The organism is Sphingomonas hylomeconis (assembly GCF_025370105.1).
Taxonomy (GTDB): domain Bacteria; phylum Pseudomonadota; class Alphaproteobacteria; order Sphingomonadales; family Sphingomonadaceae; genus Sphingomonas; species Sphingomonas hylomeconis.
Map to the genome: position 1 here is coordinate 1 of NZ_JANQBK010000011.1, position 55,837 is coordinate 55,837.

The following is a 55,837-nucleotide window of genomic DNA, read 5'->3' on the forward strand; positions in this document are numbered from 1 at the left end:
GTCGCGCGACGGAGGGGGTGGGCCGGCAACGCAACCGCAGCGTTGCCGGCCCACCCCTCCACCAGCTACGCTGGTCCCCCTCCCCGTTCCGGGGAGGAGTCAATCGTTACCCGACAGCCTTGTCGTAGAGCGCGCCGGCCGCGTCCCAGTTCACCACGTTCCACCACGCCTTGAGATAACCCGGGCGATCATTCTTGTAGGTCAGGTAATAAGCGTGTTCCCACACGTCGTTGCCCAGGATCGGCGCGCCCTTGTCCTTGGCGTCGTCCATCAGGGGATTATCCTGGTTCGGCGTCGACACCACCTTGAGCGCGCCGCTCTCGTCGGCGATCACCCACGCCCAGCCCGAGCCGAACTGGCCTGCGCCCTTGGTGTTGAAATCTTCCTTGAGCTTGTCGAGCCCGCCATAGGCGTCGATCGCCTCGGCCAGCTTGCCCGACGGCTGGGTCGTGCCTTCGGGGCCCATGATCTTCCAGAAGAAATCGTGGTTCCAGAAACCGCCGCCATTGTTGCGCACCAGCGGCGGCAGCGTCGAGATCATGCCGAAGATCTCCTCGATCGTCTTGCCTTCCAGCTTGGGATCGGCGGCCACGCCCTCGTTGAGCTTGGCGGTATAGGCGGCATGATGCTTGTCGTGATGATAGGTCATCGTCTCTTTCGAGATCGTCGGCTCCAGCGCGTCATACGCATAGGGCAGCGGGGGAAGTTCGAAAGCCATCATATCTCTCCTGATAGGTCGGGTGTGGAACGCCTGCCCCCCCGAAATGGGTCCGGCCAAACCGTTACGCAACCGATTCGGAACTGCCCGCGGAAATTAGCCCGTGACGCTTCAGCGCATGGCGCAGCTGATCGTAACTCAGCCCCAGCGCATCGGCCGTCGAGCGCTGATTGAAGCGGTTTTCGGCCAAGGCCCGTTCGAGCAGCTCGCACTCGAACCGCGCGATGCGGGTCTTGAAATCGCCGGTGTGCGGCGCGACGATCGGTTCTGCAACCGGGCTCGCTGCCACCGATACCGGCGCGGTTGCCGCCACGGTCGGGAGGCTGGCCGGCTGATAGGGCGACTGGAACGGATCGAACTCGATATGCTCGATCGGCCCGACATGCTCCCAGCGATAGACGGCGCGTTCGACGACGTTGCGCAGTTCGCGGACGTTGCCCGGCCATTGATAGTCGGTCAGCGCGGCGATCGCGTGCGGGCCGAACCCGTCCCAGGCGTCGCGGCCGAGCTCGGCCGCCATGCGCCGGCCGAAATGGTCCGCCAGCACCATCACGTCGCCCGGCCGCGCGCGTAAGGGAGGCAGCGTCACCACCTCGAAACTCAGGCGATCGAGCAGATCGGCGCGGAACTGGTGGCGCTCGACCTTGGCCGGCAGATGTTCGTTGGTCGCCGCGACGATGCGCACGTCGACGCGGAGCGGGCGGGACGAGCCGATCCGCGTGATCTCGCCATATTCCACCGCACGCAGCAATCGCTCCTGCGCGCCCATCGACAGCGTGCCGAGTTCGTCGAGGAACAAGGTGCCGCCATGCGCCTCCTCGAACCGCCCGACGCGCGCCTTGGTCGCCCCGGTGAACGCGCCCGCCTCATGGCCGAACAATTCCGCTTCGATCAGCGTCTCGGGCAGCGCGGCGCAGTTCATCACCACCAGCGGCTGATCCCAGCGCGGGCTCAGGCGATGCAGGCGCTCGGCGACCAGTTCCTTGCCCGTGCCGCGCTCGCCGATCACCAGCACCGGACGATCCAGCGCCGCGGCGCGACTGGCGCGCTCGAGTACGTCGAGAAAGGCGTTCGACTGGCCGATGACCTGAGTGGTGCGCTCCATTCCCAAAGCTTGGCGTAAAATCCCAAGCGTTCGCAAGCCGAAAATGATTTTCGTTGCGTGCCACGCCGGACACACGCGCAAATCAGCCATTTTTGAAATTGGCACGCTCCCTGCAGAGCTGTTGGCAATCGTCACAATGACGAGCAGCAACACGCTAAACAGGGAGTTTCCGCCATGTTCGCCCAGACCACCAATGTCCGCCGCAACGTCGCCGCCATGTTCTTCGCCATCCTGTTCAGCGGCCTGACGGTCGTCGCAGCGGTCGGCCCGGCCAACGTCTCGGCTTCCAGCATCGCCGCCGTCGCCTGATCACACGGCGTGCGCCCGGGGCGGGCGACCCCCTAGAGCCCGCCCCGGCACTTATCCCGCGTCCCTGAAGGAGTATTTCAATGGGTATCTTTTCCCGCACCCGCGACATCATCGCCGCCAATTTCACCGATCTGCTCGACAAGGCGGAGGACCCGTCGAAGATGATCCGCATGATCATCCTCGAAATGGAGGAGACGCTGGTCGAAGTGCGCGCCTCTGCTGCCCGCACGATCGCCGATCAGAAGGAAATGCGCCGGCATATCGGCAAGCTCGACAAGCTGCAGGAAAGCTGGACCGAAAAGGCCGAGCTGGCGCTGTCGAAGGACCGCGAGGATCTCGCCAAGGCCGCGCTGGTCGAGAAGCAGAAGGCCGCCGACATGGCCGGTCAGCTGGTCTCCGAGATCACCGTGCTCGATGACGCGCTGCGCGCCGCCGAGGAGGATATCGCCAAGCTGCAGAAGAAGCTGAGCGAGGCGCGCACCCGGCAGAACCAGATCGTCACCCGGCTGGAAACGGCGCACAACCGCTTCAAGCTGCGCGAAATGTATGCCGGCCAGAAGGTCGAGGACGCCTTCTCGCGCTTCGACATCCTGGATCGCCGCGTCGACCTGGCCGAGGGCCGCGCCGATGCCGCCGGCCTGGGCGGCGCGCCCAAGACGCTCGACGAGGAAATCGCCGAACTCAAGTCGGCCGAGAAGGTCGATGCCGAGCTCGCCGCGATGAAGGCGCGCATCGCCCCGAACGCGCACGGGGACAATTGAGATGGAAGACGTCTTCGTCCCGCTGATCGCGATCACCTCGCTGTTCATCGGCATGCCCTGGATCATCCTCCACTACATCACCAAGTGGAAGCAGGCGCCGAAGATCACGCAGGAGGACGAAGGCCTGCTCGACGAGCTCTACTCGCTCGCCCGCCGGCTGGAGGATCGCCTGAACACGGTGGAGCGCATCGTCGCCGCCGACAACCCCGACTGGCAGCCGCGGATCAAATCCGAACAGCCAGACGACTATCTCACACGGAGGAACTGAAATGTCCGCCAGCCGCACCAAATTCTATCTCGACAAGCAGAACCGCAAATGGCTCGGCGTCTGCTCCGGGATCGCCGATTATACCGGCGTCGATGTCACCTGGGTCCGCGTCGGCACCGTCGTCCTGACGCTGGCCGGGGGCTTCCCCTGGACGCTGATCGCCTATTGGCTGGTCGCCTGGATGGCGGACAACAAGCCCGCCGGCCTGTACGAAAGCCGCGAAGAGCAGAAATTCTGGCAGGGCGTGCGCTCCAACCCGAAGCGCTCGACCGCGGAGATCCGCTCCAGCTTCCGCGACATCGATCGCCGGCTCGCCGACATCGAAATGCATTACACCAGCCGCAACAGCCGCCTGGCCAATGAAATCGACAGCCTGCGCTGAGGCGCGGGCAGTCAACAGGGGAGACGTACAATGAGTTGGGGTGGACCAGGCTTCGTGATCGCGATCATCGCGATCTCCTATGCCGGCTGGATCATCAACAGCTGGATCCGGGCCAAGCACGGCTATCCGCTGGAAGACGAATGGTCGGGCAAGAAGAGCCATCGCGGCGATGCCGGTACCGATAGCGAGCGCAAGATCGGCCTGCTGTCGAGCGAGAACGAGCGCCTGACCGGGCAGATTTCCCGGCTCGAGGCGCGGATCGCAGTGCTCGAACGGATCGCCACCGACCCCGCCGAGCGCACCGCCCGCGAAATCGACGCGCTGCGCGAGCGCTGAGGAGAGAGATCATGGAAAAGGTTCAGTTCTTCGCCGATTTTGCCCCCGTCATCGCGATCGTCGGCGTGGCCTGCATGGCCGCGTGGGTGATCACCACCTGGCTGAGAATCCGCCACGGCTACCCGCCCGATGGCGCCTGGGGGCAGGCCGTCTACCCCAAGGCCAGCGACGAGAGCATCGAGCGGATCAAGCTGCTGACGCAGGAGAACGCCCAGCTGCGCGCCGAACTGGGCGCGATCAAGGACCGGTTGGCCGTGGTCGAACGGATCGTCACCGACGGGTCGCACCAGCTCGATCGCGAGATCGAACAACTCCGCCGCCCGGCACACTGACATCGACCGGCGGCGCGGCACACCGCGCGCCGGAACTAGGGAAGGAAGTATCATGGACAATCCATTCGCCATGGTCGTCGCGATCATCCTGATCGTCACGATCGGCAAGGTCTTCACCGCACGCTACCGCCACGAAAAGCGCGGCGACACCGGCGAGACGTTCAGCCCCGCCACCGCCGCCTCGGATGCCGAAAATCAGCGGCTGCGCGAGGAGCTGAAATCGATGAAGGAGCGGCTCGCGGTGCTCGAACGTCTCGCCACCGACAGCAACGACAGCGGCGCTCGCCTCGATCGCGAGATCGAACGACTGCGCGACCGCAGCTAACAGGGAGCAGGGATCATGACCGACCCCAATCTGTACCTGACCATGGCCAGCGCCGCGCTGGTCGGCCTGGCCATGCTGACCTTCGCCGCGCTGACCGGCTGGCGCGGCTGGCTCCAGCTCAAAGCACAGGAGCTGCACGCCGCCGGCGACATCGCCGCCGACCGCACCGTCTCGCACAGCGTGCCGAGTGCCAGCGCGCGGATCGAGATCGCCGATCTCAAGGAGCGCATCCGCAAGCTGGAAGCGATCGCCGCCGGGGTGGATCTCTGAGCGGCACGCCCCCCGCCCCGTGCCGTCATCCTGACGACGGTGGGGATCCATCCCTCCCCTCAGACGATCGGATTTGAGGCGCGATGGATCCCGGATCAAGTCCGGGATGACAGCAGGAGTGGATCGAGCTGCACGCCCCCCGCACCGTCATCCTGACGAAGGTCAGGATCCATCCCTCCCCTCGGAAGATCGGACCTGAGGCGCGATGGATCCCGGATCAAGTCCGGGATTGCGGCAGGAGCGGCAGGTGCGGCAGGTGCGTTGGCTGGGGCTGGGGCTGCGGCAGCGGCGGCGGCGGGCGCGCCAGGTACGTTGGCGAACAAGCAACGATTGGCAATCGTGCGTGCAACGCTCTAACGATGCCGCCATGCCCAACCTCTCCGACCTGCAAGACGAATACGGCTTCCTCGACGCCGACGATCGCTACCGCCTGCTGATCGATCTCGGCCGAGATCTCGAGCCGATGCCCGACGCGCTCAAGACCGATGCCACCCTGGTGCGCGGCTGCTCCGCCTCGGTATGGGTCTATCCCACCACGCGCGACGACGGCACATTGCACTTCCTGGCGGACAGCAATGCGGCGATCACCAAGGGCATCATCGCGCTGGTCCTGCTGACGGTCCAGGATCAGCCGCCCGCGGCGATCCTCGCCAGCGATATCGAAGGCGCGCTCGGGCCGTTCGATCTCAAGAACCAGCTCAGCTCGAACCGCACCCAGGGCATCCCCAACATGATCGCGCTGATCCGCGACACCGCGCGGCGCTACGCCTGACGGTCAGCGCGGCTTGGTGTAGGGCACGAACTCGCTGAGCGAGACGAACCCGCGCTGGAACCGTGCGCCGCGATCGACCAGGTCGACCGTATCGATCGAGCACAGATTGCTGCTGTAGGTCCTGGTCACCAGGATATCGTTGTCGTTAAGCGAATCGGCATAGGCAGGCCGGTTGACGTACAGGGTGCGCCCGTCGCGATAGACGATCGCGGTCTTGTCGACGATTTGGGTGGATTGCATGTTGCGCAGGTTGATGCAGTTGACCGGCTTGCCCGCAACGCGCCCGTCGAGAATCTTGGCGAGCTGCTGCTCGGGGGTCAGCCGCGTGCGAGCCTCGGCCATACCGGCCCCGCAGAGCAACGCCGCGCCGACGATAAGATGGATTGGCCGCATGGCAATTCTCCTTTGATCGTCATGTCATAGCATGCGGATCGTGAACCGGCGCTGACTGCGGGTCCGCCCCCAGCGCGGCCGCCACGTCGGCGATCGCCGTATCGCGATCGACCAGCTTCCATTCGTGCGGCCGGGCACCGTCGACCACCGTTACGGCATTCCTGGGGCAGATGCCGAGACATTTCACCTCGACCACGCCGAGCCGGCTCTTGCGCCCCTTGCCCAGCGCCAGAAAGTGTCGCAGCGCCTTGGCCAGCGGGGTCTTGCCTTTGGGGCCGAACCCGCCATCCAGTTTCTTCGAACATTTGCGGCAGACCAGCAGCGTACCGGCCCATTCGGCGCGCACCGTCTTCAAGCGGTCGGCTTCCACTCGCGCTGTTCCTCGGCCATCCGCAGCACTTCGTACGCCGTCTGCACCGCCTGGAAACGCTTCGCCGCCTCGGCATCGCCCGGCCGCAGATCGGGATGGCTGTCCTTGGCCAGCTTGCGCCAGGCGAGCTTCACCGCGGCGAATTCCACGTCCGGATCGAGCCCGAGCACCTCCAGCGCGCGCATCTCGTCGCGCGTCCGGCTGCCGTCGCCGGGCCCGGCCCAGCTGTTATGCTTCGATTCGGTATAGCCCTCCGCGGTCTGCGTCTCGGCGCGTTCGCGCTCGGCCGCCTCCTCGGCGGTCAGCCCTTCGAAATAATTCCAGCCGCGATTATATTCGCCGGCATGCAGCTGGCAGAAATACCAGCGCTCCGGGCTGTTGGGCGATTTCGGCGCCGGGCAATCGCCCTTTTCCTGGCAGCCGTGGCGATCGCACAGCCGCACGGTCGCCGCGGCGCTGCCCGCCTCGCCATAACCGCGCCACCGCGGGAAGCCCCAATCTGCCGAACGTGATGTTGTGCGCGCCATGCGGCTGGACATAGGCCGCAACGCGAGGAGCGCAAGCGCGGCGTCGGCGCCGCGACGCTTAGAGGGAGAACCGCACGCGCCGCATCTCGCCGCCGCAGCCGAGCCCGCCTTCGGGGCGATAGCTTTTCTCGTAGCGCGCCGTCTTCATGATCCCCGTGCCCGCTTCGGTGAAGACGAATGGGGGATAGGCCACGACCACACGCTGGTTGACCACCCGGCCATCCGCCGACACGTCGAACTGCGTGCTGGTGAAGCCCTCGAAGCCCCATTGCTGCGCTTCCATTGGGAACGCGCTCGGCCCCGCAGTGACGCCGAGAAAGCGCGGCGCCGAATCGACGAGCGCACATTGCCGCGCCGACAGGCCCGATTGCGTGAAGGCGGCGGCGGCGGCGGCGGCGTTGCCGGCATCCTTTTCCAGCGAGGCGAGCCGTATCAGCGCGCCGACGCGCAACGGATGATTCGCCGGTAGCGCCGGATCCTTGCCGATCTCGGTCAGCAATTGCCGTGACCGCGTTTCATTCTTGCGCCCGGCATCGGCAAGCAGCAGGCGCAACGCCGATCGCGCCACGGCATCGCCGGCATAGGCCGTCGCGCCCAGCGCAGGCGTCACCGTCCGCACATAGGGTTCCGGCTTCCACCCCTCCGCCAAATCGGACTGCCACACGATCGTCTCGATCGCCAGGCGCGCCGGCGGGGGCGCGCCATGCGCCACGGCAATGGCCAGTTCGCGCCGGGCCAGCACATTGATCTCCTCGCGCGCGACCACGCTGCTATGCGTCAATTGGTGCAGGATCGGCACCAGCGCCAGCGCGTCCGCACCGCCGGCCGCTTCCGCCGCCGCCAGCTGCACGCGCAATTGCGGCAGCATACCGGCATCCGACCCGCTCAGCATCGGCGGCATGGCAACCTTCCTGTCGGTCAGCCACGCGCCCAGTTCGCCGTCCAGATACGTGCCGATAGAGGGCCGTTCGAAAGCCGTCGAACAGCGCAGTTCCACGCGCACGCGGTTACGGAAGAATAGCGGCATCTGCTTGACCTGCTCGGGCGACCACGACCAGCCGCGCGTTGCCCGCGCAAATTCGAGCGCGGTGCCGCCGCCGCCGGCCGCATAGACCGGCGCGCTGATGCGCACGACACCGTCATCGTCGATCGTAAATTCCACCACCGCCATATCGGCGGGCTTCAGCCCCGACTCACCACCGCATTCCGGCACCTTCATCTGTAGGGCCGGATCGAAGCTGCCCTTGCTCAGGCGGCCTGCCCCGGTCATCGCTAGGTAGCGCCGCGCATCTTCCTTGTCGCCCGCCAGCAGCGCGGCAATGGCATAATTCGAGCGGACCGGGACATCGTCGATCCTGGTGCGTTCGGTCAGGCCGCCGAGCAGTTGCACGGCCTCGCCACTCGCCTTGCGCGACAGTTCGAACGCGCCCTGGTTGAGCAGTAGCTGCCCCTTCAAGCGCTTGATCACCGCCTTCACGGCTTTGTCCGTATCGGTTGCCACGAGCAACTCGGCACGGCCGATCGCCGGGCCGGCACGGTTGGGATCGACAAAGGTGGTCGCCTGGATCAGGCCGCGCAGCGCGATCAGCTTGTCACCGGGGCCCGTCGCGAGCTTCTCGGCATCGTCATACGCTTCGGCGGCGCTGGCATAATCGAGCGATGCCTCGGCCACCCGGCCGAGTGTCAGGAAGGCGACGAAGCGATCGTTGCGGAGGGTCGCATCGCTTGACGGCAGCGCGGCGAGACCCAGCCGCGTCGCGGCCACCGCCTCGTCCTTGCGATCGAGCGCCAGCAATGTCTGCCCCTTGCGCAGCTGCACCAGCGAGCGGCTGCGCACGTTCTTCGCGGCCCGCGTCTCGAGCGCCTGCCACCGCGCCAGCGCGCCGGCGAAATCGTCCTTGTCGTGCAGCGCCGCCGCGGCCTCGAAGTCCTGCTGGACGCTACTGGCCGGCTGCTGTGCTGCCGCAGCGGACGCCATGCCGGCGATCGTCGCCAGCATCAAAATCGAACGCCTGCCCATCGCGAATCCCCCGTTTCCGGGAGCTTAACAGCGCAAGGATGAAACGCCAGAGGGTCTGTAAGCCGGGTTCTGTCCCCCCGTTGCCGGGATGGGCGACCATTCCTCTAGGCCCGCATTTGCATGCGGGCTCAAGCAACCAACCCGGGCGACGAGCAGCAACGATGCTCATATGCCGCCCCTATTCGGTTTTGCTCCCGGTGGGGTTTGCCGTGCCGCCCTTGTTACCAAGCGCGCGGTGCGCTCTTGCCGCACCCTTTCACCGTGGCGTCGTCGAAACGGTCGCCGTCTACTCTCTGTGGCACTTTCCCTGGGGTCACCCCCGCCGGGCGTTACCCGGCACCGTCGTTACATGGAGCCCGGACTTTCCTCGCGCGCTCCGAAGAGCACCCGCGGTCGCCCGACCCTCTGGCGAAGCAGCGCCTTAGCGGTGCGACGTACAGCCCGTCTACCCCGTTCAATCGTCGCCCTGCGGCTTGGGCAGCAGCAACGCGAGCAGGATGCAGCGGCATTCGGCATCGATCTCGCCATCGATCAGTTCGGGGCGGAAGCGCCGCTGGAACGCGACCACGGCGGCAAGCTTGTCGGATACGTCGTAGCCGAACCGCTCCAGCGCGAGCAGGAAGCCGCCCTCGGTCCAGCCCGGATCCATCAAATTCCTGGTCGGGCGCGGCAGCGCGAGCCGCAACCGGGCAAGCCGGCTCCACGGGAAAAGCTCGCCCGGATCCTGCTTGCGCTGAGGCGCGATATCGGAATGGCCGACCACGTCGCCACGGCCGATCGCATACCGTTCCTTGATACCGGCGACCAGCGGCAGCAGCGCCTCGATCTGCTGATCGGGAAACGGGCGGTAGCCGAACTCATGGCCCGGATTGACGATCTCGATGCCGATGCTGGCGCTGTTGACATCGGTGATGCCGCGCCAGTGCGATCGCCCGGCGTGCCAGGCACGATGGGCTTCGTCGACCATCTTCAGCACCGTGCCGTCCTCGGCGATGAGATAATGCGCCGACACTTGCGCCGCGGGATCGGTCAGCCGCCTTATCGCGGCATCCGCATCCTGCATGCCGGTATAATGCAGCACGATCAGCGACACCGGCAACAGCCGCTCGTCGAAATTCGGCGATGGCGTGTCGATCATGGTCATTGCGGCTCCCCCGAAACAGTCCCGCACAATTCGTGCGGATCGTGGCGCGCGCCTTGCCGCGCGCCGCCACCAGCACACCGATTAGCATAAGGAGGGGAAGCGGCACGCCGAAATATTGCAGGGAGAAACGCGGCGCCGGCCGCGCACACGGTTCAGTCGCCGGTCGCCTCATACAGGCCGCGATGTTCCTGCGACGGCCGGAATGCATCGGTCTGGCCGATCACCGTCTCGCCCGCGCCGAGCACGAGCAATCCGCCGGGCCGCGTCGCGCGCGCCAGCCGATCGAAGACCTGCCTGCGCAACGTCGGCGACAGATACATCAGCACGTTGCGGCACAGGACGATATCGAACAGCCCGAGCGGCAAGGGATCGGCGACGAGATCCATCCGCCTGAACGAGATACGGCGGATCAATTCGGGCTTGGCGACCCAGTCCGCGCCGACATTATCGAACCAGCGGATCATGCGCCGCACCGGCAGCCCGCGCTGGATCTCGAACTGCGTGAAGGTACCGCTTTTGGCGCGGGCGATCGCCGCGCCGGAAACGTCGGTGGCGACGATATCGGGCATCCTGCCGCCGGATGCTTCCACCTGTTCGGCAAACAGCATGGCCAGCGACAAGGGCTCCTGCCCCATTGAACAGCCGGCCGACCAGATCCGCAGGTTGCGCGTCGGCATCGCCAGACGCAGATTCTGCGCGATATCCCCGACCATGGTGAGCACGGCGGTATCGCGGAAGAACGAGCTTTCCTGATTGAGCAGCGCATCGACGACCTGATCGCCGACACGCGGATCGACCCCGGCCAGTATCTCGCCCGCCAATTGGTCCATCGTTTCCAGTCCCCGCTCGCGCAACACCGGTTTCAACGCCGTTTCGATCCGCCAGGCGCGGTTCGCGGCAATCAGCTGCCCCGTGCGCTGTTCGAGCAGCGCGGCGAAGACCTGCAACGCGCCGGTCGAGCGCGGGATCACCGCGTCGACGGGGCGGCGAAGTTGTGGACTGATCATGCCGGCCGCCGGCGCGTGGCGATCAGGCGGCCGATCTCCTCGGGCGGCAGGATGGCGCGCGCGGCGCCCGCGGCGGCGACCGCGCCCGGCATGCCCCAGACGACGGAACTGTCGCGGTCCTGCACCACGACGCTGCCGCCGGCCGCGACGATGCGCTGCGCGCCCTCGCTGCCGTCGCGGCCCATGCCGCTCAACACGACGCACAGCGCCCGCGCGCCATAGACGCCGGCGAGACTGTCGAACATGGGATCGACCGAGGGCAGGCACCCGCTACGCGATGCCTCGTGCGTCAGGCGTATTCCAGCGGCGCCTTCCCCCAGGCTCACCACGCGGAGATGCGCATCGCCGGGCGCAATGATCACCCGTCCGGGGCGGATCCGCATGCGATCCAGCGCGACATCGCACGGCCGGCGGGCCAATACGGCGACCTGCGCGGCGAAATACGGCATGAAGGAATTCGGCAGGTGCTGCGTGATGAGGATCGGCAGTTCGAAGCTCGGCGGGATCTCGCGCAACATCAGGCTCAGCGCGTGGATACCGCCGGTCGACGCGCCGACCGCGACGATATCGAACCCGCCCGCCATGGAGGCGACCGGCAGCGACGGCGTCATCGCCGCGGGAATGGTCTGCTCCGCCTCGAGCATGCGCGTCAGTTTCTCGACCAGCACCTCGGCGAAGCGCCCGGCAAACGCCCCGCTGCCGGGCTTGACGAGCGTGTCGGCCGCGCCCTGCGCGAGCGCCTGGATCGCCGCCGTGCCGCCATCGTCGCAGGACGAGGACACGACCAGGATCTTCGCCCCGCGCCCCGCCGCGATCAGATCGGGCAAGGCGGTCAAGCCATCGACGCCGGGCATCTCGATATCGAGCACGATCGCGTCCACGCGTGCCGTCTTGAGAAAGGCCAGCGCCTGTCGGGCGTCGGGCACCGCGCCGGCGATCACCAGCGTCGATTTGGCGGCGATCATCCGCCCCATCACGGCACGGGCAACCGCGGAATCGTCGACGATCAATATTCTGGCGTCGCGCCCCGCAGGCGCGACGGCCGCTGCGGGCTTGAGTGTCATGACCGGATCGTCAGGCCATGCCGACGATCTGCAGCTTGCTTTCCAGCGTCTCACGATCGAACGGCTTCATGACATATTCGTCGGCCCCCGCTTCGATCGCGGCGCGGATATGTGCCATGCCGTTTTCCGTCGTGCAAAATACCACTTTGGGCCGGCTCGTCACGGCGCTCACACGCAGCGCGCGCAGGAAATCCATCCCGCTCATCACCGGCATGTTCCAGTCGAGCAGCACCACGTCCGGCGCCGAGACCAGGCAGGCATCAAGCGCTTCCTTGCCGTCGCCCGCCTCGGAGACGCGAAAATTGAGCGTTTCCAGAATATGCCGCGCAACTTTGCGGATAACCTTGGAATCATCGACCACCAGGCACGTCTTCATCGAATCTTCCCGTGTTGCGCTATCGGGCCTTGTGCCCGAAAGGGGTAAGCGTCTCGTTAATCGACAATGTTATGCGGCGACCGCGGCCAGCCCCGGCAAGAGCGCGCGTAAATTGATCGCGAGGATCGGCTCGCCATCGCGCTCGACGATCCCGCAGCCCGTGGAGCGCCAGCCGCCATCCAGGATCAGGCCGGAGGATAGCGGGACCATCTCGAACGGGGCCACGTCTTCGAGCGAATCGACCAGGATGGCGTAATGTTGCCCCTCGACCAGCGTGATCACCGCCCGCCCCGCCGCGCCGCCCGCCGACGGCAGGCCGAGCGCCACGCGCGTATCGATCACCGTCACCACGCGGCTGCGCAACGCGGCCAGCCCCAGCACCTGATCGGCCGAGCGCGGCACCGGCACGACACTGCCGATATCGACCACCGATTCGACCTGCGCAGAATCGATCGCGACGGCGCGTCCGGCGATATGAGCGATGAGAAACAGGCTCAACATCAGCGCCGCCCCGCCCGCTCGGCCAAGGCCGCGAGCAATCCCGGCCGGTCGTAGCGATAGATGCTGTGATCGTCGCGCCCGCCCAGCGGGCGATCATGCCGCAGCCGGACAACCGCGGAGTCCGGCACCGTGACTGCCGGCTCGGGATCCATTGTCAGCACGACGGCGGGGCGTTCGCCTGCCGGAAGCGACGTGGCTACCCGGTAGCCGGCGCCTTCCAGCGCGGGCTTGAGGAACGTCGTCATCCACGCCGAGCCCGAGCCCTCGATCAGGCAGACCGGTGGCGCTTCGTGCCGGACGTCGTCGCCATGCGTGGCGAACAGCCAGTGCACGTCGAGCATCTCGATCTGATCGCCATCGATACCGACCACGCCGGCCACCGGCCCCGGCTCGCGCGCGGCGACGATCGTTGATGGCACCGAGACGATATCGAGCGCTTCACCGATCGCATAGGCGATCTCGATCGGCCCGTCGCGCAGCCGCAATACCGAGACGATCGCGCGGTCGCCGACTTCCGCCATCGCGGCGAGCGGGACGATACGGCCGTCGATCGACAGGCGCAGCCGCCCGGCGGCGAAGCGGATGCTGTGCGCGGGCACCGGTTCGATACGATCGATCACCTCGAGCGGTACCAGGCGGCGCACGCCATCGAGATCGTCGAACAGCAGCGCCGACATGGCATCGGTTGTGGCCTCGACGGCATCGTCCTCGACCGGCTCCTCGCGGGAGAATTCCAGCCCGGCGACCGCGGCGATGCCGGCACAGTCGAGCAGCAGCATCGGCAGGCCGCTATCGGGCAAGGTCTGCCCGGCATAGATTCCGGTCGCCATCACCGCCGGCGCGGCCGGCTTGATCACCAGTTCCTCGTGATCGAGCACCGAATCGACCGCGAGGGCATAGCTGCCGCCGACGACACCGACGATCACCAGCATGGCCGGCGCCGCGCCGCTGCCCGGCAGGCCCATCACCGACCCGAGATCGATCAGCGGCATGCGGCGCTCGCGCACGGTCGCCGCCGCAGTATCGCCGAGCATGTCGATCCGGATCTGCTGCCCGCGCACCGTGACGATCTCCTCGATCGCCTGGCGCGAGACGGCGAAGCGCTGCTCCCCGACGCCGACGACAATCGTCGAGATGATCGAGAGGGTCAGCGGCACATGGATGGCAAAGCGCACCCCGCGGCCCAGGCTGTTGTCGATCTCGATCCGGCCACCGATCTGCTCGATATTGGCGCGCACCACGTCCATGCCGACGCCGCGGCCGGAAATGCCGGTCACTTCGTCCTTGGTCGACAGGCCGGCCTGGAAGACCAGATCCAGCTTGGCCTTGGCGCTCAGCGCGCGCAGTTCGCGCTCGGACCGGCCCGCGGCGACGAGCTTCGCGATCAGCCGCTCGACATCGATGCCGCGACCGTCATCGGTAATCGAGATGATGATCTGGTTGCCCGATTGACGGGCCGATACGGTGAGCCGGCAATTTTCGCGTTTGCCAGCGATGGTGCGCTCAGCCGGCGTTTCCAGCCCATGATCGATCGAGTTGCGCACCATATGCACCAGTGGATCGCGCATCATCTCGATCATCTCGCGATCGAGCTCGACGTCCGATCCCTCGATCGTCAGCACCACGGCCTTGCCCAGATCCGCCGCGGTATCGCGCACGATCCGCGGCAGCGCCGAGAACAAGGTCTCGACCTTCTGCATGCGGGTGCGCGTGACGGTATCGCGCATTTCGGCGACGGTGAGCGACAGGCGCTCGAGCGCCGCCTCGACCGTGGGGTCGGCGCCATCGTCGCGCAGGCGCCGTGCCAGTTCGTTGCGCGCCAGCACCATGTCCGACATGCCCGACATCATGCGATCGAGCAGATCGACGCTGAGCCGCACGCTGCGCGCCGGTTGCCGCTGCGCGACCAGCGCGCTGGCCGGGCCGACCAGGTCCGAGCCTTCGGCAAGCGCCGCGATCAGCACATCCTCACCGCTATCGTCGAGCGACATGCCGGCATCGATCGCCTCGACCAGTTCGCCGATCCGGTCGACGATGGCGAGCACGGCATTGACCAGCCGCGTGTCCGGCACGCGCGCGCCATCGCGCACCCCCGCCAGCACGTCCTCTGCGGCATGGCTCAGCCGGGCGAGCCGCGGCAGATCGAGGAAGCCGCAGCTGCCCTTGACGGTATGAACGAAGCGGAAGATCGCATCGAGCCGCTGGCGATCCGACGGATCGCTTTCCCACGCGACGATTTCCCCGGAGAGCGCGGCCAGCGTCTCCCGGGTTTCGGCGATGAATTCCTGTAGCAGATCGTCCATGGGCCCCCGCGATATCGCGCAGTCATGGCCGATCACTGGTTAAGACCAGGTTTACCCGACCTTGAACGCCGCGCCGAACAGCAGCACCGGGGCGTCCGGCGGGGAAACCTGCACCATGCCGCCGCCCTCGGCGACCAGCGCCTGGACGAGATAGGCGGCGGCGGCGCGCGGCGTGATCACCGCGTCGCCCTGCGTGCCGGCCAGCGCGCTGCGCAATTCTTGATCGAGCACGATGCGCGGGCCATCGGCGCGCACGACGATCTCCACCGTGCCGCCAACGCTTTCCGCCCCGACATCCAGCTGCCCGCCGCGGATCAGCGCGTCGCCGGCGATCAGCGCGAGATTGAGCAGCACCTTGATCGCCGGCTTGGGCAAGGTCGCATCCTCGACCAGCCAGCCGAACTTGACGCGATGATTGTCGCCGAACAGCCCCTCGATCGCCGCCCGCGCCTCGCGCGCATCGACCATCTCGCCGAACCCGCCCGCCGCGCCGAACGCGAGGCGGAAGAATTTCAGCTTGTTGGCCGAGGCGCGCGCGCTTTCGTTGAGCAGTTCGAGGCACCGCGCACGCATCTCCGGATCATGCTCGTCGGCGAGCAGCTCGAGCCCGTTGTTCAGCGCGCCGACGGGGGAGAGCAGATCGTGGCACAGACGCGAGCAGAGCAGGCTGGCGAAATCGACCGGGGAGATGGTCATAGCGGATTTCCGATGGGTAATAAGCGTTAAGGCTCTTCTGGCGACGTGCGGGCGTGGACGCAACCCATCCGCCATCGATGGATCGGCGCCTCACCCCCTCGACACCGTCATCCCGACGAAAATCAGAATGACGGCGCGGGCATCAGGGCAAGCGCTTCGAACGCCCCGACCTTTACCGTCCGCCACGCTCGCGCTTCCCTGCCCGCCAGGATCAGCCATACTGCGCCATCCCCCATCGCACTTGCCGCATCGGTCGCCGAGGGTTCGGCGCGGCCCGTAGGATGCGAATGATAATGGCCGATCACCACCGGTCCGCCCGACCGCGCGTGCTTATGCGCCGCGAACAACGCCGCCGGATCGATCTCGAAGGTGCGCGCCGGATCGCCCGCGACGTTGGCGCACGGCACAGCCGCGTCGATCCGATCGACCGTGCCGAACAGCAATCCGCACACTTCGATTTCGGGCCTGGCCTGCGCCTCGGCCAGCAATCGCGCGAGCAGCGTGCTTGAAATCTCCAACCCCATGCCCACATCGCTAGAACATGTGCCGGGGGGTTTCCATCATCGAAGCAAGGATCGCGGACGCAGCGGATGGCTGGCGCCTCGATCGTGCGCTGGCCGACGCCGTGCCGACCCTGTCGCGCGAGCGGCTCAAGGTACTGATCAACAGCGGTGCGGTGAGCGATCCCAGCGGCGCGCTGGCCCGCGACCCATCGCGCAAGGCAGCGGGCGGCGCGATCTTCAACGTCGCCGTTCCCGCGCCGACGCCGGCGCATAACGAGGCGCAGGACATCGCGCTCAATGTGGTGTTCGAGGACGAGCATCTGATCGTGATCGACAAGCAGGCCGGGCTGGTCGTCCATCCGGCCGCAGGCAATCTCGACGGCACCTTGGTCAACGCGCTGCTGCACCATTGCGGCGGCAGCCTGTCGGGCATCGGCGGCGTGGCGCGGCCCGGCATCGTGCACCGCATCGACAAGGATACGTCGGGGCTGATGCTCGCGGCCAAGACCGATCGCGCGCACGAGGGCCTGGCGCGACAGTTCCACGACCATAGCATCGAGCGGCGCTACAAGGCGATCGTCTCGGGCAAGCCAGCGCCGCCCGTCGGCAAGATCGATGCGCCGCTCGCGCGATCGCCGACCAATCGCAAGAAGGTGGCGATCGTCGAGAGCGGCAAGCGCGCGGTGACGCATTTCAAGACGCTGAAGACGCTCAGGAATGCGGCGCTGGTCGAATGCCGGCTGGAAACCGGCCGGACTCACCAGGTGCGCGTGCACATGGCGTCGATCGGCCACGCCTTGCTTGGTGACCCGGTTTATGGCAGAACAAAACAAGCTCACCGGGAAATTTTGGAAACCTTGAATTTCCGCCGCCAGGCGTTGCACGCCGCCCGTTTGGGGTTCATTCACCCGGTGAAAAATACCGTTCTGGCGTTCGACAGCGAAATGCCTGCCGACATGCAGGAACTGTTCAACAACCTTGACGTATAGCTATCGGATGATTGCCGCGGTGCGGCGAACGTCCAGTTTGAAAGGGAGATCAAGTCATGGCTAAAAGCAATCTGCCAGCCACGGTCCCCGCTCTTGGCGGGGAGGCAAGCCTCAACCGCTATCTGTCGGAAATCAAGAAATTCCCGATCCTCGCGCCCGAGCAGGAATATATGCTCGCCAAGCGCTTCGAGGAACATGGCGATACCGACGCCGCGGCGCAGCTGGTGACCTCGCATCTGCGCCTCGTGGCGAAGATCGCGATGGGCTATCGCGGCTATGGCCTGCCGACGTCGGAGCTCATCTCCGAAGGCAATATCGGCCTGATGCAGGGCGTGAAGAAGTTCGAGGCCGATCGCGGCTTCCGCCTTGCCACCTATGCGATGTGGTGGATCCGCGCGTCGATCCAGGAATATATCCTGCGCTCGTGGAGCCTGGTGAAGATGGGCACCACCGCGGCTCAGAAGAAACTGTTCTTCAACCTGCGCCGGATGAAATCCAAGCTCGATGCGTTCGAAGACGGCGATTTGACGCCCGAGCATCTCACCAAGATCGCCACCGATCTCGGCGTTACCGAGGCCGAGGTGACGAGCATGAACCGTCGCATGGCGATGGGCGGCGATACGTCGCTCAACGTGCCGATGCGCGAGGATGGCGACGGCCAGTGGCAGGATTGGCTGCAGGACGATGCGCCGCTGCAGGACACCGTCGTCGCCGAAGCGCAGGAAGCCGATGTGCGCCACGAGATGCTGACCTCCGCGATGGACGATCTTAACGAGCGCGAGCAGCATATCCTGACCGAGCGGCGGCTGACCGACGATCCCAAGACGCTGGAAGAACTCAGCCAGGTCTATGGTGTGTCACGCGAGCGTGTCCGCCAGATCGAAGTTCGCGCGTTCGAAAAGCTGCAAAAGGCGATGATGCGCCTTGCCGGCGATCGCCGCCTGCTGACCGCCTGATCGTGCCCGCCGCCCGCTCATGATCGTCGTGATCGGCGGCGGCGCGGCGGGCATCGCCGCGGCGCGCGTGCTGCGGGACGCCCAGGCGGACGTGTTGCTGGTCGAAGCAGCCGCCCACCTTGGCGGAAGGGCGCGGAGTGTGGCGCTGCCCCTCGCGCTTTCGCCGACGTCGCCAGAGACAGGTTGGGTGAATGTCGATGCCGGCTGTGGCTGGCTCCATTCCGCGCAACGCAACCCGTGGACCAAACTCGCCGAACACTACGGCTTCAGCGTCGATCGTTCCCCCACTAACTGGACCACGCAGTGGCGTGATCTCGGCTTTCCGCCCGCGGATCATGCCGCGTTCGGCGCGGCTTGGCAGCGCTGGGAAGAAGCGGCGCATGCCGCGCTTGGCGGGCCCGATCGCCCGCTGTCCGACTTCATCGCCGCCGACGATCGCTGGCGCCCGATGATCGATGCGATCTCGGGCTATGTGAACGGCGCGCCGCTGGCGCAGGTCTCGCTGCACGATTGGGCCGCGTACGAGGATGCGGCGAGCGAGGACAATTGGACGGTCGAACAGGGCTATGGCTCGGTCGTGCGCCATCATGCCGCCGGGGTGCCGGTGCAGCTCGATACGATCGTCTCGCGGATCGATCATCGCGGGCGCACGATCCGGATCGACACCAACCGCGGCACGATCGCGGCCGACCGCGTCATCCTGTGCGTGCCGACCAGCGTGCTGGCGCGCGAGGCGATCAGCTTCGATCCGCCGCTGCCCGCCAAGCATGCGGCGGCGGCGGACCTGCCGCTGGGCCTTGCCGACAAGGTGTTCCTGCAGGTCACCGGCGGCGGGCTGCCGCGCAACGGCCACCTCACCGGCAATCCCCATAGCGCCTGCACCGCCAGCCACCGCCTGTCGCCGTTCGGCTGGCCGCTGATCGAGAGCTTCTTCGGCGGCGACTGCGCCGAGGCGCTGGAGCAGGCGGGCGAAGGCGCCGCGGCGGATTTCGCGATCGGCGAACTGGTCGCGCTGCTCGGTTCGGAGTGGCGCCGACGCCTGACGCCGCTCGCCAGCACGCGCTGGCGCGCCGAACCGCATATCCATGGCAGCTATTCGCATGCGCGGGTCGGCGCGGCGGGCAAGCGTGCGGTATTGGCGGAACCGGTCGACGAACGGCTGTTCTTCGCCGGCGAGGCCTGTTCGGCGCATGATTTCTCTACCGCCCACGGCGCATACGAAACGGGTGTCGCGGCGGCAAGGGCAGTGCTCGCGCAGCGCACACTTGCCGCCCGCTAGGCGGCGTCTTCGTCGCGACGGTGTCGCGACGGCCAGCCCGAAGGATGCAACGCCCCTTCCCGTTCGCCCATGCCTTTCGCGGGAGAACGGGAGAGTCCCTGGCGCAACCGCATAAGCCCCCTTCCCCAGCCCCGGCTAATCCGGCACTCCGGCGGCATGAGCGACGATCGATCCGCCCCCTATGCCCCCGCCAGCTTCCGGGCATCCGATCCGCCGCCGGCCAGGCCCCGCCGCCCGATCGCGCGCCGCTTGCTCGGCTGGATCGGCAAGGCGCTGCTTGGCTTCGTCATCGTGACCGTATTGTGGGTATTGCTCTACCGCTTCGTGCCGCCGCCGATCACGCTGACGATGGCCGGCGACATGCTCGGCGGGCATAGCGTGACGAAGAAATGGATGCCGCTGTCCGACATCGACCCTGATATGCCGCGCGCGGCGATCGCCGGCGAGGACGGGCGCTTCTGCACGCATCACGGCTTCGATTTCAGCGCGATGGCCAATGCCGCCTATCGCAACGCGCAGGGCGGGCGGATCCGCGGCGGTTCGACGATCAGCCAGCAGACCGCCAAGAATGCCTTCCTGTTCCAGGGCGGCGGTTATGTGCGCAAGGCGCTGGAGGCCTATTTCACCGTGCTAATCGAAGCGCTGTGGGGCAAGCGCCGGATCATGGAAGTATATCTCAACATCGCCGAGACCGGGATCGGGACCTACGGCGTGGAGGCGGGATCGATCCGCTATTTCGGGCATGGCGCGGCGCGGCTCTCGCCGTCCGAGGCAGGGCGGATCGCCGCGATCCTGCCGCTGCCCAAGAAGCGCGCGGCCAAGGCGCCGAAAGGCTTTACCCGGCGGCACGGCAACACGATCGCCCGGCGGGTCGGCGTGGTGCGCAACGATCGGCTGGACGGGTGCCTGGGGTGATCCCGGGCCCCTCCCCCGACGGGGAGGGGCTCTGTGTTGCTTAGAACGGCAGCTTGAAGCCCGGCGGGAGCGGCATGCCGCTGGTCAGCTTGCCCATCTCGGTGTTGGACGCGGTATCGGCCTTGGCGCGGGCATCGTTGAACGCGGCGACGATCAGATCCTCGAGGATCTGCTTGTCCGCCGGCACGAGCAGCGAATCGTCGATCGCGATGCCGATGATCCGGCCCTTGGCCGAGGCCTTGACCTTGACCAGCCCGCCGCCGGCCGCGCCTTCGACCTCGATCCCGTCGAGATTGGCCTGCGCCTTTTCTAGTTCGGCCTGCACGTTCTGCGCCATGGCCATGATGTCTTCGATGCTCTTCATGCGGATAGTCCTTCGCTTAAATTTTCTGCGCGATCAGCCGGTCGAGCTCTTCCTCGGGCAGTACGGCCTCCGGAAACGCCTCGAACGCCGCCTTGACCACCGGGCTGGCGAGAATATCCGCGCGCAGCCCTTCGCGCGCCTCGGCGCGGCGCTCCTTGATCGTCGGCGCGCCCGGGGCGTCCTCGGTCGTCACCTTCCACACCCGCCCGGTGCAATTCTTCAGCTCGATGGTGAGGTCGCGGATCATGTCGGCGGGCAGCGGCCGGGCGGCGCTGAGCACCAGCTCGGGCGGCGCAATACGGATCACGCTGGCGCTGCGCTCGAGCTTCACCGCGAGACCGAATTCGCCGCTCTGCTCGATCGCCGCGATAATCTGCTCGATCGTGCCGGGCAGCGCGGGCTCTCCCGCGGCAGCGGGCTCGGCGGCAGCCGTCGCGGAGGCAAGCGCGGCGGGGGCGGCCGCGGCGGGCGCGCCTTGCGCCGGGCCGCCCGCGGCAATCTGCCGTGCGAGCTCGCCCGGATCGGGCAGTTGCGAGGCATGGACGACGCGCAGCAGCGCCATCTCGCACGCCTCGATCGGCAGTGCGGCGCGCGCCACCTCGTCATGCCCCTTGAGCAGGAGCTGCCACAGCCGGTGCAGCGCGGCGAACGACAAGGCCGTGGCCCAGCCCTCCTGCGCTTCGCGTTCTTCATTGGCCTGCCCCGCCTCGACCGGCGTGCCGAGCTTGACCAGGGTCACGCCGTGCACCGTCTCGAGCAGCGCGCGCAGCACTGCCTGGGGATCGACACCGAGATCATATTGCCGGCGAAGCGCGCCCAGCGCGCCCAGCCCGTCGCCGGCCAGCAGCAACCCGAGCAGATCGCGCACCGCGCCGCGATCCGACAGGCCGAGCATGTCGCGCACCGCGCTTGCCCTAACGCCGCCGCCTTCGATCCCGGCATGCGCGATCGCCTGGTCGAGGATCGACAGACCATCGCGCGCCGAGCCTTCGGCGGCGCGGGCGATCAGGCCGAGCGCCTCGGGCTCCGCCTCGACGCCCTCGGCCTCGGCCACGCGGGTGAAATGCGCGGCGAGCATCTCGGCCGAGATGCGCCGCAGATCGAACCGCTGGCAGCGTGACAGGACCGTCACCGGCACCTTGTTGACTTCCGTCGTCGCGAACAGGAATTTCACATGCGCCGGCGGCTCCTCCAGCGTCTTCAAGAGCGCGTTGAACGCGTTCTTCGACAGCATGTGAACTTCGTCGATGATATAGATCTTGAACCGCGCCGAGACCGCGGCGTAGCGCGACGCATCGATGATCTCGCGTACGTCGTCGACACCGGTATGGCTCGCGGCGTCCATCTCGATCACGTCGATATGCCGCCCCTCGGCGATCGCGCGGCACGGTTCGCACACGCCGCACGGGTCGATCGTCGGGCCGCCCTGGCCATCCGGTCCGATGCAGTTGAGCGCCTTGGCGATCAGCCGTGCGGTGGAGGTCTTGCCCACGCCGCGCACGCCGGTGAGCAGGAAGGCATGCGCCAGGCGGCCGCGCTTGATCGCATTGCCGAGCGTGGTGACCATCGCGTCCTGCCCGATCAGCTCGGCAAAGGTCTGTGGCCGGTATTTGCGCGCGAGGACGCGATACGCCTCCGGCTTGGCCGGCTGCGCGGGCTCGCCGAGGTCGAAGCTGGGAAGATCGTGGGAGTCGGACATCAGCCGACTATCTAGGCGGGGATGACGTGGGATGTAAGGGAAAGGTTTGGCGGCGGTGGGTCACCTACCCATCCGTCATCCCGGACTTGGTCCGGGATCCAACGTGCTGTGAGCACTGCGGCTGGAGGCGGAATATGTCGGAAGCTGCAAAGGCGCCGTGGCAAAGCCACGTCGTCTGACGGGGCTGCTTGCCCCGCCGGCCGCGCTTGCGCGTCTCGGCGCTGGTACAACGCCGTGCGCGCTGCGCGGTGGAAGCCGGAACGACCCGTGGCGAAATCGTTGTGGCTGCTTCCTTCCGGATCTGACCAGGTTGGCGACGACCACGTCCGCCCGACTTCCAAGAGCGCCTCTAGGGAAATCGGGCGGGGTGATCAATCCCCGCTGTTAGCGGCGATAGCGAACCGAACGGCAGGTGCGGATCTTACGGCCTGCGCGCCAGCGGTTGGTGCACACGCGGCGCGTGCCCCAGCGGTTGCGGTTGTTGCGCCAGCCGCGATTGTTGCGATAGCCGCGATTGTCGCGCCGCACGACGGTGCGCTCGCGTACGACGACAGCCTGGGTGGCAACGGCGGCACCGGCGACGGCGACGGTGGCAGCGGACGGGGCAGCGGCCGCACTGGCGCTGGCCGGTGCGAGGCTCAGCGCGCCGAGCATGCCAGCGGCGATCAATCCGAGGAATTTCATATATCGTCTCCTTACGTGCGCCGTGGTCGGCACGGTAGCGAAACGGTCACTTTCCCTTACTGTTCCGCAACTCACCGGGCATTTTTACGGTCAGCACGTCGAGCGCGGCGGGCAGACGGATCTGGCAGGCGAGCCGTGAGGTACGGGTCGCGCCGGTTGCGAAATCGAGCATATCCTCCTCGTCGGCGCTGGCCGGCGGCAGGCGGGGAAAGTCCTCCGGAGCGATGATCACGTGGCAGGTGGAGCAGGCCATCTGCCCCTCGCACGTGCCCTCCAGCGGCTGGCCGTCGGCCTGGGCGAGATCGAGCAGGCGATCGCCGGCAGCGCCGTGCACCTCGCGGATCGCACCGTCGGTGGCGATGAAGCGGATCAGTGTCATGCGCGGGCCCCGATCGAGAGCAGCATACAAACCGTAACCTCCACCCCGGCGGACGCCGGGGCCCAGTTGCGAAGGGTCCAGCGACGACACGACACACCCGTTACCAACTGTTCCACAACTGGGCCCCGGCGTGCGCCGGGGTGGTACACACAGGAAGGCAGCGCCAAATTCAACCCGCCACCCGCTGCGCATCGGCCGCCACCACGATGCGATCGAGCGCCGTAATCAGCTCCGCTTCGCTCGTGTAACGCCCGAATCCAAGACGGATGCTGGACCGCGCCTCCGCTTCGCCGAGCCCGATGGCGCGAAGGACGTGGCTGGAGCGCCCCGACCCGCTGGCGCAGGCCGAGCCGGCGGAGAAGGCAAGGTCGCGCAGGTCGGACATCAGGCGGGCGACATCGAGCCCGTCGCGCCGGAGGTTGAGATTGCCGAGGTATCGATGATCGGTGGAGCCATTGACCCCCCACATCCCGTCACCCCGGTTAAGGGTGCCAACCGCAGCTTGCCACAAACGCTCGACATGCGCCGTATCCTCGTCCCGCCGCTCGCTCATCAGCCGCGCCGCCGCACCGAACCCGATACACAAGGCCGGTGACAAGGTGCCAGACCGCCCTCCAGCCTCCTGCCCACCGCCATGCAATAACGGTTCGAGCGTCACGCCATCGCGGATCCACAAGGCGCCGATCCCTTTCGGGCCGTGAATCTTGTGCGCCGACACCGCGACCAGATCGCAGCCGTCGGGGATCGCCACGCGCCCATAGCCCTGCACCGCATCGCACAGCAGCAGCGCGCCGACCGCGTGCGCCAGCGCCGCCAGTTCGGCGACCGGCTGGATCACGCCGATCTCGTTATTGACCAGCATCACCACGACCAACGCCGTGCCCGGCACGATCGCCGCCCGCGCCGCATCAAGTTCGACCAGCCCGTCGGGACCAACCGGCAGCACGACGACCTCGCGCCCCTGCCGCGCCAGCGCCTCCACCGTATCCAGCACGGCGGCATGTTCGCTCGCCAGCGTCACGATCCGACCTACTCCGGCCCCCTTGATCGCCCAGTTGAGCGCCTCGGTCGCCCCGCCGGTGAAGGCCAGCCGCCCGCCCGGCGGCAGCAGGGACGCGACCTGCCCGCGGGCGTGCTCCACCGCCGCCTTCGCCTTGCGCCCGGCCGCGTGCGACGAATGCGGGTTGGCAAAGTTGTCCTTCAGCCAGGGCAGCATCGCCTCGAACGCCTCGGGCGCGAGCGGGGTGGTCGCCTGGTAATCGAGATAGATCATGCCACGAAGCGCTGCTTGGAGCGCGCCACCGCGCGCCACGCGGCGATGAACGCGCGCACCTCCGCCTCGGTCGTCGAGCGCCCGAAGCTTGCGCGCACCACTTCGCGCACCGCCTGGTCGCCCAACCCGAGCGCGCGCAGCACATGGCTCGGCTTCATGCTGCCCGAGGCGCAGGCGCTGCCTGCCGAGACGGCGAAGCCGGCCGCGTCGAAGTCGATCAACTGCACGAAGCTCGCCACGCCGGGCATGCGATAGGCGCCGATCGCCGGATGGCGCGGCGCGGCGGCGGCGATGACCTGCCCGCCCGAGCGGGTGACCGCATCGTCGAGCATAGCGCGCAGCGCGGCGTGATCCGGCTCCGGTTCGGCCAGCGCTGCGGCATAACCGAGCACGCCGGGCAGGTTTTCCGTGCCCGGCCGATAACCGCGCTCCTGCCCCCCGGTCGGCGACAAGGTGCCGAGATCGCGCACCAGCAATGCCCCCACCCCCGGCGGCCCGCCACGCTTGTGCGCCGACAGCGCGACGAAATCGGCGTGCAGCGCCACATCGGCATCCGCGCCGACCGGCATCTGCGCCGCATCGACCAGCAGCAGTGATCCCGCGGCATGGACCAGCGCGGCGATCGCCGCGATCGGCTGGCGCACGCCCGTTTCGCTATTCGCCCATTGCACCGTCACCAGCGCCGGCCCGGCCGCCAGCGCGTCCGTCAAGGCCTCCAGCGACACGATGCCGTCCGCCCCGACCGGCAGTACCACCGTCTCCGGCCCGGCCCAGCGCATCACCGCATCATGCTCGACCGCGGTGATGATCCGCCGCGGCGGGCCCGCGCGGTGCGTGACGATGGCGAGCGATTCGCTGGCGCCGCTGGTGAACAGCGTCTCGCCGCGCCAGTCATAGGCCGCCGCGACCGCGCGCCGCGCGTCCTCCAGCGCCGCCTTGGCCGCGCGGCCCTCGGCATGCGGCGAGGACGGGTTGGCCCAGCGCAACATCCCCTCGCTCATCGCGGCCCGCGCACCGGCCAGCATCGGCGTGGTCGCAGCATGATCGAGATACACGCGGTCTGGCGCAGGAATGATCGGAGAAGCGGTCAGGAGTCGTTCCAATTGCGAAAGTAAGTGCGCGTCTTATATAGCGCGCACATCCCAGTGCTCCACGTCCGTCTGAGGTGGGGCCCCCAGATTAGTCAGCAGGTCCCATGCCAGAAGTCATTTTCCCCGGTCCCGAAGGCCGTCTCGAAGGTCGTTTCTCCCCGGGGCCGCGCCCGCGCGCGCCGGTCGCGATGATCCTGCATCCGCACCCGACCGCGGGTGGCACGATGAACAACAAGATCGTGCAGGAACTCTACAAGACGTTCCAGCGCCGCGGCTTCGCGACGCTGCGCTTCAATTTCCGCGGTGTCGGCAAGAGCCAGGGCACGTTCGACAATGGCATCGGCGAACTGTCCGACGCCGCCTCGGCGCTCGATTGGGTGCAGAGCTTCCACCCCGAAGCCTCGACCACCTGGATCGCCGGGTTCAGCTTCGGCGCGTGGATCGGCATGCAGCTGCTGATGCGCCGGCCGGAAATCCGCGGCTTCATCTCGGTCGCGCCGCCCGCCAACATGTACGACTTCACCTTCCTCGCGCCCTGCCCGGCGAGCGGCATCATCATCCAGGGCGAGAATGACGAAGTCTCGCCGCCGCTCGCCACGCAGAAGCTGGTCGACAAGCTGCGCACGCAGAAGCACATCACGATCCACCACGACACGATTCCGAAGGCGAACCACTTCTTCGAGCACGAGATGCCCGAACTGATGGGCTCGGTGGACAAGTATCTGGATATGCGGCTCGATCCGAACAGCCCCATTCGCTGATCCATGCGTCATCCCGGGCTCGACCCGGGATCCCGCTTCTTCTTCATCCGCTGGCGCAACGAAGAAGCGGGGCCCCGGCGCAAGGCCGGGGTGACGACGGGGATGGTGGCAAAGTGCGGGTTACAGCGTCCAGATCAGCACGTTGCCAAGTAGCACCACCGCCATCACCAGCATCAGCACGGCGCGCTTCCGCTCGCGGCCCTTGACCAGTAAATAGATGCCGCCCGCAAGGCAGGCGAACATGCCCAGCATGGCGATGGCGGGCGCGGCAGCGCCGATGCCGGTGAGCGTCTCGGTGTTCATGCCGCCCTCTTACCCGATCAATCCGTGCCCGCCAGTACCCGCCCATAGGCTGCGCGATCGACATTGCCGCCGGACAGCAGCACCAGCATGCCGGCCTGCACCGCCACCTTGCCCGCCAGCATCGCAGCGAGCGCCACCGCGCCGCCCGGCTCGACCACGAGCCGCAACCGATCCGCCGCCCAGCGCTGCGCGGTGCGGATTTCCGCCTCGCTCACCGCCACGCCGCGCACCCCGCGCCGCGCCAGCACGTCGAAGGTCAGCGGCGACACGCGCATCGTCTGCAGCGCATCGCACGCGGTCGGCGGCGGGTTGGCGCCGACCGGCTCGATCCAGCCGGATTCCAGCGAACGGCGCATATCGTCCCAGCCTTCCGGCTCCACCACGGTGACCACGGCATCGGGCAGCGCGAGCGCGCTGCCGGCGGCCAGCCCGCCGCCGCCGCACGGCACCAGCACCTGCCTGACCGGCCCGAGCCCCAATGCCGCCATCTGCGCAGCGGCCTCGATCGCCGCCGTGCCCTGCCCCTCGATCACCCAGGGATCGTCGAAGCTCGGCACAAGCACCGCGCCGCGCGCCTCGGCCAGCCCGGCGGCGATCGATTCGCGGCTTTCGCTACGGCGGTCATAGCTGACGATCTCGGCGCCCAAAGCGAGCGTATGATCGCGCTTGGCCGCCGGCGCGTCGGCCGGCATGACGATCAGCGCGGGCATGCCGAGCCGCTTCGCCGCCCAGGCGATTCCCTGCGCATGATTGCCCGAGGAGAAGGCGACCACCCCGGGGGCGCGCATTTCCGGATCGATCGCGGTCAAGCGATGCCACGCGCCGCGCAGCTTGAAAGCGCCGATCGGCTGCAGGCACTCGCATTTGAAAGCGACAGACAAGCCTTTGATTTCCGACGTCAAAAGTGGCGACGCCGGGATCACCGACGCGATCTTCGCAGCGGCGTCGCGGACCCCGGCGCGGGTCGGATGTCTCACAAATGTCACGATTCATCTCCGGGGGTCCGATACCGCTTTACATCCACAAAGCTGGACCGTATTTCGCCCATCCGCTGCCCCATGGGACTTCCAACCGCAAGGCAGTGTTTTCGTGAACTTGTCTACGGACATTGGAGGTCCCTTGAATTGCACAAGCATCATAACGCGCTGGGGTTAGCGACTGCCCATTCGACCCGGGAAACCGTTCTGTCTCCCTCGGTCAACGAGATCGCTAACACCAAACCGGTCCAGCCGGTTACCCTGATTCGCCCGCACGCCGCGGCGCGCGCCGCCCGTTTCTTCGTCGAGAAGTTTCCGGGGCGGTCGCTCTATGCGGTCAAGGCCAATCCCTCGCCGGACCTGCTCAAGGTCCTGTGGGATAACGGCATCACGCATTACGACGTCGCTTCCATCGGCGAGGTGCGTCTCGTTGCGCGTACGCTGCCCGAGGCGACTTTGTGCTTCATGCACCCGGTGAAGGCGCCGGAGGCGATTGCCGAGGCGTATTTCACGCATGGTTGCCGGACGTTCAGCCTCGATTCGCTCGAGGAACTGGAGAAGATCCTCGTCGCGACGAAGCATGCCGCCGATCTCACCTTGTGTGTCCGGCTGCGCGTGTCGTCCGAACATTCGATGCTCAGCCTGGCGTCGAAGTTCGGTGCCGCGCCGCACGAAGCCAAGGAGCTGCTGTTCGCGGCGCGCCAGGCGGCGGATGCGCTCGGCATCTGCTTCCATGTCGGCAGCCAGGCGATGACGCCGGAAGCGTATAGCAATGCGCTGGAGCGCGTGCGCGCGGCGATCGTCGAGGCCGCGGTGACGGTCGACGTGATCGATGTCGGCGGCGGTTTCCCCTCGTCCTATCCGGGCATGGAGCCGCCCCCGCTGGAGCGCTATTTCGAGACGATCCACCGTGCGTTCGAATCGCTGCCGGTCAGCTATTCGTCCGAATTGTGGGCCGAACCGGGCCGTGCGCTGTGCGCCGAATACAGCTCGCTGATCGTGCGCGTCGAACGGCGCCGCGGCGACGAACTGTATATCAACGACGGCGCTTACGGCGCGCTGTTCGATGCCGCGCATATCGGCTGGCGCTTCCCGGTGCAGCTGCTCCGCGAACCCGACAGCCGCGCCAAGGACCTGCCGTTCAGCTTCTACGGCCCGACCTGCGACGACATGGACCATATGGTCGGCCCGTTCATGCTGCCCGCCGATACCGCTGCCGGCGATTATATCGAGATCGGCATGCTCGGCGCCTATGGCTGCGCGATGCGCACCGCGTTCAACGGCTTCGGCTCGGACGAGACGGTGGTGATGCATGACGAGCCGATGGTCTCGCTGTACGTCGAGGCCGACGATGAGGTCGCCTCGAACGTCGTCACGCTGTAATACGCTCTCACTATCGCGCTTTCTCCCTCCCCTCCCGCATGCGGGAGGGGCTGGGGGAGGGCCTGTAATCGATGGGGACCGCGGCGGACACGCCCTCCCCTAACCCCTCCCGCATGCGGGAGGGGAATTTGGAGAAATGACATGACCGACCCCCTCAACACCAACCGCAAGGCCGAGCTGCTGTCGAGGCAGGTCGAGCATATCGACATCACCAGCTTCGACGCACGCCCGATCGTCGACGCGATGAAGAAGATGAGCTTCACCAGCCGCGATCTCGGCCGCGCGACCGACATCTACAATCAGATGCTCGCCGATCCCGATTGCTCGATCTTCCTGGTCATCGCGGGCTCGACCTCGGCCGGCGGCTGCATGGATCTCTATGCCGAGCTGCTGCGCAACAACATGATCGACGGCATCGTCGCCACCGGCGCGACGATCGTCGACATGGATTTCTTCGAGGGCCTCGGCCACAAGCATTATCAGGCGCTGGAAGTGCCGGACGACGACACCCTGCGCTCGCTGCTGATCGACCGGATCTACGACACCTATATCGACGAGGAGCAGCTCCAGCACGTCGACCACACGATCTTCGAGATTGCCGAGACGCTAGAGCCGCGCGCCTATTCGAGCCGCGAGTTCATCCGCGAGATGGGCAAGTATCTGGTCGAGCACGGCAAGAAGGACAACAGCCTGGTCAAGCTCGCTTTTGAGCATGACGTGCCGATCTTCTGCCCGGCGTTCGTCGACAGCTCGGCCGGCTTCGGTCTGGTCAAGCATCAGGTCGATGCGGTGAAGGCCGGCAAGCCGTACATGGTGCTCGATGCGATCGCCGATTTCCGCGAGCTTACCGAGATCAAGATCAAGGCGGGCACCACCGGCCTGCTGATGATCGGCGGCGGCGTGCCGAAGAACTTCATCCAGGACACCGTCGTCTGCGCCGAGATCCTCGGTCATGACGACGTCCAGGTGCACAAGTACGCGGTGCAGATCACGGTTGCCGACGTGCGCGACGGCGCCTGCTCGTCCTCGACGCTGCAGGAAGCCGCTTCGTGGGGCAAGGTGAACACGGGCATCGAGCAGATGGTGTTCGCTGAAGCGGGCAGCGTGATGCCGCTGCTGGCATCGGACGCCTATCATCGCGGCCTGTGGAAGGATCGCGTGAAGCGTCGCTGGGGTGCCAGCTTCGACTGATCTTTAGATTCGGCTGATCACTGACCGGCGGCGACCTCGACGAAGGTCGCCGCCCGCTGATGCAGCCGCGTGGCGGACCCCGCCAGCGTATGCGACATGGCCTGCAACGTATCGGCATCGCCGCCGATTGCGGCGGCGCCGTCGCTGATCTGCCGGATGCGGTTGCCCATGTCCGCCCCCGCCTCGACCGACTGGCCGACGCTGGCGGTGATGATCCGCGTCGCCTCGTGCTGGTGGTCGAGTGCGGTATCGATCGACAGCGAGATGACGGCGATCGCCGCGATCGCCTGCTCGATCCCGCGATGTCCGTCGACCACCTGATCGAGCACATTGTGCACCTTGGCGACGTGCCCGGCGATATCGCGCGCCGCGACGCTGGTCTGCGTCGCCAGCGTCTTCACTTCATTGGCGACCACCGCGAAGCCGCGCCCGGCCTCGCCGGCGCGTGCCGCCTCGATCCCGGCATTGAGCGCGAGCAGGTTGGTCTGTGCGGCGATGCGCTGGATCAGCGCGAGCATGTCGTCGATCGCGCGCGCCGTGCTGGTCAGCGCCGCGACGCGCGCGCCGGCCGCGCCGACGGCGCCCTGCGCTTCGCCGCGGATGCGCTGCGCCTCGCCCGATTCCGCGACGATGCGCTCGAGCGACAAGGCCAGCCCGCGCCCGCCGCGCGCAATCTCCTCCAGCGCGTCGGCAGTCTGCCCTTGCGCCACGGCAACCGAGGCAGCCTCCGTGCTGGTATTGTCGGCGCGGCCGGAAAGCTGCTGCGCGACCTGCCGCACCATTGCCGCGACGCCGCTGAGCTCATCGGACAGTTCGGCGATGTCGCTGGTGAACGCGCGGCTGGCACGATCCAGCCGATCGGCCCGGTCCAGCCGCTCGCGGGCGAGCGCAATATCGCGCTCGCCTGCGAGCCGCACATAATCGCGGTGATCGATCAGTTCGTGGAACTTGCCGCGACGGGTCAGGATCAGCCCGTCGTCGCCGCCCGACGCGGCATAGATCTCCAGCAATCGCCCGGTCGGCTGGCCGTCGTCCGCGCTCGGGCACGCACGCACCAGATCGTGCAGCGAGCCGCCGATGCTCGGATTCTGCATCAGCGCGTGCCCGTAGGGATTGAACAGGATGTTCCGCACGTCCAGTTCGCGGATGATCCCGACCGGCCGGCCGTCCGCCTCGATGACGGGCAGCGAGCGCATGTCGGGATAGCGGCGGAACAGCTGGATAACGGCGGACAAAGGCGCGCCCCGTAATACCGTCTGGTGGCGCCCACTGCCCGTACCCCGCGTCTGTGACGGGGCGGTACGCGGCAGTGCAGGATCGTCTATCATGCACCTGCGTCTATTCCGCCCAAGGTAAACGCGCGGTTAGGGTTTGATGACGGGACGATGACACGCGCAAATATCGCCCAAGACCGTTGCGTTGCGCCGGTCGGTCCGTCAGCATCGCGGAAAAGGGGAGATGGGGAATGCACAGCGAGATTTTGAAGCCGGTGGTCGTGCTGATCGCCTGGACGTTGGTCATGCTGATCTGGATGATGGCAACGCGCCTGCCGGCGATGAAAGCGTCCGGGATCGACCTCGGCAAGCTGGTCGGCAGCAAGCCCTCCGATGCCGATCAGGGCCTGCCGCGCGAGGTGCAGTGGAAGGCGCACAATTACAACCATCTGATGGAACAGCCGACGCTGTTCTACGCGGTCTGCATGGTGATCGCGCTGACCGGCACCGGTAACGGTGTCAATGCGTGGATCGCCTGGGCCTATGTCGGCCTGCGCATCGCACACAGCGTATGGCAGGCGACCGTCAACAAGGTGTCGCTGCGCTTCGTGCTGTTCTTCGCGTCCTCGCTCGCGCTGGTGGCGCTGACGTTGCACGCGGCGATGGCGGTATTCTCCTCGCACGCCGGCTGACGCGCGCGACGGCGCGGGCGATCGCCCGCGCCGCCGTTCATCGGGCGACAGCCTATTTGGCGGTCATCGCATCGGCCATCTCGACGGCATCGTCGATATCCGCGGCGCCGCCCTGATCGCCATCGCTGGTCATGCCGGCCCCGGGGCCCGCGCCGAGATCCACGCCGGTACGCGGATCGCTGGCCGGATCGGACATCGTCCGCGCCGCCAGCTGCGCCGCCACCTTGGTGTCGTCGCCATCAAGCCCGACCGAGGCGGTGCCGTCGCCGCCATCGATCGGCATGGTTTCCTCGAGATCGTCGATCCGCTGCCACTGATCGCCCGAATTCCATGGGCCTTCGACATCGCCCTCCCCCTGCGAGGTGTTGACGTAGAGATTGGCATATTTCTCGATGCCGGGCAGCTTGCCGGTCGGGAAATTGTTCTCGATCGCGTACAGCGCCTTCTCGAACGATTTCTGGTGCGCCACTTCGCGCGTCATCAGGAAACCGAGCGCATCCTTGATGCCGGGATCGTCGGTGATCGCGATCAGGCGTTCATAGACGATCTTGGCGCGCGCTTCGGCAGCGATGTTGGAGCGCAGATCGGCAGTCGGTTCGCCGCGGCTGTCGATATAGGCAGCCGTCCATGGCACGCCGGCCGAGTCACACAAGGCGGGCCCGCCACCGAACAGCAATGCGCCCTTGGCCGAGCTGCCGGATGCGCCGATCATGCGGTAGAGCTCGACCTCGTTCTTGGCCGCTTCGGAAAGCTGCGCTTTGACGCCCTTGTTGAGCATCGCGACGATCGAGCCGATCACTTCGAGATGGCTCAGTTCCTCGGTGGCAATGTCGAGCAGCAGATCCTTGCGGCCGGCATCGTCCTCGCCCAGCCCTTGCGTGAAATAGCGCATTGCGGCGGCCAGCTCGCCATCGGCACCGCCGAACTGCTCGAGCATCATCGTCGCCAGATGCGGGTTCGGCTCCGAAACGCGGACGGTATATTGCAGTCGCTTGTTGTGCATGAACATCGTGACGTCTCCCAGGATATCGGAAGCCCCAACCACGCCGCGGCCGGCAACGTTCCTCCGAAACGCCGCGCCGCTGACCTCGATCAGCACGAATTAATGGTTATACTACAGAAGCTTAACTTGGATCAGCCGAACAGGCGCTGCATCGAGCGTTCGAGCATCACCAGCTGCCACAATGTCCGGCCATGCTCGGCGCGGCCGGCGCGGTGGTCGGCGGCGATCGTCGTGATCGCGGCGGAATCGAACCAGTTGGCCAGCACGCGCGACTTGGCCAGCGCCGCCGCCTCGCCTGCCAGCGGCCCGCGGAACCAGGCGCTGATCGGCGTGACGAAACCCATCTTGGGTCGATAGAGGATATCCGCCGGCAGATAGCGTTCCATCGCCTTCTTCATCAGCCACTTCCCCTGCCCGCGCCTGAGCCGCATCGACACGGGCAGCGTGGCGGCGAATTCGACCAGGCGGTAATCGAGCAGCGGTTCGCGCGCTTCCAGGCTGACCGCCATGCTGGTGCGATCGGTCTTGGCGAGAATGTCGCCGGGCAGCCAATGCTGGAAATCGGCATATTGCGCGCGATCGAGCGCATCGCGTGCCGGCGCATCGCGCATCGAGCGCACATAGCGGTCTTCGGCGCGATGGCCGTGCAGCGCGCGCGTCGCCGCATCGGAAAAGAGCAAGGCGCGCAGCGCCGGCGTGGTCACGCCGACCGATCGGGCATAGCCTTCCGCCCCGTCCTCGGCGAGTGCCAGCAGCGTCGTCTTGGCGCGGAGCGGACGCGGCGCCCAATCCGCCTTGGGATAATGCCGCCCCAGCGCGCCGAACACGCGCGCGCGCATCGTCGCCGGCAGCAGTCCGCGAACGCGTTCCTCGGCATGCTGGAAACGATAGCGGCGATAGCCGGCCAGCGCCTCGTCCGCGCCATCGCCCGACAGGGCGACCGTCACGTTCTCGCGCGCCAGTTCGCAGACGCGGTAGGTGGCCAGCGCCGAGGCATCGGCGAACGGCTCGTCAAACGCCGCGACCAGCGTATCGATCAGCGCGAAATCGTCCGCCGCGACGACGCGTTCGCGGTGATCGGTGGCGAAGCGCTGCGCCACCTGGGCGGCATAGCCGCGCTCGTCATGCCCGGCATCGTCGAACCCGATCGTGCAGGTCCTCACCGCCTTGGACGAGGCCTCGGCCATCAGCGCGACGACCGCCGAACTGTCGACCCCGCCGGACAGGAACGCGCCCAGCGGCACGTCGGCGACCATGCGCGCGCGCACCGCATCGCGCATCAGCGCGACCAGCTCCTCCTCCAGCGCCCTGGCCGATCCGGTCGCGCGACGCGAAAAGTCCACGTCCCACCAGCGCGACGGCGCCGGCACCGGCCGGCCGCGCTCGATCAGCAGCGAATGGCCGGCGGCCAGTTTCTTCACGCCGGCGACGATACAGGTGTCGTCGGGCACATAGCCGAACGCCATATAATCCTCGATCGCGCGGATCTCGGGTTCGCGGCGCAGCGACGGATGCGCGAGCAGGCCCTTCAGTTCAGACGAAAAGGCCAAAGCGCCATCGGACAGTTCGGCATAATGGAGCGGCTTCACGCCGAGCCGGTCGCGCGCCAGGAACAGGCATTGCCGCCGGCTGTCGTGCAGCGCGAAGGCGAACATGCCGTTGAGCTTGTCGAGCATCGCCGGGCCCCACAGTGCCCAGCCGTGCAGCAGCACTTCGGTATCGCCCGAGGTCCTGAACACCGCGCCGCGCGCCTGCAGCTCGTGGCGCAGCGCGACATAATTGTAGATCTCGCCGTTGAACGTGATGGTCAGCGCGCCGTCAGCGCTCGCCATCGGCTGCGGCGATCCGGCGACGTCGATGATCGACAGGCGCCGATGCCCGAGCCCGACGCCGGGGGCGGTCCACACGCCCGATCCATCGGGCCCGCGATGCGCCTGGGCATCGGCCATCGCGCGGATCCGCGCCGGGTCCACCGGCTTGGGCGTGGTGGGGTAATAGAGGCCGGCGATGCCGCACATTCGATCTTATCCCAGCAGTCGCCACGGGGGCATTACAGGATCCACGCGCGTCAGCCAAACCACTGACAGGTCCAGATCGCTCATGGCCGCGCATCGCCTCCGCGACAAGGCCGGGCTGATCATCAGCGGACAGGCATGCCCGCCGCGCGGTCCGCGACTTGCTCGACCGGCCCCAGCGCGGCCAGGAACCGCGCCAGCACCGCCCTCGTCTCCACCCCCGGCTGCACCTCGGCCGAAAGGTGCACCGCCACCGCGCGCTGCGGCCCGCCCAGCAGCTTGGCCTCGAGCGTCGCCAGCTTCACGCGCTTGTCGCTATGCGTCAGCACGTCACCTACCCGGTACCAGGTCACCACCTGCCGCTCGACCGGGCCCGGCGCGGTGATGCGCATCGCACTGCCGCCGTCGAGATCGGGCAGATTGTCGATCCGCACCCAGATATCGTCTTCGCGCAGCACCCCGGTGCCGAACGACACCAGTTCCTTGCCCTCGCGCTGGCTGCCATAGACGGCAAGCGCGAGATCGACGGCATTGCCGGCACCGTCGCGGTAGCGCCCGATCAGATAATGATCGGCGCCGGGATAATAAGGCGACCAGGGCGCGCGCACGCTCATCGCGCTGCGCTGCCAGCCAGGAACCACGGGCAGCGCGATCGCCTCGGGCAGGACCTGCGCGCGCCCGGCGATCGCCCCCGACCAGGCCGGGAACACCGCGGCGATCGTCAGCACCAGCGCCGCCGCCACCAGCGTATCGATCCGCGCGCGTGGCTGATCCTGCAACCGCGCGGGATCGAACACGGCATCGTCCGGCGCGCGATCGAACCAGCGCCAGCCGAGCGCGATCACCGCCGCCATGACCAGGCCGAAGAACACCCAGCCATAGACGATATGATCCATCCCTGTGGCGCGCTCGACCGAGGTCAGATGCGCGGCATAGATCGTCCCGAACGCGCGCAGGCCGTTGGCGACGATCGGGACGATCAGCGCGACGAGCATGAAGACCAGCCGGCGGCGCCACGAGACGAAGCAGACATTGGCGACCAGCGTGCCGTAGGCGATCATCGCGATGACGAACTTCGCGCCCGAACAGGCCTCGGCCACTTCGAAATAGCCGTTGGGAATGGTGATCAGCACGCCATCCACTTCGGCCGGCACGCCGAACAGATGCAGCAGCGGCATGATCATCTCGACCGTCAACGTCTGCAGCGGCGCTTCCAGTCCTTCGCCGAACGGCACCAGGAACACCGCATAGCAGAGTGGAAACAGCAGCCCGCGCGCGACGTTCGGCCCGAGCAGCGTCACCACCGCACCCTGCAGCATCATCACCACCCCGAGATGCCGCGCCAGCGCCACGCTCGCGGCCTCGCCGAGCAGCCAGCCGAACCCGCCAACCGCCACCAACGCTAGCCCCGGTGCCCATGCCACCGGGGTCAGCGCGGCGAGCTGCGTGCGGCGCTGCCAGACCAGCCAGGCCAGCACCGGTGTGATGAACAGGCAGTGCCCGAACGTCGTGCTGGTCCACCAGATATGCGCCAGATCGCCGGCATCGCGGCGGAACAGCGCGATCAGTGCAATCGCCACGCCGGCCAGCACCAGCACATGTCGCCGCCACGTCGCGTCGGTCGTGGGGCGGGCCGTTGCGGCGACGGGCAGCGCGATTGTCATGCCGCGCGCCGCGGCGGTTGCTTGATGCGGAGGCCCATGATCTGGTCGAGCGGCGCGAGCCGTGCCGCCCAGCTATAGCGCTGCTGCACCTGCGCGCGCGCGCGTTGCCCGAGATCCGCGCCAATCGCGGGATTGCCGAGCAGGATGCTGACCTGTTCCGCCAGTTCGCCGACCGTCTCACCCACACGGATCGTGTCCTGATGATCGATGCCCTCCGCGGCGGCAGCGGATGCGACCACCGGCCGCGCCATCGCCATCGCCTCGAGCACCTTGTTCTGCACGCCGCGCGCGAGTTTCAGCGGGGCGACGACGACCGCGGCGGCGGCGAGCCAGCCGCGTACGTCGGCCACTTCGCCGGTCACGATCACGCCGCGATGCGCTGCAAGCGCCTTGACCGCCTCGGTCGGGGCGCGGCCGACGATGGCGAACCTGGCGCCCGGATGATCGACCTGGATGTGCGGCAGGATCGTCTCGACGAACCAGGTCACCCCCTCGATATTGGGGCGATAATCCATCTGCCCGGTGAACACGATGAGCTGGCCGATCGTATCGATGCGTTTGAACGCCGCCTGCGGATCGAACAGCTCGGTATCGATCCCGTTCTCGACCGCGAAGACGCGCTCGGCGCCCGTCTTGTGGCGGAACAGCGCCGCCTCCGCCTCGCTGACGAACAGGCTGGCCGTCGCGGTCTTCGCGACCGCTTTCTCGTATCCGGCGAGCAGGCGCCCCTCGCGCCGCATCATCCATCCGGTCGGCCCCCACGAGCCCTTGCCGTAATCGGCGAACTTGGCCGAATCCATGTCGACGAAATCCATCACCACGTCGGCGCGGCGGTGGACCGGGATATATTGCGCCATCTGGCTCGAAAAGACGTAGATCGTATCGATCGGATGGCGCGCCAACACCGCATCCACCGCCTGTTGCAGCGGCCGATCGGCAAAGGCGGTGAGCGACACCGGTTTGCGCCGCAGCAGCGCCTGCACCGCCGCGGTCGCGCGCGATTTGGAACGCCACAGGATCGAGCGATGCCCGGTATAGGGCGCCAGCCCCTCCTTGCGGTTCATGTCGCGCGGATCGTCGGCAAAGGCGATCAGGTGCACGCGCTTGCGCGCGGCGAGGAATTTGAGGATGTGGAAGCCGCGGATCTTGTCGCCGCGATCGGGCGGATAAGGCACGCGATGTGCCAGAAACAGGATGTCGCCCATTACCCCAGTCCCTTGGAGATATGCGGGCCGATCACGTTCGCCGCCCATAACGGCAGCTTCTTCCACATCTCGATCTTCGCCCGGTAGCGCGGGCTCAGCGGATTGATGTCGCGAAGCATCTCTTGGGAAGCTGCGCGTTTGACATACATCAAGGGTTGCGGCGTGAAACCCCAATTCTTCTTGAACGCCGCCGGCCCCGTCCCGGCCTTGGAGCGCCCGAAATCGAAGCGCGTGCAGCCCCTGCCCCGGGCATGCGCCATCAGCGCGAAATACATTCGATCATTGGCGCGCAGCCCCCGCGCCGCCGCCGTGCCACCACCCCAATAGGGATAGGCGGTGCCGTTGAAATACAGGCTGAGCACGCTGGCGACCGCGGCGCCGCCCGCGCGCACCGTGAGGATGTCCGCCGCATCGCCGAATTCCGCCAGCACCTCGCGGAACAACGCGGCGGGAAACACCGGCGTGCCCAGATTGCGCACCGATTCGGCGTAGACCGCATAATGCGCCTTGCGGTCCCCGGCGCCGCTGCCGATCTCGACGGCGAGATCATTGTCGAGGCTCTTGCGCACCTCCGCGCGCTGCTTGCGCGGGATCGCAAGCAATTCCGCCTCGTCGCTCGCCGCCAGCGGCCGGACGAAGCCGAGATAGGTGTGTTCGTCGCGGTGCCATTCCGGCCCTTCGGCCGGGCCGCCGCGCAATTCCAGCGTTGGGCAACGCAGCGCCTGCGCCAGTGCCCATGCGCCGTCGCCGAGCACGCGTATGGCGGCCGGATCCGCCGCCAGGATCCCGCCATCGACGGCAAAGCCGTTCGACACCAGCGCGCGGCCGAACAGCGGCGAGGCGATTTCGGTCAGCGGCACCATCCCGGCGAGCGAGCCATCCGCGCGCTCGGCAACCAGCGTATGGCTTTTATGGCCGCACGCCCGCGCCACCGCGACGCTCCATGCCGGCAGGTGAAACGGCGTCGCCGCCGGCTGCACGCGCACCCAGGCATCGATCCGCGCGCGCTCGGCGGGATCGGCGAGATCGACCGACCGCAACGTCAAGGTCGGGGCCAGCGGTGTTGCCGGCAACGGCATGGTCACGCGAGCCGCTTCCGCGCCTCGGCCACCACCGCGTCCATCCGGCCCCAGTCGTGTCCGGCGATCAGGCCGCGCAGCTTGCCTGCCATCGCCTCCAGCCGGCTGTAATGCCTCAGCTTCGAGCGCAGCGGCGCATTGCCGACACGCGGCTGGCCGGGATCGATCTCCCAGGGGTGGAAATAGAATATTGCCGGCTGCCCCTCGCGCGACACCTGACGTACCGCGAAATTCATCAGCTGCGCCGGCAGCAGGCGGAAGAACCCGCCCCCCGTGGCGAGCCTCTTGCCCGGCAGGTCGGCGACCGTCACCGGCACCTCGATCAGATCGGCACCGGCGATCGGGCGGAAGGCATAGCGCGGCGCTTCCGGCCAGCCATAATGATCATGCGCGATCGGCGCGACGCTCGAAGAATAGGCATAGCCCGCGGCGGCGAGCGCCTCGTGCGCCCAGGGCGTACGCTTGTCGATCGAGAAGCTTGGGGCGCGATAGCCGGTCACCGCCTGGCCGCCGGCATCCTCCAGCGTCTTGCGGGTGCGCGCCAGATCGGCGCGGAACGTGGCCGGATCCATCGTGAACACGCGCTGATGGTCCCAGCCATGGCTTGCCACTTCGTGGCCGGCATCGGCGATGCGGCGGATCAGCGCGGGATGGCGCGCCGCCACCCAGCCGAGCGTGAAGAACGTCGCCTTGACCCCGCTTTCGCCGAACAGGGCCAGCACGGCATCGGTATTGCGCTCGACGCGCCGCTCGAGCCCGTCCCAATCGGCCTTGTCGATCACCTTTTCGAACGCGCCGACCTGGAACCAGTCCTCGACATCGACCGACAGCGCGTGGCGCATGTCAGCGTCCCGCAGCGGCGCGCACCGTCGCGGCATCGGGGCGGGCATCCACCTCGACCCAATCGACCAGCAAGGTCAGCACGCGACGCAACGCCGCTTCCTGCTCCTCGATGCGGCTTTCGAGCGAAGCGATGCGCTCGCTCAGCGCGGTGTCGACGGGCGCCGGCGTCTCCGCGACCGGCGCGGGCTCTGGCGCCATCGCGGGCTCGGGCTCTACTGCCAGCTCGGGCTCCGGCACGGCGACGGGGTCGGGCACCGGCGCGGGCCGGACACGGACCAGCGGGTCCTCGCGCGGCGCGCGGATCGGCAGCGGCTCGCTCGGCGGCGGCACATGGAAGATCGGCCGCGGCCCCTGTACCGGGGCCTGGACGGGGGACGCTACCGGTTCGGGTGCGGGGGCCGGTTCCGGCTCCGGCTCCCGCAGGGTGAAGGCGGCGGGCGCCACGGCCGGGCGCACCGATTCCGGTGCGTCACCGGCGATATCCGCCAGCACGGCGGCGACGATTTCGCTGTCGATCACCGCGGCCTGCTCGATCGCACCGAACAGCAAGACCCGCCCGGCCAGCTGGTTCAGCCGGCGCGGCACGCCGCCCGAGCCGTGATACAGCGCCTCATAGGCATCGGCGGTGAAGTGCGGATTGTCCTGCCAGCCGACCAGCGACAGGCGATGGACCATATAGGGCTGGACTTCCTCGGGCCCCATCGGATCGAGATGGTGCATCGCGATGACCCGCTGACGCAGCTGTTCGAGCCGCTCCGAGCCATGCAGCCGCTCGCGGAATTCGGGCTGGCCGAGCAGGAAGATCTGCAGCAGCGCATGCCCGCCGGCCTGGAAATTCGACAGCATGCGTAGCTCTTCGAGGCTCGACACCGGCAGCGCCTGCGCCTCGTCGACGATCAGCAGCGTGCGCTTGCCGCCGCGCGCCATGGCATGCAGCCCGCGTTCGATCGCGGTGAGCAGCTGCGACTTGGTCAGCCCGGCCGTCTCGACCTCGAGCCCGCCGGCAACCAACCGCAGCAGATCCTCCGCCTCGATCTGCGTCGAGACGATCTTGATGACGTGCAGCCGGTCGCGATCGACCGTCGCGGTCAGATGGCCGACCAGCGTGGTCTTGCCCGCGCCGACATCGCCGGTGATGACGATGAAGCCCTCGCCCTGCGCCAGGCCATAGCCGAGATAGGCCATCGCCTTGCGGTGCGTGGCGGTTTCGAACCAGAATCGCGGATCGGGAGTCAGCTGGAACGGGCGGCCGCTCAATCCGTAATGGTCGTCGTACATCGTCACCACCTTGCACCGGCGTAGCTCGGGTCTACGCCATCATCCTAACCGGAACCGGTTAACCGATCCTTCACCGTCGTCAGAAGCTGTAGCGCACCCCGACCTGCGCCTGCGCCGACGTCTGGTCGTCCGCGCCCTCCTGGCTGAAATTGTAGAGGCCGAGCGATGCAGTCGTGCCGATCCGCCCGAAATTGCGGTAATACAGCCCGGTCGCCCCGAGCGAGGTGATGCCCGGCTGCGTGCCGAGCCCGCTTTCGTAATAATTGGCGAAGACATCGGTGTTGATGCCCGAATTGCGGTCCAGCGTCGCGTTGAAATAGGCCTGGGCGTAATAGCTCTCGTCAGTTACGCCGACGATCGAATAGCTCGTGCCGGGCGGCGAATAGAAGCGCCGATTGGCATAGCCGATGCCCGCACCGAAACTGATCGGCCCGCGATTGACCCCGATCACGCCGTCCACGCCGCGCGCACGGTAGCTCGAGCTGGAGATCGACTGGAACACGCTGTTGAGGCAGCCGCCGGCCTGCTCGCTCGACTGGCCGAACGTGCAGCCGGAGAATTGCTGGCCGAACGTGTCGCGCTGATCGATGAAGCTCGACGGCAGCTGGGAGATACCGTCGCGCAACTGTCGCCCGAACGTCTGCACGCTGTCGTACACGCCGATCCGCATGCCGAGCGAATCGCTCGCGGCATAGCTGAATGATCCGATATAGGTCGTGCCGCCATAGCGTTTGCCGACCCGCGCCTCGAGGAAGGTGCGCGGGCTCGGCCGCCACAGCACGCCGGCATCGTAGATCAACCCGTCCGTCTCGTAAGCGATGCGGCGCGGCGCGCTCTTGTCGGTGACGAAGCGGCCATCGGCATCGACCACCGGCTGGCCGGTGCTATCGACCAGCGCAGCCCGCTGGCTGGTGGTGATCTTCTCATAGCCGACGCCGGCCGCCAGCGCGAGCGTGCCCGACACCGGCAGCACCGCATCGGCGCGGCCATATTTGCCCTCGTAGCGCTGGTCGAGCTGCCCGGCATCGTCGCGCTCATAGGCGGCGCTGGCGGTCAGGCCGATCGGCAGCACGGTGCCCGGCTTCACGCCGATCGACGCCTGCGCCAGATGGCTCTTGGAATCGTCGAACGTATCGAGCGGCGGGCTGCCGGGCAGGACGCCGGTCGATCCCGGCGCCTCGACCTTGGTATAGCCGAAGCGATAGCTCGCGCCGACGCTCGCCGCGCCGAGATTGCCGGTATAGGTCGGCCCGACATAAGCGGAATAGACCTGGCTGATATTCTGGTCGTTGGCCGACAGCACGACCGGGGCCGCGCCGCGGATATCCGAGCGCGCGCGGGTGGCGAGCGCGCCGCCCTCGATGCTGAGCCCGGGCGCGACGCGCACCGCGGCGCGCGCCAGCCCGCTATGGATATCGTCGTCGCCGACATCCTTGTCCCAGCTGATGTTGCGCTGGTACTGATAGCTCAGCTGCAGCTCCACGGTGCGCGTCTGCACCGTCGCGTCGATCCCCGCGGTGACCGTCGAATAGGTCAGCACGTCCCCCGACTGGAGATCGGCGGTGAGCACCTGGCCAAGCTCGATATACGGCGTGACCTGCGTCCGCGCGCGATCACGCGCCGCCGCCGGGGACGCCGCAAGCGCGCCGAGCGCCCCCGCGGCAAGGAGAATGGACCGCTTCATGCCGCGTCTTCCTGTCCGTAATAGCTGCCATAGCGTCGGCCGCCGGGCGCGTACGACACGGCGTTCAACACCAGCTGGATATGTTCGCACCCATCAAGCTGCGCGACCGCATCGCGCAGATCGCTCTCGCTGGTCTTGTCGGCGCGCACCACGAGTACGACCTGCCCGACCACACCCGCCATCACCGATGCCGGCGATGCGGCCAGCGCGGGCGGCGAATCGAACACGATGATCCGCGTCGGATCGGCGGCCAGCAAATCGGCGATCACCGCCTGCGTCCGCCCGCTGGCGAGCAGTTCGGTATCGGTATTGCTCTGCGTGCCGGCCGGCAACAGGCTGAGCTGCGGAATGTCGGTTTCGACGATGCAGCTTTCCACGTCGATCGTCGGATCGCCCAGTGCGTCGAGCAGGCCCGGGCCGTCGCGCACGCCGAGCTGCGTCATCACGTCGGGCTTGGCGACATCGGCGTCGACCAGCAGGACCTGCACGTCGCGCTCCGCCGCCAGCGAGATGGCGAGGTTGATCGCGCAATAGGTCTTGCCGTCATTGGCATTGGCCGAACAGACCAGGATGGTGCGTGCCTTGTCCGCATCGCCACCACGGATCGCCCGCGCGGTGATCAGCAGCTGGCGTTTCACCTGGCGGAATTCCTCGACCAGCGCGCCGATCGGCGCACCGGGAACGAGCAGCCCCTTCTCGGCCAGCATCGCGCGATCGATCCGCACCGAGGCCCCCCCGGGTGACGCGGTACGCAACGCAGGCGTGTCGAGGTCGAGCGGCGCCTCCGGAAGCGCGTCGACTTCGTCGTCGAGGCGCGTCGGCAACGGTGCCGCGGGGACCGATGCTGGCGCCTCCGCCGGCACGACCGGCGCCCGCAGCGGCGCGCTGAAATCATAGGCCTCGGCCGCGCGTTCGAGCAGCGACGGCCGGATCTTGCGCATCTCGGTCATGCCGCCAGCCCCCGCGAAATCATCTCGACGCCGAGCAGCGCCACATAGGCGACGGCCAGCGCCGCGGCGCCACCGCCGAAATAGAGCAGCTTGCGGCGTCGATCGGCATTCTGCGCGCGCGTCACCATTTCACCGATCGAGCCGATCACCGGCATGCCGCTGGCCTTTTCCAGCCGCCCGGCGGTGGCGAAGGTGGTGCGCAACTGGCCCAGCGCGAAGGCCGCACCGATCCCACCGAAGATCGCCGCGACCAGCACGCCGGTCAACAGCAGCGGGCGGTTCGGCGCGGTCGGCACGCGCGGCGACGTCGGCGGATCGATCACGCTGAACTTGATCGCATCGGTCTGCGTCTGCGCCTGACCGCGCAGCTTGATGTCCTCGCGATCGGCGAGCATCTTGTCGTACTGGTCCTTGAGCACGGTATAGTTGCGCTCGATCTGGCTCTGTTCGGCGGCGACCGCGGGATCGCCGGCAAGCTTCGAATTGATCGTGTCGAGATCGTTCTGCAGCTGCATCTTGCGCATCGTCAGCGCCGCGACCTGCGACTGCTTCTCCGCCTGCATCGACCGCAGCGACAGATAGAGCGGGTTGGGCGAGCCCCCGGCCCCGCCGCCGCCGGCCATCGGCTCGCTGCGCGCCGCCGCCTGAGCGGCGCCGAGCTGGTTCTTCAGCGCGATCATGTCGGGATGATTGTCGGTATAGCCGCGGCCCCGCGCTTCGGCGATCTGGCCCTGGATCAGATTGAGCCGCGCGCGTGCCGGCCCGGCCGCCGCCGCCGCGCCGCCCACGCCCGGGATGCTCTGCGGCGTGCCCGCCATCTGCCCGTTGACCGCCGCGAGGCTCGATTGCGCCGCGGCGAGATCGCTCTCGACCTGCGCCATCTGCGTGCGCGCCGTGCCCATCCGGTCGGTCAGCGATCCGGTGCCGGGCAGCGAGCCCATATAGCGGTTCTGGAAATCGGTGCGCTTGGCTTCGGCATCCTGCAGCTGCTTCTGGCGCTGTTCGAGCTGCGCATCGAGGAAGCCCAATGTCTGCGTCGTCTCGTCGCGATCGCCGGCGAGATTTTCCTCAACGAAGATGTCGATCAGCTTCTGCACGATGCTGCGCGTGATCTTGGGGCTCGATCCCTTGGCGGTGATCTCGAACAGATTGTCCTGCTGCGCGGTGACCGTGATCGCCTTTTGCAGGCCGGCCACGCGGTCGGCGACGTCGCGATCGGTCTGCACTGTATTGGCCAGATCCGTGCCGCGCACGACCTTTTCGAGATTGACCGCGCTGGTCAGCGTCTGGCGGACGCGATCGACGTCCTTCTGCTGGTCGATCGCGGTGATCCCGACCTTGGAAGGCAGGATCGTCTGCATCTGTACGAACACGCGGGCGCGCGATTCATAGCTGTTGGGAATCTGCGACACGCCCAGCCAGCCGAGGATGGCGATGACCCACGCCACCGCCATCGCCAGCCAGCGCCGCGTCCAGATCGCGTGCAGCGCGAGGTGCAGCTCGTCGTACAGACCGTTCATCTCAGAACATGCTTTCCGGGATGATGATCACGTCGCCCGGCTCGAGCCGCACATTGGCGCTCGCATCGCCGTTCTTGAGCAGGCTGGAGAGCTTGATATTATATTCGACCTGCTTGCCCGTGCCGCGATCGTAGCGCACCAGCCGCGCCTTGTTGCCCGCGGCATATTGGCTGAGCCCGCCGACGGCGATCATCGCGTCGAGCAGCGTCATGTTCGCGCGATACGGGATCGAGGCCGGCTTTTCCGTCGCGCCGACGATGCGCACCTGCTGGCTGAACGTCCCGCTGAAATTCTTCACGATCACCGAGACGATCGGATCTTTGATATATTCGCTGAGCGCGATCTTCATGTCGTCGGCCAGCATCGCCGGCGTCTTGCCGACCGCCGGCATGTCGCTGATCAGCGGCGTGGTGATGCGCCCGTCGGGGCGGACCTGCACGTCGGAGGACAGTTCGGGATTGCGCCACACGAAGATCTGCAACTGATCGAGCGGGCCGATGATATATTCCTCACCCGGCCGCTCCTGCGTCGCGACGAAGCTCGCCGGCGGCAGCTCGGATCGGCCCCCGCCGCCCATGCACCCGGAAAGCATGGTGGCCGTCATCGCCACTGCCGAAACCGCCTTCAGACCATCGAAACGCATCGCACGAACCTCCTGCCGCCATCGTCCGGCGGAGAGGTCACTCCGGCGCGGTTTGCGGGCTATCCTCGGGCTATGCGTCCGGTCCGGTAAAAATTGCGTTAGGAACGAGTGGCGTAGGCCAGCAATTCTGCCGGCAGGCGGTGCCCGAGAAACCCGCTGGGGCTGGCCGAGAGGCCATAGGCACCGGCCATAAACACCGCGATCAGGTCGCCCGGCGCGGCGACAGGCAGCGTCACGCGATCGGCCAACCGGTCGAGCGGCGTGCACAGGCAGCCGACCACCGACACCGTCTCAGTCGGCGCTTCGGCGGCGGCGGTCGCCACGGCAACCGGATAGTTGCGCTTCACCACCGTGCCGAAATTGCCCGAGGCGGCAAGCTGGTGGTGCAGCCCGCCATCGACGACGAGGAAGGTCTCGCCGCGGCTTACCTTGCGCTCGATCACGCGCGTCAGATACACGCCGCACTCGCCGACGATGTAGCGCCCGAGCTCGATCGCGAAGCGCGATGGCGCAAGGATCGCGGGGCGCGCGGCGAGCGCCGATGCCAGGGCGTCCCCGATTGCGGGAAGATCGATCGCGCGGTCGCCGGCGAAATAGGGAATGCCGAAACCGCCACCCAGATTGACCAAAGGCGGCGCCGCGCCGACCTGGTCGGAGAGGCGCGCCGCCAGCGCGATCGTCGCGGCCTGCGTCTCGATGATCGCCGCGCTGTCCAGCGACTGCGACCCGGCAAAGATATGCCAGCCGCGCCAATCCGCCCCCGCCGCGCGCAACCGGCGCACCACGCCGGGCGCTTCGTCCACATCGATACCGAACGGCGAGGCGCGACCGCCCATCTTCATGCCCGAGCCGCGCAGTTCGAAATCCGGATTGACCCGTACCGCGAGGCGCGGCGTGATGCCGAGCCGCCCCCCCGCCGCCAGCGCGCGATCGGCTTCGCCCACGGATTCGAGATTGATCGTCGCACCGGCGCGAATCGCCGCTTCCAGTTCCTCGACACGCTTGCCCGGCCCGGCGAAGCTGATCGCCGCCGCCGGCTTGGCGCCGAGCGCGATCGCCAGCTCCCCGTCCGACGCCACGTCCAGCCCGTCGAACCATGGCGCCACCGCCGCGACCATCGCGGGCAGCGGATTGGCCTTGATCGCGTAATGGATATCCACGCCCGGCAATGCCGCGCGCAACGCCGCCGCCCGCGCCGCGACCATGCCGAGATCGTAGACGAACAGCGGCGTATCGCCCTCGGCGGCCCACTCCGCCGCCGGACGTCCGCCGATCACCAGCGGTCCTGGCGCGGCAAACGCTGCCGGCACCGCGCCCATCGCCTTTACCGGGGCCATATCAGGTCCTTCGCCGCCGGGCGGCAGGGGATGCGCCGGGGAAACGCCAACGGGCCAGCGCAGCGCTCAATTGTCGCCCGAGACCAGATTTCCCAACCCATGGCGATGCAGCTTCGAGTACAGGCTCTGTCGGCTGACGCCGAGCACTTCCGCCGCCGAGGCGCGATTGTCCGACGTGTAGGTCAGTGCCGCTTCGATGCACAGCCGCTCGATCAGATCGGTGCTCTCGCGCACGATCTCCTTCAGCGACATGCGCCCGACCAATTCCGTCAGTTGCTCGACCGAGCGCGGCGCGTCGGTGAGCGCCAGCGGCGGCTGGCGCAGCCGGCGGCCGACGTGCCGGATGGTGAAGCCGTAGCATTCGCTGCCGTTCATCGGCGCGACCACGCCCGACACCTCGATCTCCGCCTGCGCGCCGGCGGTGCCGCGCAGGATCGTGGCGACGTTGCGGACGGCGCCATGTTCGCGCAGTTGCGCGACGATCAGTTCGAGGTCGATCCCGGGGCGGCCGAGCCACGAGCCGAGCCGCGCGCCCACGACACGCTCGATTGAGGGCATTTCGGCCAGTTCGACAAAAGCCGCGTTCGCGGTCAGCACGATTAGGTCGCGATCCACCAACACAAACGAATCAGGCATCCGCTCGACGACGTCGCTCAGCGTCGCGTCGTAGCGGTGCCCGGCGGCGGCGGCATCGGCGGGATCGATCCGCACGATCAGCAACGGCTGGCGGGCTTGGCGAAACAGCCGCGCCGAGACCTGCGCTTCGCCGCGATGCGCCAGCCGCACCGCGACCGGCGCGAGATCGTCCGCCGCCTCCGCTGCGCCGAGATAGGCGACGAGATTGTCGCGATCCGGCGCCGCGACGATCGCATGCACCGGCCCGCCGACCAACGTGCCGTCGGCGGCGTCGAGCAGGCGATGCGCCGCCGGGTTCGCCTCGCGGATACGGCGCGTATCGGCATCGACGATCAGCACCGCGTCGGACGCCATGTCGAACAGCAGACGGTAGCGCGTCTCGGCTTGGCGGAGCCGGATGTAATCGCGTTCGAGCGACTGCTGCGTCTGGAGCAGCCGCTGCTGGACCGTGGCCGCGCCGCGCATGTCGCGCCCGATCGCGATCAGCCGCTCGCCCAGCGTCATGACCAGATATCGTACCGGCACATCCCCGCCGGCCGCGGCGTGATTGACCTGGCGCCAGCGCGGCGCGCCCGCCGTCCCGGCCGCGGCGAGCATTTCCCCCACCTTGGAGCGGCTTTCGACCGTCATCGTCTCCGCCCAGGGCTCACCGACCCAGCCGGCGAACCCGTGATTGGCGAGATCGCCCTGCGTCACCGCAACGTCGAGAATCGTACCATCACTGGACAGGATGAACGCGACATCGCCCACTGCGGCCAGCAGCGACGCAGCGGTGCCGGCCGACAGCGAGCCGGGCAAGATGTCGGCTTTGGTGAACGCCGGCTTGGCGGACGAGGCGATAGGCTTGTTCATTGACGAGCGTCGCGCTCCAATAGGCCAATATCAATTACACGCCGTGGCCTCCCATTCGCGTTCGCGGACGAGTTCCCCAGCGACCTTCAGCGCAAGTTTCGCATCGCGGGCGGTGCCGTCGGCCCCGACCTGATCGGCAAGATCAGGGTTCGCGCTGAAAATCCTGCCCCCGACCATGATGCAGACCTGCGAATTTCGTGAAACGTTCCGCAACGCAGCAATGATCGACGCCAAATCGGCGATATGGTAGTCACAACTAATCGTCAATCCGATCATATCGTACCGCTGTTGGGCGACGCGGCCGAGCAGTTCGGGGATCGGCGCCTCGGCGATCCGGTCTGTCAGCCAGCCGCCCAGTCGAAATACTTCGTCGATCACGACAATGCCGAAACTGTGCTGATCGCCCGGCATCGACGCGAACAATGCCCGATGCCGACCGGCCTGCGCGCTCGGCGCGCGGCCGGCGATCTCATGGACCACTTCCTGCAGTCGCCACAATCCCATCGTGACGTCGACGAAATCGCAGCGATCCTGTTCCCAATATTCGCCGAGCAGGCGTGCGGTGGGAGCGAGCAGATCGACCATCACCGTCTCCACCGCCACGCCGCGATCGAGGATCGCCTCGATATGCGTCAGCAGCGCATCGGCATCGATCTGCATCACCAGCGGCGCGAACGCGTCGATTTCGGCGGCATGGATCGTCTGGGCGTCGGCGAACACCGGCGTCCGCGTATCACCGGCATGGACCGCCATCAGGCGCGGGATGATCTCGCTTTCGATCAGCGTCGACAGCGACTGCGCATAGTTGCGCTCCAGCCGCCCCCGGAACGCGCTGAGTTCTTCACTGCTTATGCCAAACTTGGCGACGCACGGATCGCCGGCCAGGTCGCGGCCACCACGCTCGATTTGGGTCATCGATGCCATCACCGGCTCTCCCCAGCCTGGTCGACACTTTCGCGATACTGGACGCCACTCGATATATAACTGAGTTAGCCGCGACTCGTAACTTATGCCTGTTCCCGGGCGCTGACAACCGACAACCGATGCTGCACGGCAGCATGTGTCTATTTGTCTGGACGTCAAATGTTATTGACACTTTGAGTTGGCGGCGCCTAGTCTTGGCCAACCGAGACGGGCAGACAGGTGGGCGATGCGGGCGATCAACCCTTCCTTCGCAGAGAGACACAGGGGCATCGCCGCACCGCTCTACACGCCCGCGCAGCGCCGCCGCCGCGACACGTCACGCTGGACGCTGGTTCAGGGGGTCTTGGCGCCGCTGCAGTTCCTGATCTTCCTCGTCAGCCTGTTCCTGGTGCTGCGCTATCTTACCACAGGTGATGGCGCCGCCATCGCGACAGCGTCGATCGTGATCAAAACGCTCGCGCTCTATGCGATCATGATCACCGGTTCGATCTGGGAGAAGGTCGTGTTCGGCCGCTGGCTGTTCGCGCCCGCCTTCTTCTGGGAAGATGTGTTCAGCATGCTCGTGCTGGCGCTGCACACTGCCTATCTCGTCGCGCTGATCGGCGATATCGGCAGCGAACGCGGCCGCATGCTGCTCGCGCTGGCCGCCTATGCCAGCTACGCGATCAACGCGACGCAATTCCTGCTCAAGCTGCGCGCCGCGCGGTTGCAGGGCGATCGCGCCGTGCTGGCGGTGGCCGGGTGACCCCGGCGCGGCCCGCTGCGCTGGGGTGCGATGCCCCGATACTGCGCGAGCGCGGGCAGCGTGAAGTGTTCTGCGGCCTCACCGGCATCATCTGGCTGCACCGCAAGGTGCAGGATGCCTTCTTCCTCGTGGTCGGCTCGCGCACCTGCGCGCATCTGTTGCAATCCGCCGCCGGCGTGATGGTGTTTGCCGAGCCGCGTTTCGCCACCGCGATCATCGAGGAGCGCGATCTCGCCGGCATGGCCGATTGCAACGAGGAGCTCGATCGCGTGGTCGATCGGCTGCTCGCGCGCCGGCCGGAGATCAAATTGCTGTTCCTGGTCGGCTCGTGCCCGTCGGAAGTGATCAAGCTCGATCTCTCGCGCGCCGCCGCGCGGCTGTCGGTCAAGCATGCCGGCACGACCAAGATCCTCAACTACTCCGGCAGCGGCATCGAAACGACTTTCACCGAGGGCGAGGATGCATGCCTGGCGGCGCTGGTCGCGAATCTCGACGCCGACACGTCCGGCGCGCCCAGCCTGATGATCGTCGGCGCGCTGCCCGATGTGGTCGAGGATCAGTTCCTGCGCCTGCTCGCCGAACTCGGCATCGGGCCGGTCCACAGCCTGCCCGCGCGGCGCGCAGGGGCGATGCCGCCGGTGGGGCCCGAGACGCGCTTCCTGCTCGCCCAGCCCTTTCTCGGCGAGACGGCGCGCGCGCTGGAAGATCGCGGTGCGACACGGCTCGACGCGCTGTTTCCGTTCGGCGCGGAGGGCACGACGCATTGGCTGCACGCCGCCGCGCAGGCCTTCGGCGTGGACGAAATGCATTTCCGCCGCACCATCGCCCCGGGCCGCGAGCGCGCCAAACGTGCGATCGAACATTCGCGCGAGCGGCTCGCGGGCAAGCGCATCACCTTCCTGCCGGACTCGCAGCTCGAAGTGCCGCTGGCGCGGTTCCTGGCAAGCGAACTAGGCATGCAGCCGGTCGAGGTCGGCACTCCGTATCTGCATCGCCGTCTTCTGGCGCACGAACTGGTGCTGCTCCCGACCGACACGCTGCTCAGCGAAGGCCAGGACGTCGACAGGCAGCTCGATCGCGTTCGCGCGGCGCGGCCCGATCTCACCGTGTGCGGACTCGGCCTCGCCAACCCGCTGGAGGCCGAAGGGCTGACCACCAAATGGGCGATCGAACTGGTCTTCTCGCCGATCCACGGCTTCGATCAGGCCGGCGACCTGGCCGAACTCTTCGCGCGACCGCTCCGGCGGCGCGACGTGCTGAGGGTCTGAGGCGATGCAACTCACCGTCTGGACCTACGAGGGCCCGCCCCATGTCGGCGCGATGCGGATCGCCACAGCGATGGATGGCGTGCATTACGTGCTCCACGCGCCGCAGGGCGACACCTATGCCGATCTGCTGTTCACGATGATCGAACGCCGCGGCAAGCGCCCGCCGGTCACCTATACCACTTTCCAGGCGCGCGATCTCGGCAAGGATACGGCGCAGCTGTTCCAGCAGGCTGCGCGCGATGCCTTTGCCCGTTTTCAGCCGCAGGCGATGCTGGTCGGCGCCTCGTGCACCGCGGAACTGATCCAGGACGACCCCGCCGGACTCGCCGAGGCAATGCGCCTGCCCTGCCCGGTCGTCGCGCTCGACCTGCCGAGCTATCAGCGCAAGGAGCATTGGGGGGCGAGCGAGACGTTCTACCAGCTGGTGCGAACGCTCGCCGACACGCATGTCCGGCCAGCGGGGCGCGGCGGCCACCGACCACGCGCCAACCTGCTGGGGCCGACCGCGCTCGGCTTTCGTCACCGCGACGACGTGATCGAGATCACGCGGCTGCTCGGCACGCTCGGCATCGACATCAACGTCACCGCGCCGCTCGGCGCGACGCCGGGCGATCTTGCGCGGCTCGGCGCGGCCGATTTCAACATCTGCCTCTATCCCGAGATCGCCGACACGGCGTGCCGCTGGCTGGAGAAGACCTTTGGCCAGAAGACCGTCCGCACGATGCCGATCGGCCATGGCGCCACGCATGCCTTCATCGCCGAAGTCGCCGCGCTGGCCGGCGTCGATCCCGCGCCCGCGCTGGACACCTCCAACCTGCCCTGGTGGAGCCGCTCGGTCGACTCGACCTACCTGACCGGCAAGCGCGTGTTCGTGTTCGGCGACGCGACGCACGCCATCGCCGCCGCCCGCGTGGCGCAGGACGAACTCGGCTTCGAGGTCGTCGGGCTCGGCTGCTACAATCGCGAATTCGCCCGCGACCTGCGCGACGCCGCCGCGCGCTACGGTGTCGAGCCGCTGATCACCGACGATTATCTCGCGGTCGAGGAGGCGATCCAGGCGCTGCAGCCCGAGCTGGTGCTCGGCACGCAGATGGAGCGGCACATCGCCAAGCGGCTGCGCATCCCCTGCGCGGTGATCTCCGCGCCCGTTCACGTGCAGGATTTCCCCGCGCGCTACAGCCCGCAAATGGGGTTCGAGGGCGCCAACGTGCTGTTCGACACCTGGGTCCACCCGCTGGTCATGGGCCTGGAGGAACATCTGCTGACGATGTTCCGCGACGATTTCGAGTTCAGCGATGCCGCAGGGGCAAGCCACCTTGCGCCCCTCCCGCTCGCGGGCGGGGTTGGGAAAGGCCCCGTCGACGTCGGCAGCGCTGCGGCTGAAACATCGCCTCCCCCGGTCTCTTCCGCAAGCGGGAGGGGGACATGGTCCCCTGAGGCCGAGCGCGAGCTGCTCAAGATCCCGTTCTTCGTGCGCGGCAAGGCGCGGCGGAACACGGAGAAGTTCGCTGCCGAGCGCAACCTCGCCACCATCACGCTCGACACGCTGTACGATGCGAAGGCGCATCATGCCCGCTAGCGCGCCCCGCCCCACCCCGCTGCACGTGGTGATCGTCACGCTCGACAATCACCTCGCGGGTGCCGCCGAGCGCGCCGCCGCGCGCTTCGCGGCGGACGGCGCCGGCATCACCATCGGCTTCCATGCCGCCGCGGACTGGGACCGCGACGCCGGCGCGCTCGATCGCTGCCGCGCCGATATCGCGCGCGGCGACATCGTCATCGCCACGATGCTGTTCCTCGACGATCATATCCGCGCCGTCCTCCCCGCGCTCACCGCGCGCCGCGAGGCATGCGCGGCAATGGTTGGGCTGATGTCGGGCAGCGAGGTGGTCAAGCTGACCAGGCTGGGCGACTATCGCATGGACAGGCCAGCGCGCGGGCCGCTGGCGCTGCTCAAACGGCTGCGTGGTTCGGCCAAGCCGGGCGCTTCGTCGGGCGCGGGGCAGATGAAGATGCTGCGCCGCCTGCCCAAGATGCTGCGCTTCATTCCCGGCACCGCGCAGGACGTGCGCGCCTATTTCCTCACGCTGCAATATTGGCTGGCGGGCAGCGACGACAATGTCGTCGGCATGATCCAGGCGCTCGCCAGCCGCTATGCCGGCCATGCGACGCGCGCCGCGGCACCGCACGATTATCCCGAGATCGGCGTCTATCATCCTGCGCTCGCCAGCCGCATGGCCGAGCGCGTCGAGGCGCTGCCGAGAACCACCGCGACGCGCGGCACGGTCGGCGTGCTGATGCTGCGCTCCTATCTGCTCGGCCGTGATACCGGCCATTATGACGGCGTGATCGCGGCGCTCGAGGCCAAGGGGCTGCGCGTCATCCCCGCCTTTGCCAGTGGCCTCGATTCACGCCCGGCGATCGAGCGGTTCTTCCTCGCCGACGGCGCACCGATCGTCGATGCCGTCGTCTCGCTCACCGGGTTCAGCCTGGTGGGCGGCCCGGCCTATAACGATGCTGAAGCGGCGGAGACGATGCTGGCGACGCTCGACGTGCCGTACATCGCCGCGCACCCGCTCGAATTCCAGTCGCTGCAGCAATGGGGCGCCGGGCGCCAGGGGCTGTTGCCGCTCGAAGCGACGATGATGGTGGCGATTCCCGAGCTCGATGGCGCAGTGCTGCCGAGCGTGTTCGGTGGCCGTGCCGACGGGTCGGGCGCGTGCACCGGATGCGGGCGTCGCTGCACCTTCCCGGCCTCGGGCCTGACGCGCGAGATGCGCTCCTGCCCCGAACGCGCCGAGGCGCTTGCCGGCAAGATCGCCAGGCTGGTCGACCTGCGCCGCTCCGACCGCGCCGCGCGGCAACTGGCGATCGTCCTGTTCAACTTCCCGCCCAATGCCGGCGCGACCGGCACCGCCGCGCATCTGGCGGTGTGGGAATCGCTGCATGCGACGCTGACCAAGCTGGCAACGGAAGGCTATCAGGTCGACGTCCCCGCCACCGTCGATGCGCTGCGCGATGCGGTGCTGCACGGCAACGCCGCGCGCTATGGTGCCGACGCCAATGTCCATGCCCGCATCCCGGCCGACGATCATGTCCGCCGCGAACCGCATCTGGCGGCGATCGAGGCGCAATGGGGCCCGGCGCCGGGCAGGCAGCAGAGCGACGGCGGATCGATCCATGTGCTCGGCGCGCAGTTCGGCCAGGTGTTCGTCGGGATCCAGCCTGCCTTCGGCTATGAGGGCGATCCGATGCGGCTGCTGTTCGAGGGCCGCTTCACGCCGACGCACGCGTTCAGCGCCTTCTATCGCTGGCTGCGCGAGGATTTCCGCGCCGACGCGGTGCTGCATTTCGGCACGCACGGCGCGCTCGAATTCATGCCCGGCAAGCAGGCAGGACTGAGCGGCGATTGCTGGCCCGAGCGGCTGATCGGCGACCTGCCGAACTTCTATCTCTATGCCGCGAACAATCCTTCCGAAGGGCTGATCGCCAAGCGCCGGTCGGGCGCGACACTGATCAGCTACCTGACCCCGCCGCTCGCCGAAGCCGGGCTCTACAA

The 55,837-nt window shown here is 67.5% G+C and carries 58 protein-coding genes and 2 other RNA genes (1 of these 60 cut by a window edge); 21 read left to right on the top strand and 39 right to left on the bottom strand.

Annotated features, from left to right (window positions below; genetic code table 11):
- Positions 1-106: 106 nt before the first annotated feature.
- Positions 107-718, bottom strand: coding sequence for a superoxide dismutase (locus NV401_RS12805; RefSeq protein ID WP_261294829.1), 612 nt, complete (start codon positions 716-718; stop codon positions 107-109).
- 64 nt (positions 719-782) lie between these two features.
- A complete protein-coding gene (gene pspF, locus NV401_RS12810) occupies positions 783-1,823 on the bottom strand; it encodes a phage shock protein operon transcriptional activator (RefSeq protein ID WP_261294830.1) in 1,041 nt (346 codons plus the stop codon).
- Positions 1,824-1,997: 174 nt separating this feature from the next.
- On the opposite strand from pspF, the gene NV401_RS12815 reads away from it, so the two are divergent.
- The 9 genes from NV401_RS12815 (at position 1,998) to NV401_RS12855 (ending at position 5,578) form a co-directional block, all read left to right on the top strand.
- On the top strand, positions 1,998-2,132 hold the full coding sequence (locus tag NV401_RS12815) for a hypothetical protein (protein ID WP_261294831.1): 135 nt from the start codon (positions 1,998-2,000) through the stop codon (positions 2,130-2,132).
- Positions 2,133-2,212: 80 nt separating this feature from the next.
- Positions 2,213-2,893: a phage shock protein PspA gene (pspA, locus tag NV401_RS12820; RefSeq protein ID WP_261294832.1), complete on the top strand. Its 681-nt coding sequence runs from the start codon at positions 2,213-2,215 to the stop codon at positions 2,891-2,893.
- A 1-nt stretch (position 2,894) separates the two neighbouring features.
- The gene (pspB, locus tag NV401_RS12825; RefSeq protein ID WP_261294833.1) at positions 2,895-3,161 is read left to right on the top strand and encodes an envelope stress response membrane protein PspB; all 267 of its coding nucleotides are present in this window, start codon (positions 2,895-2,897) and stop codon (positions 3,159-3,161) included.
- Between the two features lies 1 nt (position 3,162).
- On the top strand, positions 3,163-3,543 hold the full coding sequence (pspC, locus tag NV401_RS12830) for an envelope stress response membrane protein PspC (protein ID WP_261294834.1): 381 nt from the start codon (positions 3,163-3,165) through the stop codon (positions 3,541-3,543).
- Positions 3,544-3,573: 30 nt separating this feature from the next.
- Positions 3,574-3,879: a hypothetical protein gene (locus NV401_RS12835; protein WP_261294835.1), complete on the top strand. Its 306-nt coding sequence runs from the start codon at positions 3,574-3,576 to the stop codon at positions 3,877-3,879.
- An 11-nt stretch (positions 3,880-3,890) separates the two neighbouring features.
- Positions 3,891-4,211, top strand: a complete 321-nt coding sequence (locus tag NV401_RS12840) for a hypothetical protein (RefSeq protein WP_261294836.1) — start codon at positions 3,891-3,893, stop codon at positions 4,209-4,211.
- 52 nt (positions 4,212-4,263) lie between these two features.
- Positions 4,264-4,536: a hypothetical protein gene (locus NV401_RS12845; protein ID WP_261294837.1), complete on the top strand. Its 273-nt coding sequence runs from the start codon at positions 4,264-4,266 to the stop codon at positions 4,534-4,536.
- A 15-nt stretch (positions 4,537-4,551) separates the two neighbouring features.
- Positions 4,552-4,806 (top strand): hypothetical protein, encoded by a 255-nt coding sequence (locus NV401_RS12850; protein ID WP_261294838.1) that lies wholly within the window; start codon positions 4,552-4,554, stop codon positions 4,804-4,806.
- Positions 4,807-5,173: 367 nt separating this feature from the next.
- Positions 5,174-5,578: a SufE family protein gene (locus NV401_RS12855; RefSeq protein WP_261294839.1), complete on the top strand. Its 405-nt coding sequence runs from the start codon at positions 5,174-5,176 to the stop codon at positions 5,576-5,578.
- A 3-nt stretch (positions 5,579-5,581) separates the two neighbouring features.
- Here NV401_RS12855 and NV401_RS12860 read toward each other — a convergent pair whose 3' ends face one another.
- From NV401_RS12860 to NV401_RS12920, 13 genes are all read right to left on the bottom strand, one after another.
- Positions 5,582-5,971 carry a hypothetical protein gene (locus NV401_RS12860; RefSeq protein ID WP_261294840.1) on the bottom strand — a complete coding sequence of 130 codons (390 nt, stop codon included), beginning with the start codon at positions 5,969-5,971 and terminating at the stop codon, positions 5,582-5,584.
- A gap of 19 nt (positions 5,972-5,990) precedes the next feature.
- Positions 5,991-6,341 (bottom strand): thioredoxin domain-containing protein, encoded by a 351-nt coding sequence (locus NV401_RS12865; protein ID WP_380816707.1) that lies wholly within the window; start codon positions 6,339-6,341, stop codon positions 5,991-5,993.
- The gene (locus NV401_RS12870) at positions 6,323-6,868 is read right to left on the bottom strand and encodes a J domain-containing protein (RefSeq protein ID WP_261294841.1); all 546 of its coding nucleotides are present in this window, start codon (positions 6,866-6,868) and stop codon (positions 6,323-6,325) included. The genes NV401_RS12865 and NV401_RS12870 overlap by 19 nt, the downstream gene beginning before the upstream one ends.
- A gap of 58 nt (positions 6,869-6,926) precedes the next feature.
- Complete coding sequence (locus NV401_RS12875; protein ID WP_261294842.1) at positions 6,927-8,888, bottom strand: hypothetical protein; 1,962 nt, start codon at positions 8,886-8,888, stop codon at positions 6,927-6,929.
- A gap of 42 nt (positions 8,889-8,930) precedes the next feature.
- An RNA gene (gene rnpB / locus NV401_RS12880) (RNase P RNA component class A) lies at positions 8,931-9,297 on the bottom strand.
- Between the two features lie 45 nt (positions 9,298-9,342).
- Entirely contained in the window at positions 9,343-10,032 is a 690-nt protein-coding gene (locus NV401_RS12885; RefSeq protein WP_261294843.1) for an N-acetylmuramoyl-L-alanine amidase, read from the bottom strand.
- A gap of 152 nt (positions 10,033-10,184) precedes the next feature.
- The gene (locus tag NV401_RS12890) at positions 10,185-11,039 is read right to left on the bottom strand and encodes a CheR family methyltransferase (protein WP_261294844.1); all 855 of its coding nucleotides are present in this window, start codon (positions 11,037-11,039) and stop codon (positions 10,185-10,187) included.
- Positions 11,036-12,103 (bottom strand): chemotaxis protein CheB, encoded by a 1,068-nt coding sequence (locus tag NV401_RS12895; RefSeq protein ID WP_261294845.1) that lies wholly within the window; start codon positions 12,101-12,103, stop codon positions 11,036-11,038. Before NV401_RS12895 ends, NV401_RS12890 begins: the two co-directional genes overlap by 4 nt.
- Before the next feature lie 10 nt (positions 12,104-12,113).
- Positions 12,114-12,479: a response regulator gene (locus NV401_RS12900; protein ID WP_261294846.1), complete on the bottom strand. Its 366-nt coding sequence runs from the start codon at positions 12,477-12,479 to the stop codon at positions 12,114-12,116.
- 69 nt (positions 12,480-12,548) lie between these two features.
- Positions 12,549-12,977, bottom strand: coding sequence for a chemotaxis protein CheW (locus tag NV401_RS12905; RefSeq protein WP_261294935.1), 429 nt, complete (start codon positions 12,975-12,977; stop codon positions 12,549-12,551).
- 2 nt (positions 12,978-12,979) lie between these two features.
- Positions 12,980-15,283, bottom strand: a complete 2,304-nt coding sequence (locus tag NV401_RS12910; RefSeq protein ID WP_261294847.1) for a chemotaxis protein CheA — start codon at positions 15,281-15,283, stop codon at positions 12,980-12,982.
- Positions 15,284-15,334: 51 nt separating this feature from the next.
- A complete protein-coding gene (locus tag NV401_RS12915) occupies positions 15,335-15,979 on the bottom strand; it encodes a histidine phosphotransferase family protein (RefSeq protein WP_261294848.1) in 645 nt (214 codons plus the stop codon).
- A gap of 122 nt (positions 15,980-16,101) precedes the next feature.
- Entirely contained in the window at positions 16,102-16,503 is a 402-nt protein-coding gene (locus NV401_RS12920) for a M67 family metallopeptidase (RefSeq protein WP_261294849.1), read from the bottom strand.
- 17 nt (positions 16,504-16,520) lie between these two features.
- On the opposite strand from NV401_RS12920, the gene NV401_RS12925 reads away from it, so the two are divergent.
- The 4 genes from NV401_RS12925 to mtgA all read left to right on the top strand — a co-directional run bounded on the left by NV401_RS12925 (position 16,521) and on the right by mtgA (position 20,621).
- Positions 16,521-17,471, top strand: a complete 951-nt coding sequence (locus NV401_RS12925) for an RluA family pseudouridine synthase (RefSeq protein ID WP_261294850.1) — start codon at positions 16,521-16,523, stop codon at positions 17,469-17,471.
- A 56-nt stretch (positions 17,472-17,527) separates the two neighbouring features.
- On the top strand, positions 17,528-18,427 hold the full coding sequence (gene rpoH, locus NV401_RS12930) for an RNA polymerase sigma factor RpoH (RefSeq protein ID WP_261294851.1): 900 nt from the start codon (positions 17,528-17,530) through the stop codon (positions 18,425-18,427).
- Positions 18,428-18,446: 19 nt separating this feature from the next.
- Complete coding sequence (locus NV401_RS12935; RefSeq protein WP_261294852.1) at positions 18,447-19,706, top strand: flavin monoamine oxidase family protein; 1,260 nt, start codon at positions 18,447-18,449, stop codon at positions 19,704-19,706.
- A gap of 156 nt (positions 19,707-19,862) precedes the next feature.
- On the top strand, positions 19,863-20,621 hold the full coding sequence (gene mtgA, locus NV401_RS12940; RefSeq protein WP_261294853.1) for a monofunctional biosynthetic peptidoglycan transglycosylase: 759 nt from the start codon (positions 19,863-19,865) through the stop codon (positions 20,619-20,621).
- Positions 20,622-20,661: 40 nt separating this feature from the next.
- Here the strand turns inward: mtgA and NV401_RS12945 are convergent, their stop codons facing one another.
- The 7 genes from NV401_RS12945 to NV401_RS12975 form a co-directional block, all read right to left on the bottom strand.
- On the bottom strand, positions 20,662-20,985 hold the full coding sequence (locus NV401_RS12945) for a YbaB/EbfC family nucleoid-associated protein (RefSeq protein ID WP_261294854.1): 324 nt from the start codon (positions 20,983-20,985) through the stop codon (positions 20,662-20,664).
- Between the two features lie 16 nt (positions 20,986-21,001).
- On the bottom strand, positions 21,002-22,684 hold the full coding sequence (locus NV401_RS12950) for a DNA polymerase III subunit gamma/tau (protein WP_261294855.1): 1,683 nt from the start codon (positions 22,682-22,684) through the stop codon (positions 21,002-21,004).
- Between the two features lie 244 nt (positions 22,685-22,928).
- An RNA gene (ffs, locus tag NV401_RS12955) (signal recognition particle sRNA small type) lies at positions 22,929-23,026 on the bottom strand.
- A 42-nt stretch (positions 23,027-23,068) separates the two neighbouring features.
- Entirely contained in the window at positions 23,069-23,368 is a 300-nt protein-coding gene (locus tag NV401_RS12960) for a hypothetical protein (RefSeq protein ID WP_261294856.1), read from the bottom strand.
- Positions 23,369-23,414: 46 nt separating this feature from the next.
- Complete coding sequence (locus NV401_RS12965) at positions 23,415-23,747, bottom strand: 2Fe-2S iron-sulfur cluster-binding protein (RefSeq protein WP_261294857.1); 333 nt, start codon at positions 23,745-23,747, stop codon at positions 23,415-23,417.
- Between the two features lie 169 nt (positions 23,748-23,916).
- Complete coding sequence (locus tag NV401_RS12970) at positions 23,917-25,020, bottom strand: cysteine desulfurase family protein (protein WP_261294858.1); 1,104 nt, start codon at positions 25,018-25,020, stop codon at positions 23,917-23,919.
- Positions 25,017-26,045: a cysteine desulfurase family protein gene (locus NV401_RS12975; protein WP_261294936.1), complete on the bottom strand. Its 1,029-nt coding sequence runs from the start codon at positions 26,043-26,045 to the stop codon at positions 25,017-25,019. The genes NV401_RS12970 and NV401_RS12975 overlap by 4 nt, the downstream gene beginning before the upstream one ends.
- 170 nt (positions 26,046-26,215) lie before the next feature.
- Here NV401_RS12975 and NV401_RS12980 point away from each other — a divergent pair, with 170 nt between their 5' ends.
- The gene (locus NV401_RS12980; RefSeq protein WP_261294859.1) at positions 26,216-26,872 is read left to right on the top strand and encodes an alpha/beta hydrolase; all 657 of its coding nucleotides are present in this window, start codon (positions 26,216-26,218) and stop codon (positions 26,870-26,872) included.
- A 120-nt stretch (positions 26,873-26,992) separates the two neighbouring features.
- Here NV401_RS12980 and NV401_RS12985 read toward each other — a convergent pair whose 3' ends face one another.
- On the bottom strand, positions 26,993-27,175 hold the full coding sequence (locus tag NV401_RS12985; RefSeq protein ID WP_261294860.1) for a hypothetical protein: 183 nt from the start codon (positions 27,173-27,175) through the stop codon (positions 26,993-26,995).
- A gap of 17 nt (positions 27,176-27,192) precedes the next feature.
- Positions 27,193-28,107 (bottom strand): threonine ammonia-lyase, encoded by a 915-nt coding sequence (locus tag NV401_RS12990; RefSeq protein ID WP_261294937.1) that lies wholly within the window; start codon positions 28,105-28,107, stop codon positions 27,193-27,195.
- A 192-nt stretch (positions 28,108-28,299) separates the two neighbouring features.
- Between NV401_RS12990 and NV401_RS12995 the strand changes: the two genes are divergently transcribed.
- Positions 28,300-29,535 carry a type III PLP-dependent enzyme gene (locus NV401_RS12995; protein ID WP_261294861.1) on the top strand — a complete coding sequence of 412 codons (1,236 nt, stop codon included), beginning with the start codon at positions 28,300-28,302 and terminating at the stop codon, positions 29,533-29,535.
- A 141-nt stretch (positions 29,536-29,676) separates the two neighbouring features.
- Positions 29,677-30,726 (top strand): 1,9-bis(guanidino)-5-aza-nonane synthase, encoded by a 1,050-nt coding sequence (locus tag NV401_RS13000; RefSeq protein ID WP_261294862.1) that lies wholly within the window; start codon positions 29,677-29,679, stop codon positions 30,724-30,726.
- A 17-nt stretch (positions 30,727-30,743) separates the two neighbouring features.
- On the opposite strand, the gene NV401_RS13005 is transcribed toward NV401_RS13000, so the two are convergent.
- Complete coding sequence (locus NV401_RS13005) at positions 30,744-32,054, bottom strand: methyl-accepting chemotaxis protein (RefSeq protein WP_261294863.1); 1,311 nt, start codon at positions 32,052-32,054, stop codon at positions 30,744-30,746.
- A gap of 137 nt (positions 32,055-32,191) precedes the next feature.
- Between NV401_RS13005 and NV401_RS13010 the strand changes: the two genes are divergently transcribed.
- Complete coding sequence (locus NV401_RS13010) at positions 32,192-32,632, top strand: MAPEG family protein (protein ID WP_261294864.1); 441 nt, start codon at positions 32,192-32,194, stop codon at positions 32,630-32,632.
- A 52-nt stretch (positions 32,633-32,684) separates the two neighbouring features.
- Here the strand turns inward: NV401_RS13010 and NV401_RS13015 are convergent, their stop codons facing one another.
- The 14 genes from NV401_RS13015 to NV401_RS13080 all read right to left on the bottom strand — a co-directional run bounded on the left by NV401_RS13015 (position 32,685) and on the right by NV401_RS13080 (position 50,265).
- Positions 32,685-33,731, bottom strand: a complete 1,047-nt coding sequence (locus NV401_RS13015; RefSeq protein ID WP_261294865.1) for a manganese catalase family protein — start codon at positions 33,729-33,731, stop codon at positions 32,685-32,687.
- 35 nt (positions 33,732-33,766) lie between these two features.
- Complete coding sequence (locus NV401_RS13020; protein ID WP_261294866.1) at positions 33,767-35,653, bottom strand: XrtA/PEP-CTERM system amidotransferase; 1,887 nt, start codon at positions 35,651-35,653, stop codon at positions 33,767-33,769.
- Positions 35,654-35,775: 122 nt separating this feature from the next.
- Positions 35,776-37,314, bottom strand: coding sequence for an exosortase A (gene xrtA / locus NV401_RS13025; RefSeq protein ID WP_261294867.1), 1,539 nt, complete (start codon positions 37,312-37,314; stop codon positions 35,776-35,778).
- Positions 37,311-38,519 carry a TIGR03087 family PEP-CTERM/XrtA system glycosyltransferase gene (locus NV401_RS13030; RefSeq protein ID WP_261294868.1) on the bottom strand — a complete coding sequence of 403 codons (1,209 nt, stop codon included), beginning with the start codon at positions 38,517-38,519 and terminating at the stop codon, positions 37,311-37,313. The genes xrtA and NV401_RS13030 overlap by 4 nt, the downstream gene beginning before the upstream one ends.
- A complete protein-coding gene (locus NV401_RS13035) occupies positions 38,519-39,598 on the bottom strand; it encodes a FemAB family XrtA/PEP-CTERM system-associated protein (protein ID WP_261294938.1) in 1,080 nt (359 codons plus the stop codon). Before NV401_RS13035 ends, NV401_RS13030 begins: the two co-directional genes overlap by 1 nt.
- Positions 39,599-39,600: 2 nt before the next feature.
- Positions 39,601-40,440 carry an XrtA system polysaccharide deacetylase gene (locus NV401_RS13040; protein ID WP_261294869.1) on the bottom strand — a complete coding sequence of 280 codons (840 nt, stop codon included), beginning with the start codon at positions 40,438-40,440 and terminating at the stop codon, positions 39,601-39,603.
- 1 nt (position 40,441) lies between these two features.
- Positions 40,442-41,719, bottom strand: a complete 1,278-nt coding sequence (locus NV401_RS13045) for an AAA family ATPase (RefSeq protein WP_261294870.1) — start codon at positions 41,717-41,719, stop codon at positions 40,442-40,444.
- 79 nt (positions 41,720-41,798) lie between these two features.
- Complete coding sequence (locus NV401_RS13050) at positions 41,799-43,403, bottom strand: hypothetical protein (protein ID WP_261294871.1); 1,605 nt, start codon at positions 43,401-43,403, stop codon at positions 41,799-41,801.
- On the bottom strand, positions 43,400-44,353 hold the full coding sequence (locus NV401_RS13055) for an AAA family ATPase (RefSeq protein WP_261294872.1): 954 nt from the start codon (positions 44,351-44,353) through the stop codon (positions 43,400-43,402). The genes NV401_RS13050 and NV401_RS13055 overlap by 4 nt, the downstream gene beginning before the upstream one ends.
- A complete protein-coding gene (locus NV401_RS13060; protein ID WP_261294873.1) occupies positions 44,350-45,873 on the bottom strand; it encodes an XrtA system polysaccharide chain length determinant in 1,524 nt (507 codons plus the stop codon). Before NV401_RS13060 ends, NV401_RS13055 begins: the two co-directional genes overlap by 4 nt.
- A gap of 1 nt (position 45,874) precedes the next feature.
- Positions 45,875-46,516: an XrtA/PEP-CTERM system exopolysaccharide export protein gene (locus tag NV401_RS13065; protein ID WP_261294874.1), complete on the bottom strand. Its 642-nt coding sequence runs from the start codon at positions 46,514-46,516 to the stop codon at positions 45,875-45,877.
- Positions 46,517-46,614: 98 nt separating this feature from the next.
- Positions 46,615-47,853 carry a pyridoxal-dependent decarboxylase, exosortase A system-associated gene (locus NV401_RS13070; protein ID WP_261294875.1) on the bottom strand — a complete coding sequence of 413 codons (1,239 nt, stop codon included), beginning with the start codon at positions 47,851-47,853 and terminating at the stop codon, positions 46,615-46,617.
- Between the two features lie 66 nt (positions 47,854-47,919).
- Positions 47,920-49,341: a transcriptional regulator PpsR gene (gene ppsR, locus NV401_RS13075; protein ID WP_261294876.1), complete on the bottom strand. Its 1,422-nt coding sequence runs from the start codon at positions 49,339-49,341 to the stop codon at positions 47,920-47,922.
- A 30-nt stretch (positions 49,342-49,371) separates the two neighbouring features.
- The gene (locus tag NV401_RS13080; protein ID WP_261294877.1) at positions 49,372-50,265 is read right to left on the bottom strand and encodes a cobalamin B12-binding domain-containing protein; all 894 of its coding nucleotides are present in this window, start codon (positions 50,263-50,265) and stop codon (positions 49,372-49,374) included.
- Positions 50,266-50,491: 226 nt separating this feature from the next.
- On the opposite strand from NV401_RS13080, the gene bchF reads away from it, so the two are divergent.
- The 4 genes in view from bchF to NV401_RS13100 are tightly spaced (at most 4 nt apart) and all read left to right on the top strand, a layout consistent with a single transcriptional unit that may run on beyond the window.
- Positions 50,492-51,010 (top strand): 2-vinyl bacteriochlorophyllide hydratase, encoded by a 519-nt coding sequence (gene bchF, locus NV401_RS13085; RefSeq protein ID WP_261294878.1) that lies wholly within the window; start codon positions 50,492-50,494, stop codon positions 51,008-51,010.
- Positions 51,007-52,278, top strand: coding sequence for a ferredoxin:protochlorophyllide reductase (ATP-dependent) subunit N (locus NV401_RS13090; RefSeq protein WP_261294879.1), 1,272 nt, complete (start codon positions 51,007-51,009; stop codon positions 52,276-52,278). The genes bchF and NV401_RS13090 overlap by 4 nt, the downstream gene beginning before the upstream one ends.
- Before the next feature lie 4 nt (positions 52,279-52,282).
- Positions 52,283-53,857 (top strand): ferredoxin:protochlorophyllide reductase (ATP-dependent) subunit B, encoded by a 1,575-nt coding sequence (bchB, locus tag NV401_RS13095; protein ID WP_261294880.1) that lies wholly within the window; start codon positions 52,283-52,285, stop codon positions 53,855-53,857.
- Positions 53,847-55,837: the 5' portion of a magnesium chelatase subunit H gene (locus tag NV401_RS13100; RefSeq protein ID WP_261294881.1), read on the top strand. It continues 1,660 nt past the right edge of the window; only the first 1,991 of its 3,651 coding nucleotides appear in the window; the start codon lies at positions 53,847-53,849; the stop codon falls past the right edge of the window. Before bchB ends, NV401_RS13100 begins: the two co-directional genes overlap by 11 nt.

Bases quoted from the DNA above. Each gene is read 5' to 3' on its own strand.
- NV401_RS12855 (WP_261294839.1), top strand. From the start codon at position 5,174: ATGCCCAACCTCTCCGACCTGCAAGACGAATACGGCTTCCTCGACGCC.
- pspF (WP_261294830.1), bottom strand. From the start codon at position 1,823: ATGGAGCGCACCACTCAGGTCATCGGCCAGTCGAACGCCTTTCTCGAC.
- NV401_RS12970 (WP_261294858.1), bottom strand. From the start codon at position 25,020: ATGATCTATCTCGATTACCAGGCGACCACCCCGCTCGCGCCCGAGGCG.
- NV401_RS12925 (WP_261294850.1), top strand. From the start codon at position 16,521: ATGTGCCGGGGGGTTTCCATCATCGAAGCAAGGATCGCGGACGCAGCG.
- NV401_RS12960 (WP_261294856.1), bottom strand. From the start codon at position 23,368: ATGAAATTCCTCGGATTGATCGCCGCTGGCATGCTCGGCGCGCTGAGC.
- NV401_RS12985 (WP_261294860.1), bottom strand. From the start codon at position 27,175: ATGAACACCGAGACGCTCACCGGCATCGGCGCTGCCGCGCCCGCCATC.
- NV401_RS12945 (WP_261294854.1), bottom strand. From the start codon at position 20,985: ATGAAGAGCATCGAAGACATCATGGCCATGGCGCAGAACGTGCAGGCC.
- bchB (WP_261294880.1), top strand. From the start codon at position 52,283: ATGCAACTCACCGTCTGGACCTACGAGGGCCCGCCCCATGTCGGCGCG.
- ppsR (WP_261294876.1), bottom strand. From the start codon at position 49,341: ATGAACAAGCCTATCGCCTCGTCCGCCAAGCCGGCGTTCACCAAAGCC.
- NV401_RS13035 (WP_261294938.1), bottom strand. From the start codon at position 39,598: ATGCCGTTGCCGGCAACACCGCTGGCCCCGACCTTGACGTTGCGGTCG.
- NV401_RS13080 (WP_261294877.1), bottom strand. From the start codon at position 50,265: ATGGCATCGATGACCCAAATCGAGCGTGGTGGCCGCGACCTGGCCGGC.
- NV401_RS12860 (WP_261294840.1), bottom strand. From the start codon at position 5,971: ATGCGGCCAATCCATCTTATCGTCGGCGCGGCGTTGCTCTGCGGGGCC.
- xrtA (WP_261294867.1), bottom strand. From the start codon at position 37,314: ATGACAATCGCGCTGCCCGTCGCCGCAACGGCCCGCCCCACGACCGAC.
- NV401_RS12815 (WP_261294831.1), top strand. From the start codon at position 1,998: ATGTTCGCCCAGACCACCAATGTCCGCCGCAACGTCGCCGCCATGTTC.
- NV401_RS12910 (WP_261294847.1), bottom strand. From the start codon at position 15,283: ATGGACGATCTGCTACAGGAATTCATCGCCGAAACCCGGGAGACGCTG.
- NV401_RS12885 (WP_261294843.1), bottom strand. From the start codon at position 10,032: ATGACCATGATCGACACGCCATCGCCGAATTTCGACGAGCGGCTGTTG.
- mtgA (WP_261294853.1), top strand. From the start codon at position 19,863: ATGAGCGACGATCGATCCGCCCCCTATGCCCCCGCCAGCTTCCGGGCA.
- NV401_RS13030 (WP_261294868.1), bottom strand. From the start codon at position 38,519: ATGGGCGACATCCTGTTTCTGGCACATCGCGTGCCTTATCCGCCCGAT.
- NV401_RS12870 (WP_261294841.1), bottom strand. From the start codon at position 6,868: ATGGCGCGCACAACATCACGTTCGGCAGATTGGGGCTTCCCGCGGTGG.
- NV401_RS12840 (WP_261294836.1), top strand. From the start codon at position 3,891: ATGGAAAAGGTTCAGTTCTTCGCCGATTTTGCCCCCGTCATCGCGATC.
- NV401_RS12975 (WP_261294936.1), bottom strand. From the start codon at position 26,045: ATGCTGGCCGGTGCGCGGGCCGCGATGAGCGAGGGGATGTTGCGCTGG.
- NV401_RS12935 (WP_261294852.1), top strand. From the start codon at position 18,447: ATGATCGTCGTGATCGGCGGCGGCGCGGCGGGCATCGCCGCGGCGCGC.
- NV401_RS12980 (WP_261294859.1), top strand. From the start codon at position 26,216: ATGCCAGAAGTCATTTTCCCCGGTCCCGAAGGCCGTCTCGAAGGTCGT.
- NV401_RS12895 (WP_261294845.1), bottom strand. From the start codon at position 12,103: ATGACACTCAAGCCCGCAGCGGCCGTCGCGCCTGCGGGGCGCGACGCC.
- NV401_RS12805 (WP_261294829.1), bottom strand. From the start codon at position 718: ATGGCTTTCGAACTTCCCCCGCTGCCCTATGCGTATGACGCGCTGGAG.
- NV401_RS13040 (WP_261294869.1), bottom strand. From the start codon at position 40,440: ATGCGCCACGCGCTGTCGGTCGATGTCGAGGACTGGTTCCAGGTCGGC.
- NV401_RS13065 (WP_261294874.1), bottom strand. From the start codon at position 46,516: ATGCGTTTCGATGGTCTGAAGGCGGTTTCGGCAGTGGCGATGACGGCC.
- pspC (WP_261294834.1), top strand. From the start codon at position 3,163: ATGTCCGCCAGCCGCACCAAATTCTATCTCGACAAGCAGAACCGCAAA.
- NV401_RS12850 (WP_261294838.1), top strand. From the start codon at position 4,552: ATGACCGACCCCAATCTGTACCTGACCATGGCCAGCGCCGCGCTGGTC.
- NV401_RS13045 (WP_261294870.1), bottom strand. From the start codon at position 41,719: ATGTACGACGACCATTACGGATTGAGCGGCCGCCCGTTCCAGCTGACT.
- NV401_RS13005 (WP_261294863.1), bottom strand. From the start codon at position 32,054: ATGATAGACGATCCTGCACTGCCGCGTACCGCCCCGTCACAGACGCGG.
- NV401_RS13060 (WP_261294873.1), bottom strand. From the start codon at position 45,873: ATGAACGGTCTGTACGACGAGCTGCACCTCGCGCTGCACGCGATCTGG.
- rpoH (WP_261294851.1), top strand. From the start codon at position 17,528: ATGGCTAAAAGCAATCTGCCAGCCACGGTCCCCGCTCTTGGCGGGGAG.
- NV401_RS12835 (WP_261294835.1), top strand. From the start codon at position 3,574: ATGAGTTGGGGTGGACCAGGCTTCGTGATCGCGATCATCGCGATCTCC.
- NV401_RS12845 (WP_261294837.1), top strand. From the start codon at position 4,264: ATGGACAATCCATTCGCCATGGTCGTCGCGATCATCCTGATCGTCACG.
- NV401_RS12965 (WP_261294857.1), bottom strand. From the start codon at position 23,747: ATGACACTGATCCGCTTCATCGCCACCGACGGTGCGATCCGCGAGGTG.
- NV401_RS12890 (WP_261294844.1), bottom strand. From the start codon at position 11,039: ATGATCAGTCCACAACTTCGCCGCCCCGTCGACGCGGTGATCCCGCGC.
- NV401_RS13020 (WP_261294866.1), bottom strand. From the start codon at position 35,653: ATGTGCGGCATCGCCGGCCTCTATTACCCCACCACGCCCAAGCCGGTG.
- NV401_RS13000 (WP_261294862.1), top strand. From the start codon at position 29,677: ATGACCGACCCCCTCAACACCAACCGCAAGGCCGAGCTGCTGTCGAGG.
- pspA (WP_261294832.1), top strand. From the start codon at position 2,213: ATGGGTATCTTTTCCCGCACCCGCGACATCATCGCCGCCAATTTCACC.
- NV401_RS13010 (WP_261294864.1), top strand. From the start codon at position 32,192: ATGCACAGCGAGATTTTGAAGCCGGTGGTCGTGCTGATCGCCTGGACG.
- NV401_RS12915 (WP_261294848.1), bottom strand. From the start codon at position 15,979: ATGACCATCTCCCCGGTCGATTTCGCCAGCCTGCTCTGCTCGCGTCTG.
- pspB (WP_261294833.1), top strand. From the start codon at position 2,895: ATGGAAGACGTCTTCGTCCCGCTGATCGCGATCACCTCGCTGTTCATC.
- NV401_RS13055 (WP_261294872.1), bottom strand. From the start codon at position 44,353: ATGACCGAGATGCGCAAGATCCGGCCGTCGCTGCTCGAACGCGCGGCC.
- NV401_RS12900 (WP_261294846.1), bottom strand. From the start codon at position 12,479: ATGAAGACGTGCCTGGTGGTCGATGATTCCAAGGTTATCCGCAAAGTT.
- NV401_RS13070 (WP_261294875.1), bottom strand. From the start codon at position 47,853: ATGGCCCCGGTAAAGGCGATGGGCGCGGTGCCGGCAGCGTTTGCCGCG.
- NV401_RS12950 (WP_261294855.1), bottom strand. From the start codon at position 22,684: ATGTCCGACTCCCACGATCTTCCCAGCTTCGACCTCGGCGAGCCCGCG.
- NV401_RS13050 (WP_261294871.1), bottom strand. From the start codon at position 43,403: ATGAAGCGGTCCATTCTCCTTGCCGCGGGGGCGCTCGGCGCGCTTGCG.
- NV401_RS12920 (WP_261294849.1), bottom strand. From the start codon at position 16,503: ATGGGGTTGGAGATTTCAAGCACGCTGCTCGCGCGATTGCTGGCCGAG.
- NV401_RS12875 (WP_261294842.1), bottom strand. From the start codon at position 8,888: ATGGGCAGGCGTTCGATTTTGATGCTGGCGACGATCGCCGGCATGGCG.
- bchF (WP_261294878.1), top strand. From the start codon at position 50,492: ATGCGGGCGATCAACCCTTCCTTCGCAGAGAGACACAGGGGCATCGCC.